This is a genomic window from Marivita cryptomonadis, from assembly GCF_002115725.1.
Taxonomy (GTDB): Bacteria; Pseudomonadota; Alphaproteobacteria; order Rhodobacterales; family Rhodobacteraceae; genus Marivita; species Marivita cryptomonadis.
Genome location: NZ_JFKD01000009.1, coordinates 56385 through 113021, shown reverse-complemented (window position 1 = coordinate 113021; position 56637 = coordinate 56385). Strand labels below are relative to the sequence as shown.

55 protein-coding genes and 1 pseudogene (2 of these 56 running past the window's edge) are annotated in these 56637 nt (G+C 59.2%); 29 read left to right on the top strand and 27 right to left on the bottom strand.

What is annotated here, in order from left to right; genetic code table 11:
• The 5 genes from sciP to MCRY_RS23515 form a co-directional block, all read left to right on the top strand.
• Positions 1-203, top strand: the 3' portion of a protein-coding gene (gene sciP / locus MCRY_RS11785) for a CtrA inhibitor SciP (protein WP_085630074.1). 70 nt of this gene lie to the left of the window's left edge; 203 of the gene's 273 nt are visible here — the last part of the coding sequence; its start codon lies beyond the left edge, outside the window; the stop codon is at positions 201-203.
• A gap of 117 nt (positions 204-320) precedes the next feature.
• Complete coding sequence (gene ctrA / locus MCRY_RS11780) at positions 321-1031, top strand: response regulator transcription factor CtrA (protein ID WP_085630073.1); 711 nt, start codon at positions 321-323, stop codon at positions 1029-1031.
• Positions 1032-1188: 157 nt separating this feature from the next.
• Positions 1189-3726 (top strand): NAD-dependent DNA ligase LigA, encoded by a 2538-nt coding sequence (gene ligA / locus MCRY_RS11775; protein WP_085630071.1) that lies wholly within the window; start codon positions 1189-1191, stop codon positions 3724-3726.
• The gene (recG, locus tag MCRY_RS11770; protein ID WP_085630069.1) at positions 3723-5813 is read left to right on the top strand and encodes an ATP-dependent DNA helicase RecG; all 2091 of its coding nucleotides are present in this window, start codon (positions 3723-3725) and stop codon (positions 5811-5813) included. The genes ligA and recG overlap by 4 nt, the downstream gene beginning before the upstream one ends.
• A gap of 86 nt (positions 5814-5899) precedes the next feature.
• Entirely contained in the window at positions 5900-6034 is a 135-nt protein-coding gene (locus tag MCRY_RS23515) for a hypothetical protein (protein ID WP_275296617.1), read from the top strand.
• 186 nt (positions 6035-6220) lie between these two features.
• Here MCRY_RS23515 and MCRY_RS11765 read toward each other — a convergent pair whose 3' ends face one another.
• Positions 6221-6673 carry an iron-sulfur cluster assembly scaffold protein gene (locus tag MCRY_RS11765; protein ID WP_085630067.1) on the bottom strand — a complete coding sequence of 151 codons (453 nt, stop codon included), beginning with the start codon at positions 6671-6673 and terminating at the stop codon, positions 6221-6223.
• A 68-nt stretch (positions 6674-6741) separates the two neighbouring features.
• On the opposite strand from MCRY_RS11765, the gene hisI reads away from it, so the two are divergent.
• Positions 6742-7104, top strand: a complete 363-nt coding sequence (gene hisI / locus MCRY_RS11760; RefSeq protein ID WP_085630065.1) for a phosphoribosyl-AMP cyclohydrolase — start codon at positions 6742-6744, stop codon at positions 7102-7104.
• Between the two features lie 37 nt (positions 7105-7141).
• On the opposite strand, the gene gluQRS is transcribed toward hisI, so the two are convergent.
• From gluQRS to MCRY_RS22890, 12 genes are all read right to left on the bottom strand, one after another.
• On the bottom strand, positions 7142-8026 hold the full coding sequence (gene gluQRS, locus MCRY_RS11755; protein WP_085630063.1) for a tRNA glutamyl-Q(34) synthetase GluQRS: 885 nt from the start codon (positions 8024-8026) through the stop codon (positions 7142-7144).
• Positions 7987-9348: a methylenetetrahydrofolate--tRNA-(uracil(54)-C(5))-methyltransferase (FADH(2)-oxidizing) TrmFO gene (gene trmFO, locus MCRY_RS11750; protein WP_085630061.1), complete on the bottom strand. Its 1362-nt coding sequence runs from the start codon at positions 9346-9348 to the stop codon at positions 7987-7989. The genes gluQRS and trmFO overlap by 40 nt, the downstream gene beginning before the upstream one ends.
• Positions 9349-9384: 36 nt before the next feature.
• Entirely contained in the window at positions 9385-10002 is a 618-nt protein-coding gene (locus tag MCRY_RS11745) for a TetR/AcrR family transcriptional regulator (protein ID WP_085630059.1), read from the bottom strand.
• Positions 9995-10864 carry a polyphosphate kinase 2 gene (gene ppk2, locus MCRY_RS11740; protein WP_085630057.1) on the bottom strand — a complete coding sequence of 290 codons (870 nt, stop codon included), beginning with the start codon at positions 10862-10864 and terminating at the stop codon, positions 9995-9997. Before ppk2 ends, MCRY_RS11745 begins: the two co-directional genes overlap by 8 nt.
• A gap of 52 nt (positions 10865-10916) precedes the next feature.
• The gene (locus tag MCRY_RS11735) at positions 10917-11855 is read right to left on the bottom strand and encodes an alpha/beta fold hydrolase (protein WP_085630055.1); all 939 of its coding nucleotides are present in this window, start codon (positions 11853-11855) and stop codon (positions 10917-10919) included.
• Between the two features lie 24 nt (positions 11856-11879).
• Complete coding sequence (locus MCRY_RS11730; protein ID WP_085630053.1) at positions 11880-12824, bottom strand: homoserine O-succinyltransferase; 945 nt, start codon at positions 12822-12824, stop codon at positions 11880-11882.
• 3 nt (positions 12825-12827) lie between these two features.
• Complete coding sequence (locus MCRY_RS11725) at positions 12828-13694, bottom strand: ATPase (protein WP_085630230.1); 867 nt, start codon at positions 13692-13694, stop codon at positions 12828-12830.
• A gap of 156 nt (positions 13695-13850) precedes the next feature.
• On the bottom strand, positions 13851-15176 hold the full coding sequence (locus MCRY_RS11720) for an outer membrane protein transport protein (protein WP_139834097.1): 1326 nt from the start codon (positions 15174-15176) through the stop codon (positions 13851-13853).
• A gap of 123 nt (positions 15177-15299) precedes the next feature.
• Positions 15300-16157, bottom strand: coding sequence for a DMT family transporter (locus MCRY_RS11715; RefSeq protein WP_085630049.1), 858 nt, complete (start codon positions 16155-16157; stop codon positions 15300-15302).
• A 44-nt stretch (positions 16158-16201) separates the two neighbouring features.
• Positions 16202-16819, bottom strand: a complete 618-nt coding sequence (locus MCRY_RS11710) for a hypothetical protein (protein WP_085630047.1) — start codon at positions 16817-16819, stop codon at positions 16202-16204.
• On the bottom strand, positions 16816-18387 hold the full coding sequence (gene guaA / locus MCRY_RS11705) for a glutamine-hydrolyzing GMP synthase (RefSeq protein WP_085630045.1): 1572 nt from the start codon (positions 18385-18387) through the stop codon (positions 16816-16818). The genes MCRY_RS11710 and guaA overlap by 4 nt, the downstream gene beginning before the upstream one ends.
• A 69-nt stretch (positions 18388-18456) precedes the next feature.
• Positions 18457-18618, bottom strand: a complete 162-nt coding sequence (locus tag MCRY_RS22890) for a hypothetical protein (protein ID WP_171046168.1) — start codon at positions 18616-18618, stop codon at positions 18457-18459.
• 197 nt (positions 18619-18815) lie between these two features.
• Here MCRY_RS22890 and MCRY_RS11700 point away from each other — a divergent pair, with 197 nt between their 5' ends.
• The gene (locus MCRY_RS11700) at positions 18816-20360 is read left to right on the top strand and encodes a trimethylamine methyltransferase family protein (protein ID WP_085630043.1); all 1545 of its coding nucleotides are present in this window, start codon (positions 18816-18818) and stop codon (positions 20358-20360) included.
• Here MCRY_RS11700 and MCRY_RS11695 read toward each other — a convergent pair.
• Positions 20353-20664 carry a DUF6477 family protein gene (locus MCRY_RS11695; RefSeq protein WP_085630041.1) on the bottom strand — a complete coding sequence of 104 codons (312 nt, stop codon included), beginning with the start codon at positions 20662-20664 and terminating at the stop codon, positions 20353-20355. The genes MCRY_RS11700 and MCRY_RS11695 overlap by 8 nt on opposite strands.
• A gap of 243 nt (positions 20665-20907) precedes the next feature.
• On the opposite strand from MCRY_RS11695, the gene MCRY_RS11690 reads away from it, so the two are divergent.
• Both MCRY_RS11690 and lipA read left to right on the top strand, forming a co-directional pair.
• Positions 20908-21948 (top strand): DUF6456 domain-containing protein, encoded by a 1041-nt coding sequence (locus MCRY_RS11690; protein WP_085630039.1) that lies wholly within the window; start codon positions 20908-20910, stop codon positions 21946-21948.
• 191 nt (positions 21949-22139) lie between these two features.
• The gene (gene lipA / locus MCRY_RS11685) at positions 22140-23090 is read left to right on the top strand and encodes a lipoyl synthase (RefSeq protein WP_085630037.1); all 951 of its coding nucleotides are present in this window, start codon (positions 22140-22142) and stop codon (positions 23088-23090) included.
• 113 nt (positions 23091-23203) lie between these two features.
• On the opposite strand, the gene MCRY_RS11680 is transcribed toward lipA, so the two are convergent.
• Positions 23204-24088 carry a c-type cytochrome gene (locus tag MCRY_RS11680; protein ID WP_085630035.1) on the bottom strand — a complete coding sequence of 295 codons (885 nt, stop codon included), beginning with the start codon at positions 24086-24088 and terminating at the stop codon, positions 23204-23206.
• A gap of 9 nt (positions 24089-24097) precedes the next feature.
• Positions 24098-24562, bottom strand: coding sequence for a c-type cytochrome (locus MCRY_RS11675; RefSeq protein ID WP_085630033.1), 465 nt, complete (start codon positions 24560-24562; stop codon positions 24098-24100).
• 97 nt (positions 24563-24659) lie between these two features.
• Here MCRY_RS11675 and MCRY_RS11670 point away from each other — a divergent pair, with 97 nt between their 5' ends.
• Positions 24660-25556 carry a LysR family transcriptional regulator gene (locus tag MCRY_RS11670; RefSeq protein ID WP_171046169.1) on the top strand — a complete coding sequence of 299 codons (897 nt, stop codon included), beginning with the start codon at positions 24660-24662 and terminating at the stop codon, positions 25554-25556.
• Between the two features lie 178 nt (positions 25557-25734).
• On the opposite strand, the gene hpt is transcribed toward MCRY_RS11670, so the two are convergent.
• Positions 25735-26277, bottom strand: a complete 543-nt coding sequence (gene hpt, locus MCRY_RS11660; protein WP_085630027.1) for a hypoxanthine phosphoribosyltransferase — start codon at positions 26275-26277, stop codon at positions 25735-25737.
• 72 nt (positions 26278-26349) lie between these two features.
• Between hpt and MCRY_RS11655 the strand changes: the two genes are divergently transcribed.
• Complete coding sequence (locus MCRY_RS11655) at positions 26350-26793, top strand: type II toxin-antitoxin system RatA family toxin (protein ID WP_085630025.1); 444 nt, start codon at positions 26350-26352, stop codon at positions 26791-26793.
• An 81-nt stretch (positions 26794-26874) separates the two neighbouring features.
• Here the strand turns inward: MCRY_RS11655 and MCRY_RS11650 are convergent, their stop codons facing one another.
• The 4 genes and pseudogenes from MCRY_RS11650 to ispF form a co-directional block, all read right to left on the bottom strand.
• Positions 26875-28053, bottom strand: a complete 1179-nt coding sequence (locus MCRY_RS11650) for an ammonium transporter (protein ID WP_085630023.1) — start codon at positions 28051-28053, stop codon at positions 26875-26877.
• Between the two features lie 157 nt (positions 28054-28210).
• Entirely contained in the window at positions 28211-28684 is a 474-nt protein-coding gene (locus MCRY_RS11645; protein WP_085630228.1) for a CinA family protein, read from the bottom strand.
• A 2-nt stretch (positions 28685-28686) separates the two neighbouring features.
• Positions 28687-29175 (bottom strand): phosphatidylglycerophosphatase A family protein, encoded by a 489-nt coding sequence (locus MCRY_RS11640; protein ID WP_085630021.1) that lies wholly within the window; start codon positions 29173-29175, stop codon positions 28687-28689.
• Positions 29172-29651, bottom strand: a pseudogene (gene ispF, locus MCRY_RS11635) (2-C-methyl-D-erythritol 2,4-cyclodiphosphate synthase); the annotation flags it as partial. The gene MCRY_RS11640 and the pseudogene ispF, both read right to left, overlap by 4 nt.
• A 222-nt stretch (positions 29652-29873) precedes the next feature.
• Here ispF and dusB point away from each other — a divergent pair.
• The 6 genes from dusB (at position 29874) to MCRY_RS11605 (ending at position 38272) form a co-directional block, all read left to right on the top strand.
• A complete protein-coding gene (dusB, locus tag MCRY_RS11630) occupies positions 29874-30815 on the top strand; it encodes a tRNA dihydrouridine synthase DusB (RefSeq protein ID WP_238939510.1) in 942 nt (313 codons plus the stop codon).
• On the top strand, positions 30812-31921 hold the full coding sequence (locus MCRY_RS11625) for a two-component system sensor histidine kinase NtrB (RefSeq protein WP_085630015.1): 1110 nt from the start codon (positions 30812-30814) through the stop codon (positions 31919-31921). Before dusB ends, MCRY_RS11625 begins: the two co-directional genes overlap by 4 nt.
• Complete coding sequence (locus MCRY_RS11620; protein WP_085630013.1) at positions 31921-33291, top strand: response regulator; 1371 nt, start codon at positions 31921-31923, stop codon at positions 33289-33291. Before MCRY_RS11625 ends, MCRY_RS11620 begins: the two co-directional genes overlap by 1 nt.
• 144 nt (positions 33292-33435) lie before the next feature.
• Complete coding sequence (locus tag MCRY_RS11615; RefSeq protein ID WP_238939509.1) at positions 33436-35688, top strand: sensor histidine kinase NtrY-like; 2253 nt, start codon at positions 33436-33438, stop codon at positions 35686-35688.
• A 25-nt stretch (positions 35689-35713) separates the two neighbouring features.
• Entirely contained in the window at positions 35714-37129 is a 1416-nt protein-coding gene (gene ntrX / locus MCRY_RS11610; RefSeq protein ID WP_085630011.1) for a nitrogen assimilation response regulator NtrX, read from the top strand.
• A gap of 42 nt (positions 37130-37171) precedes the next feature.
• Positions 37172-38272, top strand: coding sequence for a formylglycine-generating enzyme family protein (locus MCRY_RS11605; RefSeq protein WP_085630009.1), 1101 nt, complete (start codon positions 37172-37174; stop codon positions 38270-38272).
• A 164-nt stretch (positions 38273-38436) separates the two neighbouring features.
• Here the strand turns inward: MCRY_RS11605 and MCRY_RS11600 are convergent, their stop codons facing one another.
• Positions 38437-39945, bottom strand: coding sequence for a hypothetical protein (locus MCRY_RS11600; RefSeq protein WP_085630007.1), 1509 nt, complete (start codon positions 39943-39945; stop codon positions 38437-38439).
• 137 nt (positions 39946-40082) lie between these two features.
• Positions 40083-40397: a hypothetical protein gene (locus MCRY_RS11595; RefSeq protein WP_085630005.1), complete on the bottom strand. Its 315-nt coding sequence runs from the start codon at positions 40395-40397 to the stop codon at positions 40083-40085.
• Positions 40398-40547: 150 nt separating this feature from the next.
• Here MCRY_RS11595 and MCRY_RS11590 point away from each other — a divergent pair, with 150 nt between their 5' ends.
• From MCRY_RS11590 to hflX, 6 genes are all read left to right on the top strand, one after another.
• Complete coding sequence (locus MCRY_RS11590; RefSeq protein WP_085630003.1) at positions 40548-40817, top strand: hypothetical protein; 270 nt, start codon at positions 40548-40550, stop codon at positions 40815-40817.
• Positions 40818-41005: 188 nt separating this feature from the next.
• A complete protein-coding gene (locus tag MCRY_RS11585; protein ID WP_085630001.1) occupies positions 41006-41725 on the top strand; it encodes a Crp/Fnr family transcriptional regulator in 720 nt (239 codons plus the stop codon).
• 170 nt (positions 41726-41895) lie between these two features.
• Positions 41896-43272 carry a Trk system potassium transporter TrkA gene (gene trkA / locus MCRY_RS11580; RefSeq protein ID WP_085629997.1) on the top strand — a complete coding sequence of 459 codons (1377 nt, stop codon included), beginning with the start codon at positions 41896-41898 and terminating at the stop codon, positions 43270-43272.
• A 4-nt stretch (positions 43273-43276) separates the two neighbouring features.
• Positions 43277-44791, top strand: a complete 1515-nt coding sequence (locus tag MCRY_RS11575; protein ID WP_085629995.1) for a potassium transporter TrkG — start codon at positions 43277-43279, stop codon at positions 44789-44791.
• A gap of 122 nt (positions 44792-44913) precedes the next feature.
• Positions 44914-45153 (top strand): RNA chaperone Hfq, encoded by a 240-nt coding sequence (gene hfq, locus MCRY_RS11570; protein WP_085629992.1) that lies wholly within the window; start codon positions 44914-44916, stop codon positions 45151-45153.
• Positions 45150-46424 (top strand): GTPase HflX, encoded by a 1275-nt coding sequence (hflX, locus tag MCRY_RS11565; protein WP_238939491.1) that lies wholly within the window; start codon positions 45150-45152, stop codon positions 46422-46424. The genes hfq and hflX overlap by 4 nt, the downstream gene beginning before the upstream one ends.
• Positions 46425-46564: 140 nt before the next feature.
• Here hflX and MCRY_RS11560 read toward each other — a convergent pair whose 3' ends face one another.
• A complete protein-coding gene (locus MCRY_RS11560; RefSeq protein ID WP_085630222.1) occupies positions 46565-49030 on the bottom strand; it encodes a penicillin acylase family protein in 2466 nt (821 codons plus the stop codon).
• 158 nt (positions 49031-49188) lie between these two features.
• On the opposite strand from MCRY_RS11560, the gene MCRY_RS11555 reads away from it, so the two are divergent.
• Positions 49189-50061, top strand: coding sequence for an NAD(P)-dependent oxidoreductase (locus MCRY_RS11555; protein ID WP_085629990.1), 873 nt, complete (start codon positions 49189-49191; stop codon positions 50059-50061).
• A 191-nt stretch (positions 50062-50252) separates the two neighbouring features.
• A complete protein-coding gene (locus MCRY_RS11550) occupies positions 50253-50492 on the top strand; it encodes a hypothetical protein (RefSeq protein WP_085630220.1) in 240 nt (79 codons plus the stop codon).
• A gap of 61 nt (positions 50493-50553) precedes the next feature.
• Here the strand turns inward: MCRY_RS11550 and MCRY_RS11545 are convergent, their stop codons facing one another.
• The 3 genes from MCRY_RS11545 to MCRY_RS11535 all read right to left on the bottom strand — a co-directional run bounded on the left by MCRY_RS11545 (position 50554) and on the right by MCRY_RS11535 (position 53288).
• A complete protein-coding gene (locus tag MCRY_RS11545; RefSeq protein ID WP_085629987.1) occupies positions 50554-51255 on the bottom strand; it encodes a hypothetical protein in 702 nt (233 codons plus the stop codon).
• Between the two features lie 2 nt (positions 51256-51257).
• Positions 51258-52550 carry a serine--tRNA ligase gene (gene serS, locus MCRY_RS11540; RefSeq protein ID WP_085629985.1) on the bottom strand — a complete coding sequence of 431 codons (1293 nt, stop codon included), beginning with the start codon at positions 52548-52550 and terminating at the stop codon, positions 51258-51260.
• 72 nt (positions 52551-52622) lie between these two features.
• Entirely contained in the window at positions 52623-53288 is a 666-nt protein-coding gene (locus MCRY_RS11535) for a trypsin-like serine peptidase (protein WP_085630218.1), read from the bottom strand.
• 213 nt (positions 53289-53501) lie between these two features.
• Here MCRY_RS11535 and yajC point away from each other — a divergent pair, with 213 nt between their 5' ends.
• The 4 genes in view from yajC to MCRY_RS11515 are tightly spaced (at most 39 nt apart) and all read left to right on the top strand, a layout consistent with a single transcriptional unit that may run on beyond the window.
• The gene (yajC, locus tag MCRY_RS11530) at positions 53502-53789 is read left to right on the top strand and encodes a preprotein translocase subunit YajC (protein ID WP_085629983.1); all 288 of its coding nucleotides are present in this window, start codon (positions 53502-53504) and stop codon (positions 53787-53789) included.
• A 39-nt stretch (positions 53790-53828) separates the two neighbouring features.
• The gene (gene secD, locus MCRY_RS11525; RefSeq protein ID WP_085629981.1) at positions 53829-55490 is read left to right on the top strand and encodes a protein translocase subunit SecD; all 1662 of its coding nucleotides are present in this window, start codon (positions 53829-53831) and stop codon (positions 55488-55490) included.
• Position 55491: 1 nt separating this feature from the next.
• The gene (secF, locus tag MCRY_RS11520) at positions 55492-56460 is read left to right on the top strand and encodes a protein translocase subunit SecF (RefSeq protein WP_085629978.1); all 969 of its coding nucleotides are present in this window, start codon (positions 55492-55494) and stop codon (positions 56458-56460) included.
• A protein-coding gene (locus tag MCRY_RS11515) for a sulfite exporter TauE/SafE family protein (protein WP_085629976.1) crosses the window boundary here: on the top strand, positions 56453-56637 show its start. Its footprint extends 574 nt past the window's final position; 185 of the gene's 759 nt are visible here — the first part of the coding sequence; it begins with the start codon at positions 56453-56455; its stop codon lies beyond the right edge, outside the window. The genes secF and MCRY_RS11515 overlap by 8 nt, the downstream gene beginning before the upstream one ends.

Here is a 56637-nt window from a genome sequence, read left to right as displayed (position 1 = left end):
ATCTGCCACCGCCCAATACCTATCGCTGGGTGGCATCGCGCAAGGCTGTCGTGGTGGATGCCGTGGTGCATCACTTGATCTCTCGCAAAGAAGCGCTCACGCGTTATGACCTCAGCGAAGAGGAGCTGGACGCCTGGATTGCAGCGTCCATGCTGCACGGTCGGGACGCGCTCAAGGCGACCGCCGTACAACGATTTAGATGAGAACGGTATCTTAATACACTCTTAAGTTGTTTTTGGTCAAGTTTCGGTGCTAACTTAAGGTTAACTATTTGCGGTCAGACTGATCCATGCCGGACGCTGACATTGCGGAGAAACTGGATGCGCGTACTCTTGGTCGAAGATGACCCGACGACGTCGAAAAGCATCGAATTGATGTTGGGCAATGCCAATCTGAACGTCTATTCCACCGATCTGGGGGAAGAAGGCATCGATCTGGCCAAGCTTTATGACTACGATTTGATCCTTCTTGATCTGAACCTGCCCGACATGAACGGCTTTGATGTTTTGCGGCAATTGCGGCTTGCGCGGATCGAAACGCCGATTCTGATCCTGTCCGGCAACGACGCCAGCGAGGACAAGATCAAGGGATTTGGTTTCGGTGCAGATGATTACCTGACCAAACCCTTTCATCGCGAAGAACTGATCGCGCGCATTCATGCGATTATTCGCAGGTCCAAGGGACATTCCCAGTCGATCATTCGCACCGGCAAGGTCGAGGTCAATCTGGATGCCAAGACAGTGCAGGTCGATGGCAGCGCTGTCCATCTGACAGGCAAGGAATACCAGATGCTTGAACTGCTCAGCCTGCGCAAGGGAACGACACTCACGAAAGAGATGTTCCTGAACCACCTTTACGGCGGAATGGATGAACCCGAACTCAAGATCATCGACGTGTTCATCTGTAAACTTCGCAAGAAACTGTCCGAAGCAACGGGCGATGGCAGTCACATAGAAACCGTCTGGGGCAGGGGCTATGTCCTCCGCGATCCCGAGGTCGAGGAACCCGGTCGTCTGGCCATCGGGGCATAGGCTGCCCCACAGGCCATGACCGGCTGGTTTGGTTCCGTTTGGTCACCGCTGCGCCCGTCCTGAACGACGGGAAGTCGCATCAATCGTCGTTTCAAATCTGGACGCTGTGCACCCCCGGGCCTATCACTCTGTCCAAGTTCAGGGCCAAGGGGGGCACATGGCAGAGCAGAACATCGCGGTCAAAGACCTGACAGAGTTGGACGCGAAAGCCGAACTGGAGCGTCTGGCCACCCTTCTTGGCGAGGCGAACACTGCCTACCATACCGAGGACGCGCCCGAAATGTCGGACGCGGATTACGACGGGCTGAAGCGTCGCAATGCCGAGATCGAGGCGCGTTTCCCCGCCCTTAAACGAGCCGACAGCCCCAGCGAGCTCGTGGGCGCCCCCGTGGCCGATGGTTTTGCCAAGGTGAGCCATGAAGTGCGGATGATGTCGCTGTCCAATGCGTTCGAAGATGCGGATATCAGAAGCTTTGACCAAAGCATCCGGCGCTATCTGGGTCTTTCTGACACCGACTTGCTGGCCTACACGGCAGAGCCCAAGATTGATGGGCTATCGCTTTCCCTGCGTTACGAAGAAGGCAAGCTGATCCAAGCCGCCACCCGTGGCGATGGCGCGACGGGCGAAAACGTGACCCCCAATGCGCGCACCATCGACGACATCCCCACAACGCTCAAAGACGCCCCAGCAGTTCTAGAAGTCCGCGGCGAGGTTTACATGAGCCACGCCGATTTCGCCGACCTCAACGCACGGCAGAGCGCCAAAGGCGCCAAGACATTTGCCAACCCGCGCAACGCGGCCGCCGGGTCTTTGCGACAATTGGATGCCAACATCACCAAGGATCGCCCGCTGCGGTTCTTTGCCTATTCCTGGGGCGCGCTCAGCGCAGCTCTGGCCGACACGCAGGCTGGTGCAATCGAACGTCTGAAAGAACTCGGGTTTCAGACCAACCCGCTCACCCAGCGCTGCGACGGCCCCGACGACATGATCGCGCATTACAAAGCCATCGAGGCACAACGCGCGACACTTGGCTATGACATTGACGGCGTGGTCTACAAGGTTGACGATTTGGGCTACCAGTCCCGGCTTGGCTTTCGCTCTACAACGCCCCGCTGGGCGATTGCGCATAAGTTTCCCGCCGAACTCGCCTGGACGCGCCTTGAATCTATCGACATTCAGGTTGGCCGCACGGGCGCGCTTAGCCCGGTGGCGCGGCTCACGCCTGTCACGGTCGGCGGTGTCGTGGTGTCGAACGCCACATTGCACAACGAAGATTACATCGCCGGTCGCGACGCCAATGGCGCGCCGATCCGCGGTGGCAAGGACATTCGCGTGGGTGATTGGGTACAGGTCTACCGTGCGGGTGACGTGATCCCGAAGGTGGCGGATGTGGATCTTGACCAACGTCCTGACACCGCGCAACCTTATGAATTCCCTAAACTTTGTCCCGAGTGTGGCTCTGAGGCGATCCGCGAAGAAGGCGATGCCGTACGACGCTGCTCCGGAGGCCTGATCTGCCCCGCGCAAGCAGTTGAAAAGCTCAAACACTTCGTCTCGCGCGCTGCGTTCGACATCGAAGGTCTGGGCGCAAAGCAGGTCGAACAGTTCTACACCGATGGCTGGATCAAGGAACCTGCAGACATCTTCACCCTCCGCGACCGCTATGGCAGCGGGATACAGCAGCTCAAGAACCGCGAGGGCTGGGGCGAAAAGTCCGCGCAGAACCTCTTTGATGCCATTGACGAGAAACGCACCATCCCCTTGGGACGACTGATCTTTTCGCTGGGCATCCGCCATGTGGGTGAAGATCAAGCAAATCGATTGGCAAAATCGTGGGGTGATTTAGACAGTCTGCTCCAAGCTTGCAGGGATATCAGAGGGGAACGTGTTCGGATATGGAATCAGTTCTTTTCAGGCATTGGTAGAGGGCCAACAAACGACAAACGACCTTGGGACCAGCCTTTGAGGCTGCGGGAACGCGAGTTGCAGATTTGGCCTGAAGCACAAACTTTTCCTGGACTTGGTGGGCAACTACTTCTTCTCGGTATGTATGATCAGGCTAGAGACAAGTCACCCGATGACGTGTTCTTTAGAGTTTTCCGGGGCTCGAAAAAATATACCGACAAACTGGCGCGTGCAATTTCTGCCTTTGGGGAACCCGAGCATTTCTACAATAGACTCGAGGTATGCCACCTAGAGCTCCGTCGAATTTGGCAAGAAACGCTTGGTTACGTGCCATTCGAGAACAAAACGGAATGGGCAAACTTGTCTTCACAGCTATCGCGATTGGAACTTGAAGACATTTCCTTATTAAAGCCGATTTCTTCAGCTGATGGAATTGGCAGAGAGGTTGCTCTTTCGATTTTCGACTTTGCCACTGACGAAAGCCAAATGTCTGCTGTCGATAGACTTCTGAATGAGGTTGTCATTCTTCCGCCGGAACGCCCCCGCACTGAAGGTAGCCCGGTTGCGGGCAAAACGGTTGTCTTTACCGGCACTCTGGAACGCATGACGCGGGCAGAGGCCAAGGCCCGGGCGGAATCGCTGGGGGCCAAGGTGTCGGGGTCTGTGTCGGCCAAGACTGACCTTCTGGTCGCTGGGCCGGGGGCCGGATCCAAGGAAACCAAGGCACGTGATCTCGGGGTACAGATCATCGACGAAGACGGCTGGTTTGACCTGATCGAGGGCGCATGAGCGGCAGGCCGGAAATCCTGTTTCCGCTCTTTGGCGCGCTGAGCGGACTTAAGGGCGTCGGCCCGAAAACTGCTGAAACCTTGGGCCACATGGGCATCGAGGTGCCGCGCGACCTGCTGTATACGCTGCCGCATTCAGTGGTCGACAGGCGGCTGTGCGACACGGTGCAGGGGGCGGATTTGCCTGCGACCCTGACTGTCGAAGTGCAAATCGGCGCACACCGCCCGCCGCGCAACAAGGGTGGCGCCTACCGCGTTCAGGTCGAGGATGCGCAGATCGACTTTCAGATCGTATTTTTCCATGCGCGCGGCGATTACGTGGCGAAAATCCTTCCTTTCGGGGCCCGGCGGATCGTGTCAGGCAAGGTCGAATTCTTCGACGGTATGGCGCAGATGGTGCATCCCGACCATGTGTTGATGCCCGATGAGGCCGACAGTCTTTTGCCGTTCGAGCCGGTCTATCCGCTGACTGCCGGGGTCACGCAAAAGACGATGGTCAAGGCCGCGACCGACGCGCTGTCCCGCGCACCAGATCTGGCGGAATGGATCGATCCACGCTTGATGGAGCGGGAAGACTGGCCCGGCTGGACTGCTGCGATGGAAATGGCGCATGCGCCGCAGGGCATGGGTGCATTGTCACTGGACAGCCCCGCGCGGCGGCGTTTGGCCTATGACGAGCTGATGGCGCATCAGTTGACGTTGGCTTTGGCCCGTGCGCAACGGCGTGCGAAACCGGGGGTCGAGACCTCGGGCAATGGCAAACTGCGGCACAAGGTGATGACCGCGCTGCCCTACAGACCGACCGGTGCCCAGATGCGCGCGATCGACGAGATCACCGACGACATGGCCAGCCCGCATCGGATGAACCGATTGCTACAGGGCGATGTCGGTTCTGGCAAAACGCTGGTTGCCTTCATGGCGCTGCTCACAGCGGTCGAAGCGGGCGGGCAGGGCGTGATGATGGCGCCCACGGAAATCCTCGCGCGCCAACATCTTGAGGGGTTGCAGCCTTTGGCCGAGGACGCGGGTGTTGTCCTTGAACTGCTGACCGGGCGAGACAAGGGAAGCGAACGCAAGGCCAAGCTGGCGGCGCTGGAGCGGGGCGATATCCAGATCCTCGTGGGCACTCATGCGGTATTCCAGAAGGACGTAGCGTTTTCCGATCTGCGCTTGGCCATCATCGACGAACAGCACCGCTTTGGTGTGCGGCAACGGCTTGAACTGGGGCGCAAAGGCTTGGCGGTGGACGTGTTGGTGATGACGGCAACGCCGATCCCTCGGTCCCTTGCGCTATCGCAGTACGGCGACATGGAAGTGTCAATTCTTGACGAAAAGCCACCCGGACGAACGCCGGTGAAAACCGCACTGTTGTCCAACGAACAGATGGACGGCGTGGTCGAACGGTTACGGCAGGCTGTGGCCGAAGGGCGGCAGGCGTACTGGGTCTGCCCTTTGGTGGAAGAAAGCGAAGTGTCCGATCTCATGGCCGCCGAGGCGCGGTTCAAACGGTTGCGGGCGGCTTTGGGCGAAGGGGTGGTTGGGCTTGTGCACGGCCAAATGCCGCCGGCCGAGAAAGACGCGGCGATGGCGCGTTTCGTGTCTGGGCAGACGGGTGTGCTGGTGGCGACCACGGTGATCGAAGTTGGTGTAAACGTGCCCAACGCGTCGATCATGGTGATCGAACGGGCCGAGACATTCGGTCTGGCGCAGTTGCATCAGCTGCGCGGGCGCGTGGGCCGTGGGGCTGCGGCCTCGACCTGCCTGTTGCTTTACCAGCCCCCGCTATCCGAGACCGGGCTCAAACGGCTGACGACTCTGCGTGAAACCGAAGATGGGTTTCGCATTTCCGAGGTCGATCTTGAGATGCGCGGTGCGGGAGATGTTCTGGGCACCGCGCAGTCGGGATTGCCGCAGTTTCAGATCGCCGATCTTGAGAGACAAGCCAGTTTGATGGCTATGGCGCAGGATGATGCGCGAAAGCTTTTGCTGGATGATCCGGCGCTTACATCGGATCGGGGCAAGGCCGCGCGGGCGCTGTTGTATCTGATGAAACAGGATCAGGCGATCCAGCTGATTTCGGTGGGTTAACCACCTTTGTTCTCAAATGTTCTCATTAAGTTCTTTACATCAGGTAAAATATATGAGAACAAAGGGGCAACAAGGAGGACTTAACCATGATGCACCGGATCAAAACCTCGCTTCACGCCGTAAAGGCCCAGACCAATGCGCCGCTTCTTCAGGATGCGCTCGGGGCCATGTCTTTGGTGGTGATGTTGGTTGCGGCGCTGCATCTGCCGGTGCTTGTCTGACTTGTTATCTTTTTCTGCCTGCGTGTTTTGCCTGATTGCTCATCCGCATCCTGTCCCAACTGATGCACCTGTCCCAGAAGGTTGCCTGCCTTCAGAGCATTGATGGCCCCCAACGAACACGTTACTTTACCGCCGCCTTTTTTCGAAGTGCGGCGGTTTTTTTATTGGGTGGTAAAATTTTGGAAATCAGGCGCTTTGGGTTTCTGCAAGCTGTGTCACTGCATCGGAGGCAGCCTCAAGCGTCAGTAAGATCGAGGCATGGCGGTTCTTGAACGCCACCGCCGGTCGCAACACCTCGAGTCCGTCAAAAGGGGCAGAGGGTGAGGGGCCGTCTTCCTTGAGCATGACACGCAATTCATCGCGGGCCTTGGTGATTTGATCAGGGGTTGTCCCGATGACTGCGCCGCCCACAACTGACGCCGCTGCTTGACCCAAAGCGCAGGCTTTGACGTCTTGGCCAAACGCGCTGACGGTGCCGTTTTCCAGCGTCAGGTCCACTGTGACGGTCGAACCGCAAAGCGGCGACCGTTTCTTGACCGTCGCACCGGGTGTGTCGAGCCGCGCATGATGCGGGATGTCCGCCGCCAGTTCGAGAATGCGTGCAGAATAGAGTTTGATCAGATCGGTGTCGCCGGACATGGCTTTCCCTTTCGCCGTTCCCCTCATAGATAGGGGACCAAACGGCGGATGCAAAAAGGTTTTTCCCAATGAGCTTTGATCCTGCGACTTTGGTCTATAACGACGCGGGCCTGATCCCGGCGATTGCCCAGGATGCGGCAACCGGCGAGGTTTTGATGATGGCATGGATGAACGCCGACGCGGTGACCAAAACGCTTGAGACGGGCAGGGTTACTTATTGGTCTCGGTCGCGCAAGGCGTTCTGGGTCAAAGGCGAAAGTTCGGGTCATGTGCAGGAATTGGTGGCGTTCAGGGTCGATTGCGATCGGGACTGCCTTTTGGTGACGGTCCACCAGACCGGACCGGCGTGCCACACCAATCGGCGGTCATGCTTTTACACCGAAGTGCAAGGTGGCGCAGAAGTGGAGATCATGGCGCCGATGCTGGCGTAGCTTTGGCATATTTAGAAAAAGAAGAAGCAGCAGGGGGCTATAGCCCAACCATTCGTCGAATATCCTGTGGACTGGCGCCTTCGCGGCGATAGAGCGCGATCGCCCGGGCATCGTCGCGCTTGGCAAGGCGTTTTCCGCCTTCGTCGCGGATCAGGCGGTGGTGGCGGTAGATCGGCGTCTCACACCCCAGCAGCGCTTGCAGCAAAACATGAATCGGTGTGGCGGTAGCAAGGTCTTCTCCGCGGATCACATGGGTGATGCCCTGGGCTGCATCATCCACCACCACGCTCAGATGGTAGGCGGCGGTTTTCGTGTCGCGGCGGGCCAGAACGACGTCACCGACGCCTTCAATGAAATGCGCGCGCGTTAACCTTAATGCGGGATGAATACCGGTTTCGGTGTAAGCTGGAAGGGTGGTGAGTTGGTCGAGCGCGCGCGCGATGTTCAAGCGAACCGCATCGCTGTCTTTGCGGTCTTCCCAGGAGCGGTTGCGGCAGGTGCCGGGATAGATCAGCCCGTCTGGACCGTGCATCGGTGCGCCTTCCTGCGGGGCAGACGCAGCGCTGCGGATATCGCTGCGCGTGCAGGAACAGGGATAGAGCAGGCCAAGGTCGCCCAAATGCGTAATGGCGGCGTCGTAAGCGGCTGTGTTGTTGGATTGGCGTAGAACGGGCGTTTCCCACGCCAGACCCAGCCATGCCAGATCATCGTAAATCTGTGCTTCAAAAGCGGGGGTGCATCGCGCCGTGTCGGTGTCTTCGATCCGAAGCAGAAAGCGCCCCCTTGCGGCCTGTGCCATATCATAGGCCAGCAAGGCGGAATAGGCATGGCCGAGATGAAGCTGACCTGTTGGGCTTGGTGCGAAGCGTGTTGTGAACACCGCTATTCGGCTGCTTTTGCGGTGTCCTGTGTGGCCAGCCATTCGGACCATGCCGCTTTGGCGCGGTCGGTATAGGCCTTGTAGCGGTCCTTGCGCCCCCGCCGCCCGCCTTTGAGGCCATCGACCGGACGGAACAGGCCGAAATTGACGTTCATTGGTTGGAAGGTCTTGGCGTCTGCGCCACCCGTGATGTGGTGGATCAGAGCGCCATGGGCACTGTCCTGCGGAACGGTGGACAACGCGGCGCCCGTGATTTCGGCCGCGGCCATGCGTCCCGCCAGAAGGCCCATGGCCGAGGATTCGACATACCCTTCGACACCTGTCACCTGGCCTGCGAAACGAATATTCGGTTTGGAGCGCAGGCGCATCTGGTCGTCAAGCAGTGTCGGGCTGTTGAGGAATGTGTTGCGGTGAATGCCGCCGAGACGTGCAAAGCTGGCATTCTCAAGGCCCGGAATCATTTTGAAAACATCCGTTTGTGCGCCATACTTCATCTTTGTTTGGAAGCCGACAATATTGTAGAGCGTGCCAAGAGCATTGTCGCGGCGCAGTTGGACTACGGCCCATGCTTTCACATCGGGCTGGTGCGGATTGGTCAGACCAACGGGCTTCATCGGCCCGTGGCGCAGGGTTTCGCGTCCGCGTTCGGCCATCACTTCGATGGGTAGGCAGCCGTCGAAATACCCAGCGGTCTCGCCCTCGTGAAATTCGGTCTTGTCGGCTGCCAGAAGCGCGTCGATGAACGCCTCGTATTGCGCCTTGTCCATCGGGCAGTTGATATAGGCGCGCTGTTCTTCTTCGGTCTCGCCTTTGTCATAGCGCGACTGGAGCCACGCCTTGCTCATGTCGATGCTGTCGAAATACACGATGGGGGCGATCGCGTCGAAAAACGCAAGCCGGTCGGTGCCGGTCTCAGATTGGATCGCCTGACCCAAAGCTGCACTGGTCAGCGGGCCGGTGGCGAAAATCCAATGACCTTCGCTGGGAAGTTCCGTGATTTCCTCGTGGCTTACGCGCACATTTGGATGTGCGTGCAGGCGGCGCGTGATCTCCGCGCTGAAGGCGTCACGGTCCACGGCCAAAGCGCCACCTGCAGGCAGGCGGTGCTGGTGCGCAGTGTCTATGATCAGCCCGCCAGCCTCGCGCATTTCCCAATGCAGCAGGCCCACGGCGTTCTGTTCATGGTCGTCCGAGCGGAATGAGTTAGAGCAGACCATCTCGCCCAGATCGCCGGTCTTGTGGGCGAATGTTTCAACCTTGGGGCGCATTTCGTGAATTACGACCTGCACGCCGCGATGTGCGGCTTGCCATGCTGCTTCGGATCCGGCCATTCCGCCGCCGACGATATGAAGTTCTTGTGTCATGGGGCGGATGTAATCCGTCGTGGTGGGTTTGTCACGTCACTGATCGGGGGCAATTAGGCCCAAACCGCGAAGGTACACGCCAATGCCGGTTTCCAGCAGCTCTTCTGGTGGAAACGGCGAGGTGGTTCCTGGCGAGTTGCGGGCGAACAGCTCGACCACACCGTGGCTCAGCGCCCAGATATGGGCCGAAAACATAGAGGCGGGTGGGCGTTTTTCCGGTGGAATGTGCTGCGACAGGTCTTCGGCAGCGCGTTCCAGAACGGCACGTGCGCGCCCAGAGGCTGCGGCAAGATCGGGTGTGCGGTTCACTGAGATGCCACTTTCAAACATAGCGATATAATGGCCGGGGTATTTTCGCGCAAAAGCTAAGTATGCGCGGCCTGTCGCCTCGAACGCGGCCAGTGCTGAGGGTTGGCCACTGTCATAGGCGTATTGCATCACGTCGGCAAAGATCTCATAGCCCTGAAGTGCGGCTTCGGCGATCAGGTCTTCGCGGCCTTCGAAATGGCGGTACACGGCAGCGGGTGTGACGCCCGCCTGTTTTGCTGCTTCCGACAGGGTAAAGCCCGTCGGGCCTTTTTCGGTGATCAGCTCGAGTGCTGCATCAACAAGAGCCTGCCGCAAATTGCCGTGATGATAGCCGCGTTTAGCCATCCCAGATGTCCGGTCCACCGCAGACTTTTGGATCCACCTGACCTAGCGCCTTGAGGTCCTTTCGGCTGTAGTCGAGCTGCGTCAACACGCTGCGGATCGCGTTGATCCGGGCGCGGCGTTTGTCGTCAGAGCGCACGATGGTCCAAGGTGCGTGGTCGGAATGGGTCTTTGCAAAGGTTTCCTTGATGGCGTCGCTATACGCATCCCATTTCTTGAGCCCTTCAACGTCGATCCAGCTGAGTTTCCATTGCTTGAGCGGATCGCTTTCCCGATCAAGGAAACGCCGCAACTGTTCGCCGCGACCGACATTCAGCCAAATCTTGAAGAGCTTGATGCCATCATCCACCAACATCTTTTCAAAATCAGGGGCTTGGCGGAAGAACTGGATGCGTTGTTCGGGTGTGCAGAAGCCAAAGACATGTTCGACCACGGCGCGGTTGTACCAGCTTCGATCAAAGAACGTGACGGCGCCCGCGGCCGGAAGATGATCGACATAGCGCTGGAAATACCACTGCGTCGCTTCGGTTTCCGAGGGCTTTGACAATGCCACGACATGCGCGCCGCGTGGATTAAGGTTTTCACGGAAGCGTTTGATTGTCCCACCTTTTCCGGCAGCATCGCGACCTTCGAAAACGATGGCGATGCGGGTGCCGGATTCTTTCGCCCAAGCCTTCATCTTCACCAGTTCGATCTGCAACGCAGCAAGGTCCTTTTCGTATGCCTTGCGCGGCATGCGTTCGGAATAGGGGTAATCGGGGTTCAGGATATCGTCCTTGTCCGCGCGTTTGATAGCATTGCGGATGTTGTCCGGCGCGGTGTCGGTGAAGAAGGCGCTGATTGCACCATCAAAGGGAAGGTCCATGCGGGCCCCTTTCTTTCGTCTGCTCTTCTTTGAATATGGGATGTTAATGCGATTAACGCAAACCCGCACGTTGTGCCGCGCGATCAATGGCGGCGATGACATCGGGTTCGGTGGCATGGTGCGGCATGTGGCCGATACCTTCGAGCACGGTCAGGTTTGCGCCTTTGATCTGCCGTGACAGGGGAATCGAATGGATCGACAGGCCGACAGTGGTGTCTGCGTCGCCGTGGACAATCTCGGTCGGCACGGTGATGGTGCCATAGCGAGTGTGAAGGGCTTTGATCTCATTCAGCAAATTCGCGCGCTGCATCGCGTTGGCGCGCATCGTGTCGCGTCGCAGGGTCAGGGGCGCGCCAATATATTCTGCATAGCCTTCGGGTTCTTTCTGCGGGGCAAAGACGCCTTCGATGGCGCTGTCGACCACGGGGTTGGGCACAAAGGCGGTCAGGGCGGGCACCACGGTGGCGCTGCCTAGGTCGCTGGACGTGATCTTGTAGAACAAGCTCAGATCGCTGGTCCACGGGTTTGATGCAGCAGCGAGGAGGATCAGTGCGGATAGGCTGTCAGGGCGCTCCACAGCCCAAGCGAGCGCCACGGCGCCACCGTAACTTTGCCCCAGAACCATCGGATTTTGCAGGCCAAGTTGGTCAGACGCATCCGCCAGCAAGGTCGCCTGTTCAATCAGGGTGGTGCCGTCGGGATTGACCCGTTCAGTATAGCCCAAACCAGGACGGTCAAACGCCGTGACACGGTAGCGGTCGGCCAGTTTGTCGACCAGCGAAAAGGTGAAATCGCGCAGGTTGCCGCTGGCCCCATGGATCAGTACGATATCTGGCCCTGTGCCCTTGGTGACGTAATGTACCTGCGTGCCATTGACGGTCAGGAATTGACCGAGCGGCGGAAACTGCTCTTCCGCCTTGGTTTCGCGGTAGCTGGCCGTACAGGCCGTTGTCAGCACCAAAGCGGCGGCACATCCAAGCGCCACGCCCATTCCTTTTAACGCCAAGCCGACCTCCTACCTGTTGCGCAGATCCGTGCTTGCTGCGCCGATCTGCTCAATATCGAACGGAGTTGTCAGGTAGATCTCTGACACCCAATTGCCATAGAGAAGATGGGCATGGCTGCGCCAGCGGTTCTGCGGCGGTTTGCTGGGGTCATTGTCGGGGTAGTAATTGGCAGGCACGTTGATCGGCGTGCCATTTTCCACGTCACGGTCGTATTCGTCCTTGAGCGTGTTGCTGTCATACTCGAAGTGGTTGAACACATAGAGCGCCCGGTGCTCCGGGTCTTCAACAAGGCAGGGCCCGGTCTCAGAGCTGTCGATCAGGATCGGAAGTCCGGCTTTTTCTACATCCTCGCGCCTGATCTCGGTCCAGCGGCTGACCGGAATCACCATATCGTCAGAGAATCCGCGCAGATAGGGCGACGCAGGTGCGAGGCTGCGATGACGGATGCAGCCGAACGCTTTGTGCGGCAGTTCGATCTTGGGCACACCGTGGAAGTGATTGATCATCGCCATGCCACCCCAGCACACGCCAAAGGTGGAATGCACATGGGTCTGGGTCCAGTTCATAACTTGGGTTAACTCTTCCCAGTAAGTCACGTCTTCAAAGGGTAAATGTTCGATTGGCGCGCCGGTGATGATGAGCCCGTCAAATTTCTCGCCACTGTCCGCAACTTCGGCAAAGGGGCGATAAAAGCTTTCCATATGTTCGGCTGCAGTGTTCTTGGTCTGATGTTCGGACATACGGATCAGGTTGAATTCGATCTGCAGTGGCGTTGCCCCAATCAGCCGGGCAAACTGATTTTCCGTCTGGATTTTCTTGGGCATCAGGTTGAGCAGCGCGATCCGCAGCGGGCGGATGTCCTGCTGGCTGGCCAGTTCATCGGGAATCACCATCACGCCCTCGCGCTTGAGCACGTCATAGGCGGGTAGGTTGTTGGGCAGTTTGATCGGCATGGCTTACGGTCTTTTCTGGTCTAGTGCGCTTGCGATCAACGCATCGAAATTGGCGGGCGAGGCGTCGGCCATCAGATCATGGGCGTCAATCGCGAGACCCCAGCGGTCGGCCATCATCTGGTAGCGCGGTTGCCTGTGTGCAAGGGCCTGCGCATAGGTCCAGCGGATAAAGCTGTCTGGATCAACATCGTTTGGTTCAAGGTTGTTTTCGCTCAGATATTGATTCCAAACGCGGGTCAGAAACTCGGGCTGATAAGCCATCGGTTTCGGCGCTTTGTCAAAGCGGCGGATCAATTCCGCAGTATGCGCGGCATCGCCTTTGATCCAGACCAGAAGCGCGTGTTTCGACAGTTCGGTCATGATCGGATCGTTGGGGTCTTCGGGGTCGACCCATTCGCAGATCGACCCGCCGGTATCACAAACGAAATGCGGATACCCGTACAGGTCCATGGCGCGGTCGATGAAATAGCCGGTGTCGAGCAGGGCGGCCATTTCGGCGCGGCGGAACTGATCCTGCCGTTTGCGGTACTCGTCGATGGGCATGCCGCCGCGCGACGGATCGCCGGGTTTGCCAAGATAGGCCGACACGGGGGCAAGGTTATGGAAGCTGATATTCGATCCGATATAGATCGAATCCGACATCAGCAATTCCCGCAGAAACGGCACCTTCATCGCCTCGCGCTTGGCGTTGTCGGCGATGTATTCGCCCATATAGCGGGTGCCGATGCGGTAATCGATCGAGTAGTGGAACCAGTCGCCCGTGTCGCGCAACAGGTTGGAAATATGGGTCTTGCCCAAGCCTGACATGGCAAACAGCACAACCCGTTTATGCGGCGCGTCATGCCAATCCTGTGCGGAGGAGTAAATCATCTGCGCTGTTCCATGTCCCATAATCCGTCGTTTGGAATTAACGGTGTGACGGGGGAGCGTCAAACGCTTGTGGCTGCGCGCATGATAAACCCCGCCGGACATGGGTCCGACGGGGCTACTCTTTAAGGCGTTACCGTTTAAATCTGGTGCCGCCTTTTAAAAGTCGACGGTCAACGAGAGACCAACACCCAAAGCAGTGTTGTCTTCGAATTTCACGCCCGACGCATCCTCGGCCTCTCCGATCCATGCGTATTCGAGACCACCACGAAGGGTCATGTTGTCCATTTTGTACTGGCCACCGACGCCAAGGCTCACGAAGCCGTCGCGCGGGGCAAGACGGGACACGGTGTCGCCGTTTTGTGCCTCGTAGGAGACCTGAACAAAGCCTGACAGGTCTTCCGAGAAGGCGCGGCCGATGCCGAGCTTCCACGTGGTGCGGTCGTTTTCAAAGCTGGTCACATTTCCGCCGGTCACACCTTCGTATTCTGGTGTGCGGACTTCCCACTTCGACCATTCGACCCATTTGACCTGACCAAAGAGCAGGGTTCCCGGTGCGATCCCGGTCTGAAAGTCGAGCGCCACAGCCTGAGGCATGGTCACCTTGGTGTCGCCACCAGTGGCGTCGATACCGAGGCCGGCAATGGTTTCCGCGGTGCTGAACGTGTGGGTGATTTCACTTTGCCACGACAAGGCGACGCGCAAAGCGATGTCGGGGATTTCATACGCGACACCAAGAATCGCGCCCCAGTCACCGACGCGGCGACCGCTGGCATTGTACTCCATCGACGTGCCGAAATTCTGTGCGGCGGCACCGAGTGTCTGCGCCTCTGCACCCAAAGCCTGTGCCTGAGCCCCGAGCGCCTGGGCTTGCGCACCAAGCTCTTGAGCAGTGGCCAGATCACCGGCAGCGCCTGCGGCTTGTGCCTGTGCGCCAAGCGCCTGAGCTTCGGCACCCAAGGCTTGCGCTTGTGCCCCCAGCCCTTGGGCGTTGCGGCCCACCGAGCTGCGTACGAGGAGATCCGGGATCGTGATGTCCGCTTGGCTTTCGACATAGCGCGCACCACCAAAGACCGAAACGCGGTCCGAGACGCGGTACTTGCCCACCAGTGCGACCTGGTCGCTGTCCCAATCGGCGGTCAGCCCGGCATAGACACCTTGGGTGTATTCCGCGCCCGCGCCGTAGGGGTTGTTCACGTACATGCCAAAGCTCAACTTCTCGGTGAAGTCGTTTTTATAGGCCAGGCTGTAGTTGCTGTAGTCGGTCAGCATGTTACCGGTGCTGCTTTCGCCGCCGCCTGCTGCCGTGAGTTCGGGTGTGTATTTGCCCGACAGTTCCGGCATCACATGCGAAAAGCTAAGCTGAAGCTGATCGTTGGTGGTGAACAGAAACCCGTAATCATTGTTCGAGCGTTCAATGCCGCCCGCATGTGCCGCGCCTGTTGCGACGGCAAGCGCCATCGCGCTTGTCATAAGTCTCATCATTTGGACCCTCATCCCTTGAGATTATTATAGTCTCCTCTGCAAATTTCGTACCCAACTGGCTGACACAGGGTCAATTTTGACCATACGTCAGCGGCGATGTTGTGCCGTAGCGTCACATTCTTGTTACGCGCGGGTCGAAGACCAGATGTTGTAGTAGTTCGCAGCGAAAATCAGGGCGGCGCCGATCAGCACAAACGGGTCCAGAGGTTCTGCATAAAGCAGCACTCCGACGATGGCGATCACCGGCAATCTGGTGAAGTCGATGGGCATCACGATGGTGGCCGGGGCCAGTGACAGCGCTGTGGTCAGGCAGAAATGCGCGACCAATCCGGCGACGGCGATCACGACGACCCAAGGCAGATTGGCGGCGGTTGGCAGGGCGATATCGCCATCATATCCAGCGAAACCAAGGCCTAGGACGGCTTGCATCACCGTGAGGTAGAACAGAATGCAGGTGATGGATTCGGTCCGGGTCAACTTGCGCGTGAACACCGCTGACCCGGCAAAACCGATGGCGGCCAGTGCGGCAGTGACCAGTCCGATATGAAACGTGTCCGGGCTGGGGCGTGTGACGATCAGAATACCGATGAACCCGATCACCGCCGCGATGGCTTGCGATTTGGTCAGCCGTTCACCCAGCACGAACGGTGCCATCAGCATGACCCATAGCGGCGAGGTGAATTCCAGCGCAAAGACCTGCGCCAAGGGAATCACGGTGATCGAGTAGAACCACAAGTTTTGTCCGGCGAAGTGACTGACATTGCGGATGAAATGGAGGCCAAGCTTTTGCGCGCGCACTTCGCGAAGGGTGCCTGCGACGCTTGCGATGGTGATCACGATGACCATTCCGATCAGGCTGCGGTACATCATGATTTCGAACGTATCGAGATCAAGACTGACAGCCCGGCCAGCCACGGCCATGGAGGTGAACGACACGATGGCACCGATCATCCAAAGGCATGCGCGGATTGTGGGGGACATGGTCACGTTGGCTGTCCCGTCGCGATAACTGTCGGGTCGATCATCTAGTCACGCGGCAGCTGACAGCAGCCCGACAAGAACCGACGTTGGCCAGGCGCGATCAACTGCATCGTGATGGTCCAACCGTAAGAGCGGTCGCTCATCCCGTCAAAGCAGGTCGCGCCCGAGATCGTCGCCTCGATCACACGGCTGTCCTCGGTGGCCAGTGTCACAAGCGCCGGGCTGCCAAGACGGCCCTCTGCGGTGACGATGCTGTCAAAGGCGAAATCCGTGTCGCCATCCACCGGGTGCGAATACCGTGCGTCATCGCCATAAAGGCCCAAGGCCCAGAACGGTTCTGTTCCTCCACAGATCAGGCCTTGAGGCACCGTCGTGTCGCCGAGAGTTGGAACCTCGTCGCGCGTGAGGAACCGGGTGGCGACCCAGCCGTCGCGTTCGTTCAGCGCAATGCGCGCCCAGTTGCCTGTCGCGTCGAATTCGAACGCTTCGATCCGCCGCGCGTCATAGGCGAGATCGCCGATATCCACGCTGCTGCCCGAGGGTTCGGAGCGTACGTTCAGCACATCATCAATCGCAACACCGACGACGCGATGATACGACGGTTCGGCCTGTGCCAGTGTGGACAGGCCAAGCGCTAATGTGATCAGGCTGGCGCGGATCATTCCCACTCGATCGTTCCCGGCGGTTTCGAGGTGATGTCATAGGTCACGCGGTTGATGCCTTTGACTTCGTTGATGATCCGAGTCGCGGTTTCGCCAAGGAAATCATGCTCGAACGGATAGTAATCCGCTGTCATTCCATCAACCGAGGTTACGGCCCGCAGGGCGCAAGCGTAATCATATGTACGCCCGTCGCCCATCACACCAACGGTGCGCACCGGCAAAATGGCGACAAAGGCCTGCCAGATCTCGTCATAGAGGCCGTGCTTGCGAATCTGGTCGATATAGACGGCATCGGCCTTGCGCAGAATTTCGAGCTTTTCGCGGGTGATCTCTCCGGGGCAGCGGATGGCAAGGCCGGGGCCGGGGAATGGGTGACGCCCGATGAAGCTGTCGGGCAGGCCAAGTTCACGACCCAGCGCGCGCACCTCGTCCTTGAACAGTTCGCGCAACGGTTCAACCAGTTTGAGGCCCATCTTTTCCGGCAGACCGCCGACATTGTGGTGGCTCTTGATCGTTACCGACGGGCCACCGCTAAAGCTGACCGACTCGATCACGTCTGGATAAAGCGTGCCTTGGGCGAGGAATTCCGCGCCTTCGATCTGGTTCGCGTATTTCTGGAACACGTCAATAAATAGACGACCAATGATTTTTCTTTTTGTTTCCGGGTCACTTACACCGTCAAGTTCACCCAAGAAAAGCTCTTGTTCCTGTGCATGGATCACCCGTAGGTTCATGTGATCGCGGAACATCGCAACCACCTCCTCGGCCTCGTTCATGCGCAGCAGGCCGTGATCCACGAACACGCAGGTCAACTGGTCGCCAATCGCGTCGTGCAGCAAAGCCGCCGCGACCGAACTGTCTACGCCGCCGGACAGGGCGCAAATGACGGGTTTGTCGCCGACCTGATCCTTGATCTTGCGGATGGCCTCTTCGCGGTAGGCTCCCATCGTCCAGTCGCCGGTAAAACCCGCGAGTTGCACGAAATTCTGATAGAGCGTCTTGCCGTTGGGCGTGTGGTGCACCTCGGGGTGGAACTGCACCGCATAGAACCTGCGGTCGGTGTCGGCGGTGATTGCAAACGGTGCGCCCGGCGAGGTGCCCAGAACATCAAAACCCGGAGCGACTTCAGACACATGGTCGCCGTGGCTCATCCAGACCTGTTCACGGCCAGAGCCGTCCATGAACCAACCGGCCAAAAGGTCGCTACGGGTTTCAGACGGGGTGACATAGGCGCGGCCGAATTCAGCGGTTGCGTGTTCGCCAGCTTCCACTTTGCCGCCCAGATCCTGCATCATGACCTGCTGGCCATAACAGATGCCAAGAATCGGCACGCCCATCTCGTAGGCCTTTTTCGGCGGGCGCGGGCTGCCTTCGCGCATCACGCTGTCCGGGCCACCGGAAAAGATGATCGCTTTGGGGGCGAACTCGGTCAGGAATGCATCCGTCACCTTCTGGTACGGATGAATTTCGCAATAGACATTCAGCTCGCGCAGGCGACGCGCAATCAGCTGCGTGACCTGACTGCCGAAGTCGATGATAAGAAGACGGTCGTGTTCTGCTGTGTTCATGGCTCCTGATAGGCAGAGCCATGGAAAATGGCAATATTGCCGATGCGCTTCTGTGCGCGTGTCGGATCATCAGGGTGCGTAGATGCGGTGGACGGCATAGGCGCCGACAATCCAGACCAGAAAACACATCACAATCGCGATGATGACGCCGCTGAACCCCGTAAGGGCTAGCGCTAGACCGGCACATAGAACCAACACCATCGCGGCGGTCTTTTTCGGGGCATAGGTCATTGGGGTCTCCTGTCATGGTTTGACCAGTCAACCCGTATCAAACCGGACAGGTTCCCCTGACGTCGCTGGTTGCCTTGTCAAATGTCGCTTTCGCAACGGACAAGACGTAATCCGTCACTGTCGACCCACTGTCTCATATTATGGAATGTCCACCGGTCGCTGGGCCGGACCCAACAGAATCCGTACGGAGTGGAATCATGGCAGAGGCAGAAACACGCAGACGGTCACGCGGTGGCGGCGGTGCGGCACGGCGGGCAGAGCGCACGGCGGTTTCTGTCGAAACGGCGAAATACATCCAGCGCAACATCCCGAATTTCGAGATCCTGAATGAAGAGGCGATCGAGATCATCGAGACCAACGCGGAAACTGTGCTGGCCGAGATCGGTGTGAACTTTGTGAACAACCCCGCCGCGTTGGATCGTTGGCGCGAAGCCGGTGCCGAGATCACTGGCGAACGTGTGCGTATCCCACGTGGTCTGGCGCGCAAGCTGTGCAGCACGGCCCCGTCGACCTTTACTCAGCACGCCCGCAACCCGGACCGTGCGGTTGAAATCGGCGGACGCAATCTGGTTCTCGCCCCGGTCTATGGCCCTCCGTTTGTGCATGACGCCATGGGCGGTCGCCGCTATGCGACGATGGCCGATTTCGAAAAATTCGTGAAGCTGGGCTATATGTCCAAGTGGTTGCACCATTCCGGTGGCACTGTGTGCGAACCCACCGATATCCCGGTCAACAAGCGTCACCTCGACATGCTGATGGCGCATATGACCCTGTCGGACAAACCCTTCATGGGGTCTGTGACGGAACCCAGCCGGGCACAGGATAGCGTGGACATGTGCGAGATCCTGTTCGGCAAGGATTTTGTGCAGGACAATACGGTGATGACCTCGCTCATCAACATCAACTCGCCCATGACGTTTGACGACGTGATGATGGGCGCTTTGGAAGTCTATGCGCGCAACAATCAGGCCTGTATCGTCAGCCCCTTTATCGTCGGTGGTGCCATGGCGCCGGTGTCGGTGGCCGGAACCCTGACGCAGGTTTTGGCCGAAGTCATGGCGGGTATCGCCTATAGCCAATTGGTGCGCCCCGGCGCCCCGGTGATCTTTGGCGCCTTCGTGACCTCGATCGACATGAACTCGGGCGCGCCCACATTCGGGACACCCGAAGCCAGCCAGATCACCTACGGGGCAGGGCAGTTGGCCCGCCGCATGGGCCTGCCGTTCCGCTCTGCCGGTAGCTTCACCGGATCGAAACTGCCTGACGCGCAGGCGGCGTATGAGACGGCCAATAGCCTCAACATGGGTCTGCTGTCGGGTGTCAACTTCATGCTGCATGCCTGTGGGTGGCTCGAAGGTGGTCTGGTCGCTTCGTTCGAAAAATTCGTCATGGATGCCGATCAGCTTGGCGCTTTGCACAAGATGGCGAAGGGCATTTCCTTTGACGAAGAAGCGCAAGCGATGGGTGCGATTGCAGAAGTGGGGCCGGGCGGGCACTACCTTGGATGCGCCCACACGCAGGCGCATTTCAAGAGTGCGTTCTGGCGGTCCGATCTGTTCGATTTCAAGCCATACGAGACCTGGTCCGAAGAGGGTGCGCGGGACACGATGGCGCTTGCCACTGAGCGGGTCCAGCGATTGATCGACACCTATCAACAACCGCCTCTTGATCAGGGCATCCATGAAGCCCTGACCGATTACGTGGCGCGCAAAAAAGCCTCCATGCCCGACGCATTCATGTAGGTGCGGGGGCCTCGTTGATCTGCGTCTGAGTGCGCAGCAACTGATACTCTCCCATGATCGCGGTCAAAAGATCGACATGCGCGGCGATGCTGTACCCGGCATCGCCGCTTTCGCGTTTTTCGTTCATTTCGGCTTCGAGTGTCATCAGACGGATGACCGTGGGCCCAACGCGGAGCGCAACGCCATAGCCCAACAGCCGTGGCAGCCGTGCGTCCCGGCGATAGGTTTGCGTGCCGATCCTGGCTGCGCGGATCAAAAGGCGCGGGCGGCGCAAAGTGGCGATTTGGGTCATCAGGTCTTGCATGGTCGGCTCCTTTTCAAGCGTGGCGCAGTGCCAAGAATGACCGAACCATTGCACAACCTAGGCGAGTGTTGCGTTGTGGGAGGGCTGGCGAACGGTGTGCTTTCTATTTGTTTACTATTTGGAAACAAAAGGTTCGAAACCGCCAAAAGTTAACAAATCAGAAACAAATACACTCATAGGTTGATTGCTGTTTGTGGATAAATCTGTGGATTTCTTCACGTCAGAGTCGAATGGGGGATTTCAATGACTGACCTGCACCACGTCAAAAACCGATCTGGATTAAGCGCGCTTTTTCCTGAAGAAGCGCATCGCTACCTTGCCCATACCGCCGAAGGACGTCCGCTGCGCGAGATCGCACGCGAAGCGGGATGCCATGCCTCGACCGTTCTCAGGCAGGTGCGCAAACTCGAAACGTTAAGGGACGATCCGCTTGTCGACCACGTGCTCGCCGCGCATGGCGTAGAGCCATGCGACGACGCGCCCTCGCGGGAAGACCTTGATGCAGTCACGGAAGCGATGCGTCTCTTGTGTCAGCCGGGAGCGATGATGCTGTACCGCGCAGGCGTTGAACGGGCGGCCATTATCAGGACGGTTGGCGACAGCGATACGCTGGTGCTTGGAACGGTCTTGCTTGATGTGGCGGCGGCCCTGATCCTGCGCAACTGGATCGCGCCGATTGGCGGTTCCGATCTGAAACGCTACCGGATCACCGATGAAGGCCGCAGTCACCTTCCGAAACTGGTTGCAGGCCGGGATGCTCGGGCGGCAGAAGCCAGCGATCACATGGTTCAGCTTTTTGCCAAGACAGGTTCAAGCTGTCACCCTAGGGATCGGTCTCAGCCCGGGGGGCCAGGTGCAGACAGCCCGCTTACGGTTTTGGCGCGCCGTCGCGGGCCGGATGGCAAGCCGTTCCTGTCGCCTGACTTCGTCGCGGCAGGAGACCGTCTGCACGAGGATTTTGCTATCGCGGGCTTTGCGATGTCCGAAATGTTGGGCTGGGAGTGGCCGGACGCGTTGCAGCCGCTGTATGACCGCACAGATGCCATGACCGATCGTCTGCGGCGCGAGGCCAGTGCCCGCACCCTTGACGCGGTTCGGGATCTTGGGCCGGGGTTAAGCGAAGTTGTCCTGCGGTGCTGCTGCTTGCGCGAAGGCTTGGAAGTCACGGAAAAACGGCTGGGCTGGTCGGCGCGGTCAGGCAAGGTGGTGCTTCGGATCGCATTGCAACGCCTTAGCCTGTTCTACGCCAGAACCCGCGCTGCAGGTCCTGTCCTGATCGGATGATGCAGCTTGACGTCGGGTCAGGCTGACGCACAGGGCTAAAACGGGCCGACTGTGGGCCGTTTTAGTGGTGGCAGGAGGAACTCGTTACCATTGGGAATTTGAAGCTGCAACGCAGCTATGCAATACTGGTACTACCTCCTGCCATCTTCTATGTTAGAGGAAGCAGCACTTGAATAAGCGGGGAAAAACCGTTGCGCGACCTCAAGATCCCAGAACAGCGCCATCCTGAAAAGGCGCATCGACCGGATAACGCCCAGCCGAAGAAGCCAAGCTGGATCCGCGTGAAAGCACCGGGCGGCGAAGGCTATAATGAAACCCGCCGCATCATGCGCGAGCATAAACTGGTGACTGTCTGCGAAGAGGCGGGCTGCCCCAACGCTGGCGAATGCTGGAGCCAGGGCCACGCCACCATGATGATCATGGGTGATATTTGCACCCGTGGCTGCACTTTCTGCAACATTGCCACCGGGCGTCCTGACACGCTGGATGCGTTTGAACCGGGCCGTGTTGCCGATGCGGTGCAAAAGTTGGGTCTGAACCACGTCGTGATCACGTCGGTAGATCGCGACGATCTTGATGATGGCGGGGCAGAACACTTTGCCCAAACCATTCGCGCCATCCGACATCGCGCGCCCAACACGACGATTGAAATTCTGACCCCGGATTTCCTCAAATGTGGGCCCGATGCGTTGGAAACCGTGGTGGCAGCCCATCCGGACGTGTTCAATCACAACCTTGAAACAGTGCCCGGTCTTTACCCCGAAGTGCGTCCCGGCGCGCGATATTTCCACAGCCTGCGTCTGTTGCAGCGCGTGAAAGAGATCGACCCGTCGATCTTTACCAAGTCAGGCATCATGGTTGGGCTTGGCGAAGACCGTCAGTCGGTCATGCAGGTCATGGATGACATGCGGGCTGCGGATGTGGATTTCCTGACCATAGGCCAGTACCTGCAACCGACCCCGAAACACCACGGCGTTGATCGTTTCGTGACCCCCGAGGAGTTCGCGGGCTACGAAAAGGCGGCTTATGGCAAGGGCTTCCTCATGGTTTCGGCAACGCCGCTGACCCGGTCTTCGTATCACGCGGGAGATGATTTCGCCCGGTTGCGCGCCAACCGCGAGGCGAAGCTGGCCAAGGTCTGAGCGAAAAAGCTTTGAAGCTTTTTGCCAAAGCCTTTCAAGGCTTTGGTACGCCAGATGGAACGCTCGGCACGGATACTCTCAAAGAGTATCCACAAAGTTTTTGCAGATTTGGCTTACGGCAGCGCCTTGAGATAGGCCGCGACCGCTTCCCGATCACTGGCGGGTAGTTTGGCGAAATTCTCGATCACGGCCACCATATGCCCACCAGCGCTGTCGAAATCAGGCGTAAAGCCGGTTTCGAGATAGTAGACGATCTCGGTTGGTCCCCATGTCAGATCAGCAGGCCGCAGCGACGGGATCATACCGCGACCAGTGGGATTGGGTGCACCGCCCAGCCAGTTCGCCCGGTTCATACCGCCCAAAGCGTCACGTGGCGTGTGGCATTCGCCGCAATGCGCCAACGCTTCAACCAGATATTGGCCCCGCTCCAGTTCTGGAGTGTCCGCGATCTGTACCGCCCAGTCGTCTTTCAGATACAAGAGTTTCCACACGCCGACCGACCGCCGGATGTTAAACGGAAAGCCAACCTCGTGCGGCTGACTTGGTGTGGCGTCGCGGGGCAGGGTTTGCCAATACGCCCAAAGATCGACCACGTCCTGATCGTCCATATGCAGGTACGAACCATAGGGAAAGGCAGGGTAATAATGTTGCCCGTCGGGCGAGACACCTTTCTTCACCGCGCTGGCAAAGTCTCCCAAAGTCCATGCGCCAATACCAGCTTCGGGATCGGGGGAGATATTTGGGGCGATAAAGGTGCCGAAATCGGACGGGAATCGCTGTCCTCCGGCGAGGATGAGCTTTGCATCGCCTTCGGCATCGGGTGCTGCATGGCAGGATGCACAGCCCGAAGCGATGAAAACAGTCTCACCTTTGGCCGGATCGCTGTCGCGTCCGGCCAAAGGGCTGCTGTCGATGGGCGTGGCACGCGTTACGAACACCCCAACTGCTGCCGCAGCAACAGCCAGAACCAAGACACCTGGTATTAATCCACGCTGCATCTCTGCAGATCAGTTCGCCGGAGCGCGATATGTGTCGTGACAGGCTTTGCAAGTGCCCCCAACTTGGCCCATCACAGGTCCAAGACCTTCAACACCACCCGCTGCGGCGGCCTGAATGGCCTGAGCGGCTGTGCCGAAATCGCTCCACTTGGAAAGAAAATCGTCGTTTGCGTCCCAAATATTCGGTTGGGCACGTGTGCTGTCGAGTGCCATGTTGTCCGAACCGGCTGGCCACATCGGCCCTTGCTGGATCATGGACACTGCGACCAGCGTGTCTGCTGCGGCTTGTGCTGCGTCAGCGTTATAGTCCATTTTGCCCTGCGCCATCCCGCCAAGGATACCAAGGTTGATCGCCATGATGCGGAACTGGCCCTGACGTGCTTTCAGCTCGGCTGAAAAGTCGTCCTGTGCCATGGCTGCGGTGCCGCAACCCAGTGCCGTGAAGGCGATTGCAAACGCGAGATTTTTCTTCATCAATTCATACTCCCTGAAAATTGTATGATCTGTGACCTAGTATGCCTCGCCCTGTGCACAAATTAATTGTTAGAAAATGCAAAAAGGGTCCGCATCTATGCACAAGCTGAATTGGGACGATTTGCGGTTTGTATTGGCCGTGGCCGACACCGGTTCGGTGAATGCGGCTGCAAAGGTGCTGGGCGTCAACCACGCCACGGTTCTGCGCCGCATCGCGTCCTTCGAAGAATCCTGCGGCGGACCGGTGTTCGAGCGCGACCGAAGCGGCTATCGGCTGCGTCCCAACCGGGCGCCCGTGATCGAAGCCGCTCGCCTTGCTGCCCAACATGTCAAATCCGCCGAGGCGCTGATGCAGGGCCGCCAGAATGTTGTGGGCAAAACTTTGCGCATCACCTCGACGGACTCGTTCTGTCAGACGGTGCTGGCTTGGATCTATCCGGCTTTGGCGCGGCGCGTGGCGCCTGACCGATTGACCTACCTGTCATCGAACCCGCATGTCGACATGGCGCGGCTACACGCCGATGTCGCTCTGCGCCCGGCGATGGTTTTGTCCGAGGACCTCGTTGGTCGTAAGGTCGCCGATATGCGCTTTGCGGTATATGCGCGGGCCAAACGACGTGAGCCGCAGGGATGGCTAGGCATGACCGGCGCGTTGGAACGGTCAGGCCCTGCGCAATGGATGGCAAGCGAGATCGACCCTTCCGACGTCATTGCCAGCGCAGATAGTTTTTGTCTGCTGACCCAGATGCTGAACAAAAGTAACGCGCAAAGCATACTGCCATGTCTTCTTGGCGATGCGGCACCCGAGCTGGAGCGGATTGCCTGCGATGTTCCGGATTTTGTTGTCCCGGTCTGGGTCGCGTGCCACCGCGATCTTGCAGGCAGCGACCGCATCCAACGCCTCATGGAATCCTTGGAGAAACTGCTGCAACCGCATCTTGCGGCGATTGCCGGCGAACAAAGCAGTCCCGTCAAATCACTGGCTCGATCTTAGCGAAGCACCCGATTGGGCACCTGTTCGGGCTCAAGGGACATCCAGTCTGGCCAACCCACCCACCGCTCGATGGCAACGATCGCGAGGCATAGGGCGATAACGGCCAAAACAAATTTCACCCGCGCGGGGCTGGGCGGGTTTCGCACCCAGTGTGCCATCCGCAACAGATGAAACCAGTTCACGCCTCGGGGAACCGCACTTTGCCAATAAAGGGCAGGTTGCGGTTGCGCTGTGCGTAGTCGATGCCATAGCCGACCACAAATTCGTCCGGGATCGAAAACCCGATCCAATTCGCCGCCACATCCGTTTCGCGCCGTGACGGCTTGTCCAGCAGGGCGATGGTGCGCAGCCGCCCCGGATTGCGCGATTCGAGCAGGCCCACCACGTGTTTGAGCGTGTGCCCGGTGTCGACGATATCCTCAACGACAAGCACATCACGGCCTTCGATCTGGCCGCGCAGGTCTTTCAGAATCCGCACCTCGCGGCTTGATTCCATACTGTCGCCGTAGGAGGACGCCTCAAGGAAATCGACTTCGACCGGCAGATCCAGTTCGCGCACCAGATCGGCGATGAACACGAAACTGCCGCGCAACAGGCCCACCACAACCAACTTGTTGGTATCGCGGAATTCTTCTTTGATGGCGTTCGACAATTCCTCGATCCGGGCGGCAATTGCCTTGGCCGAGATCATTTCGTCGATGACATAAGGACGCTCTGACATAGGTTTCCCTTGATTTTTCGCGCGCACAATACGACATCCCCCGCCACTGTCACGGTCAAAACAAAAGAGCAGATGCCCACACATTCTGAAACCCGCACCCTGCCGTACACGGCGCAACAGATGTACGATCTGGTCGCGGACGTGGCGAATTACCCCAAATTCCTGCCATGGACAGCGGCCGCGCGCATCCGATCGCGCGAAGACCGGGGCGATCATATGGAAATGCTGGCGGATCTGGTGATCAGCTTCAAAGTGTTCCGCGAACGCTTTGGCAGCCGTGTGGTGCTGTGGCCCGAGCAGATGAAGATCGACACAGAATATTTGGATGGTCCGTTCCGGCACATGCATTCGAACTGGGGATTCAAGGATGTGGATGACGGGGTCGAAGTGACCTTCTTTGTCGACTTCGAATTCAAGAACCGCATCCTGCAAGGGGCGGCGGGCATGTTCTTTTACGAAGCCATGCAGCGGATCGTCCGCGCCTTTGAACGCCGTGCGGCAGAATTGTACAGCTGACCCGTTCGGCAGCCGTGGCGCCAATATAAAAATGGGCGGACCGTTGGGCCCGCCCGGTTACTCGTAAACGCACTATCCGATTTATGACGCGTGGTCGTACGCCCGTTCGCCATGCACGATGATATCCAGGCCCGAATTCTCGGTCTCTGCATCAACGCGGATCGGCGTGATCATCTTGACAACAAACACCAATACTACGGTCACAACCAGAGTGAACACGCCCACGATGGCCAATGAACCCAGCTGCGCCGCAAAGCTGCCCGCGCCGAAAACCGCGATCATGATGGTGCCAAAGATGCCGCCCACGCCGTGCACGGCGAACACATCCAGCGTGTCGTCGATTTTGAGCATATTGCGGATCACGTTCACGGCTTCCTGACACAGCACACCCGCGACGGCCCCGATGATCAATGCCTCGACAGGGCCGACAAAACCTGACGCGGGTGTGATTGACGCAAGTCCCGCAATCGTTCCGGTGACCATACCGACCAGCGATGCCTTGCCGAACTTGACCTTTTCCCACAGCGCCCATGTCAGCGACGCAGTTGCGGCCGAGATATGCGTGACGGTCAGGGCCATGGCCGCGCCACCATCTGCGGCCAATTGCGATCCGCCATTGAAGCCGAACCAGCCGACCCACAGCATCGCAGCCCCGATCATCACGAAGCCGGGGTTGTGCGGCGGTGTTGTGTGGTTCTTGCGCGGTCCAAGGAACACCGCGATGATCAGCGCCGCGATCCCGGCGGTTTCATGCACCACGATGCCTCCCGCAAAGTCACGCACCCCGGTGTCGCCAAAGATGCCGCCATCGGACAGGAAGCCACCGCCCCAGACCCAATGCACCACTGGCGCATAGCAGAGCAGCATCCACAGCCCCGAGAAGAGCAGCACAAAGCCAAAGCCCACGCGTTCGACATAGGCGCCGACGATCAGGGCAGGGGTGATGATGGCGAAAGTCATCTGGAAGGCAAAGAACAGAACCTCGGGCAATGTGCCCGCCAGATCATCGGTTCCGACGCCCAAAAGGAACATCTTACCCAGACCGCCCCAATATGCATTTCCGTCGCCAAATGCGATTGTGTACCCGAAGGCCAACCACAGAACGCTCATCAAACAGGCAATGGCATAGCAATGCATGAACACGCTCAGCACATTTCGCGCGCGCACAAGCCCGCCGTAAAACAGGGCAAGCCCCGGTAGTGTCATGAACAACACAAGCGCTGTTGCCACGATAATCCAGGCCGTATCGGCTCCGTTCATCTGTCCCATCCTTTGATTTGGCTTTGTTTGGCGCGGTCAAAGCGGATCAGGTTCGTGGAAAAAAGAGGCAAAACAGGAATTTGCATGCCTTAAAAATTAGCAGACATGGTTTTGTTTAATTATTGTGCGAAAAGATGGCTGGATGCGCAACAAAGCATCACAATTTGCTTAGTGCCGCCACTAAGAGGGTCAGCGCCTCATCCCGTGCGGCTGTGCGGACATTGGCCCGACCAAGTGCTCCGAACTCAATGGTGGTGGTCTGAACGCCCTGAGCGGTCGCCAGACCGAAACACACGCGGCCTTCGGGCTTGAACTCCGAGCCACCCGGCCCGGCGATCCCGCTGATTGACACCGCCACATCGGCCTGTGCCGCAGCCAGCGCCCCCAGCGCCATTTCGCGCGCAACGTCTTCGGACACCGCGCCATGTGCCTCCAGAGTGGCAGGTGACACGCCCAGCATCTCCACCTTGGCTTGGTTGGAGTAGGTTACGAACCCCCGCTCGAACACCGAAGACGATCCAGCGACATCGGTGATCGCGGCGGCCACCATGCCACCAGTACAGCTTTCGGCGGTTGTCACAGTTGCGCCCGCCGCAACGGCAAGACGCAACAGCTCGTCAGCCAAAGGCAGCGTCACATCAGCACCAGATGAAACAGTGCCGCCAGCGCCGCCACGCCAATGGCTGCGAACACACCTGCGATCACGTCGTCCAGCATCACGCCCAACGCATCGCCGCGGGCATCGGCCTGGCCGACCAGCCAAGGCTTCCAGATGTCGAACAGCCGAAACAGCACGAAGGCCGCGATCCAGCCGGGGTACAGCGCCAGTAGATCCGCCGACATGCGCGACGCGCCGTAAGCCACTGGAAACAGGGCAATCCACTGGCCGACCACTTCGTCCACGACAATGTAGGACGGGTCATGATCCTCTTGCTCTTTGGTGATCTCGCGCGTTGCGATCCAGCCGGACATGAAGACGAAAAAGGTCAGGTTCACCAGCAACCAGAAGCCGCCAATCGACAGAACAGCATAAGCGACCGGCAGGGCGGCCAATGACCCCCATGTGCCGGGTGCGGGCTTAAGGTATCCAACGCCGAAGAATGTCGCGATCAGTTTGTTCATGGTGCCACCAATGCAGCCGTGGCGATGGCCGCGATACCCTCACCGCGCCCGGTGAACCCCAGCTTCTCGGATGTGGTCGCCTTGACCGAGATATCCTCGATCGGCAGGTCCATGATGTCGGCCAAAGTGGCGCGCATCGCGTCGGCATGGGGTCCGATCTTGGGAAACTCGCACACCATTGTGCAATCCACGTTGCTGATGACGAATCCCGCGTCCCGCGCCAACTGAACCGCGTGTTTCAGGAAAATTTCGCTGGCCGCACCCTTCCACTGAGGATCCGAAGGGGGGAAGTGCCGCCCGATGTCGCCCGCTGCCAATGCACCGTAGATCGCATCAGTGATCGCATGCATCCCGACATCCGCATCGGAATGACCCATAAGCGTTTGATCATGCGGCACTTTAACGCCGCACAGGACAACATGATCCCCCGGCCCGAACTTGTGAACGTCATAGCCATTGCCAAGCCGAACTTTCATCTGCACATCCCTTGAATTGCTATGGCTTGTCTAAGGTTAGTCCGGTGGCTGTGCAATCTCCCCCGGCTAGTTGCACAATAATTAGGCATATGCGTTTTGTCGGTCTGTTTTTCAGGCTATTATCATTGAATGGGATGCGACCACAGCGTAGCTCAAACTCATCAATCAAGGATTGCAACGGTGACTCCGTCTGTTCCACTAGACCTGATTTCTCCCCCAGTGATGCTGGCCCCACTCGCCGGTATCACCGATCTGCCGTTTCGCACTTTGGTGTCGGGCTTTGGTGCGGGCCGTGTGGTGTCTGAAATGATCGCCAGCGGCGAATTCCTGACCGCGCGTCCCGGATCGCGCGAAAAGGCGGAATTGGGGGCAGGGATCGCCAACACCTCTGTCCAGCTGGCAGGCCGCACTCCCGAGGCGATGGCCGAGGCGGCGCGCATGGTCGAAGGCATGGGTGCGCAGGTCATCGACATTAATATGGGGTGCCCGGCGAAAAAGGTCGTGGGCGGGTATTCCGGATCAGCGCTGCTGCGCGATCTCGACCACGCCTGTCGCCTGATCGACGCTGTGGTGGGCGCGGTCAGCGTGCCTGTCACACTCAAGACCCGGTTGGGATGGGATGACGCGTCGCACAACGCTGCTGAACTGGCGCAGCGCGCCGAATCCCTTGGCATCGCGATGATCGTCATTCACGGGCGCACCCGCTGCCAATTCTACAAAGGCCGCGCCGACTGGAGCGCCATTTGCCAGATCAAGGATGCGGTGTCGATCCCGGTCATCGCCAATGGCGATATCGTGGACACAGCTACTGCCCGAACAGCGCTTGCGCAAAGCGGAGCCGACGGGGTGATGGTCGGGCGCGGCGCACAAGGGCGGCCTTGGGTGCTGGCACAGATCGCTGCGGACATCTACGGCACGCCGAAGCCCGACATCCCCAAAGGCCACAAGCTGGTGGATATGATCGCGGCGCATTACGAGGCGATGCTCGACTTCTATGGCTCGGATCTTGGGAACCGCGTCGCGCGTAAACATCTGGGGTGGTACATGGATGGGGCCGGAACCGTGCCCGCCCTGCGCAAGTTTATTCTGACAGCCAAAAATTCGCAGGATGTTCTGTCAGCGTTGCCCAACGCGCTTTTGACCGATGTGAGGCAAGCCGCATGACCGATCACGAAACCGGTGAAGAGGCTGTGGTCGATGAACGGCTTATCTGGTCGTCGCTGCCTGTACCCGCCATCATCATCGACGGCGATGAAAACATCTTTGACATGAATCCTGCAGCCGAAGGGTTCATGAACAATTCGGCCAAATGGCTGCGCGGCCAACCGATCTGGGACCGTTTGACCGTTGATGCTCCGATGGAGAACAGCCTTGTCCGCGCCCGCGCGAACGGCACGCCGTTGTTCGTCAATGACGTGGATGTCGGCACGGGAAACCGCCCGCCGCTGGTCTGCAACCTGCAATTCGCGCCGGTTCAAGGCATGGAAGGGTGCATGATCCTGCTGATCAGTCCGCGCGAACTGGCGGGCCGCGTAAACCAGAGCCAGTCCGTCAAATCCGCGGCCAAGTCCGCCATCGGCATGGCGGAAATGCTGGCCCATGAAATCAAGAACCCGCTTGCTGGTATCACCGGGGCTGCGCAGCTTCTGAGCATGAACCTCAGCAATGGTGATCTTGAACTGACTGACCTGATCGTGGCCGAAACCCGCCGTATCGTGAAGCTGCTGGAACAGGTCGAGCAATTCGGCAACCTCTCGGCGCCAGAACGCAAGCCGGTGAACCTGCACGATGTGCTGGACCGGGCGCGCCGCTCTGCGTTGCTGGGCTTTGGCGCGCATATGAAGATCATCGAGGATTACGACCCCTCGCTGCCGCTGGCGTTGGGGGATTCAGACCAGTTGCTTCAGGTGGTTCTTAACCTGATCAAAAACGCGTCCGAGGCGGCCGATCCCAAAAATGGCGGCACCATTCGCCTGCACACTTATTATGAACACAGCTACAGCCTGCGCCGCGCCGATGGCACCGGCCAATCGCTGCCCTTGCAGGTCGAAGTCATCGACGACGGCCCCGGCTTGCCGCCCGAGATCAGGGGCGACGTGTTCGACCCCTTCGTGTCGGGGCGTGAAAACGGCACCGGCCTTGGCCTCGCTTTGGTGAGCAAGATCATCTCGGATCACGATGGATGGGTCGCTGTCGATAGTGTTCCCGGAAAAACCCGCTTTCGCATTTCGCTGCCGCAGGCACCGCGAAAACAAAAGGAGTCTAACTGATGGATGGTACGGTACTTGTCGCGGATGATGATCGCACGATCCGCACGGTTCTGACACAGGCGCTGACACGAGCCGGGTGTAAGGTGCACGCAACCTCGTCGCTGACCACGCTGATGCGCTGGGTCGCCGAAGGCAAAGGCGACGTGGTGATCTCGGACGTGATCATGCCGGATGGCAACGGGCTCGAGATGCTGCCCAAGATCAGCCAGGACCGCCCAGATCTTCCGGTGATCGTGATTTCGGCGCAGAACACGATTATGACCGCCATTCAGGCCGCCGAGGCCGAGGCCTACGACTACCTGCCCAAACCCTTCGATCTGCCGGATCTGATGAAACGCACGGCCAAGGCGCTCGATTCTCGCAGCCGCGTGGCACGTCCAGCGCCCGACCGGGTGATCGACGATGCGCCTGATGACCTGCCGCTGATCGGCAAGACACCGGCGATGCAAGCGCTGTACCGTCTGGTCGCCAAGGTGATGAACACCGATCTGCCGGTTCTCATCTGCGGCGAATCCGGGACTGGGAAATCCCTGATCGCCCGCGCGCTGCACGACTTTTCCGACCGCCGGTCGTTGCCCTTCGTCACCGTCAACGGCAGCGATCTGTCCGACATCGAAGGCCCGGCCCGTATTCTGGCCCGCGTACGCGGCGGCACGCTTTTGATCGACGAACTGGCCGACGTACCGGACGAGGTGCAGGCCCGCATCGTGCGCATGATGGACGGCCCCGGCGATAACGTGCCGCGCTTCATCGCCACCAGCCAGACCGACCCCGGGCAGGGCATTTCCGACAGCGGCGTGCGCGAGGACCTGTATTACCGCATCAGCGGCGCCACCATTTCCGTGCCCTCCCTGCGGGAGCGGGTGGACGATATTGCACTTCTCAGTGAGCATTTTCTCGCCCGTGCCGAACGCGATGGCGGCGCCAAGCGGTGGCTGTCCGAGGATGCCGCTGATCTGTTCCGGGCCTATAGCTGGCCGGGCAATGTGCGGCAGCTTGAAAACGTGGTGCGCCGCCTCAGCCTGACGTCCCGCGCCGACGAGATCACCCGCGCTGAAGTGGAAAACGTTCTCGGCAACCAGCCCGAAACTGGGCCGGTCCTGCGGGGCGGCGACAGCGAGAAACTCAGCACTTCGGTTGCCCGCCACCTGCGCCGTTACTTCGATCTGCACGGCACGATGCTGCCACCGCCCGGCCTTTACCCGCGAATCCTGCGCGAGATCGAGGCGCCACTGATCGAAATCGCCCTAGAGGCAACAGGTGGAAATCAGGCCAAGTGTGCGGATTTACTCGGAATCAACCGCAATACGCTCAGAAAGAAGATCACCGACCTCGATATTCAGGTGACACGTCGCCGCAAATTGATGTAAAACTGCCACATAATAGTGTTCTGACGGTGACGCAGTTGGTCGGAAACACAACATATGGCGGTAGCCGGGCTGCGCGGCACATCTAGGCGGGGGTTGGCTGTGGCCACCTGGGCACGCTCTTGGAATTGGACCCGGCTCAGCCGGATGCGCCGTCAACGGCGCTATCAGAACGCCATGACCCTTGGTCTGGTGCTGCTTGGTCCTGTTTTGGCCGTCGCTACGATTCTCGTTCTGGGGCCGCTCGACACCGGGGCAGGCGCGCAGTTCAACCTGCGTTTGGTTTTGCTCGCGGACCTGATCTACGTGTTGCTGCTGGCGGCGCTTGTGCTCAGCCGTGTGGGCAACCTGATCGCCGCCCGCCGCGCCAAATCGGCAGGATCACGGCTGCATCTCCGGCTCACGGGTGCCTTCGCGCTGATGGCGCTGCTGCCGACGATCACCGTCGCTGTCTTTGCGGTGCTCACGATCAATATCGGGCTGGAGACTTGGTTCTCGGAACGGGTGCGCAACGTGGTCGGCGCGTCGCTGTCAGCTGCCGAGGCGTATGAGCAGGAACACCGCGACGGCCTGACCCAAGACGCCGAGGCGCTGGCGGCTTTCCTTGATGCCAACCGCCGGGCGACCTTCATCATGGATGATGGCGAATTGCGCCAAGCGCTCAGCCAAGGGCAGGCGCAAATCCAACGCGGTTTGCGCGAAGCCTATGTCATTGACGGAACAAGCGAAATTCGGGCGCGTGGCGAAGGATCGTACCTTTTTGATTTCGAACGTCCCGCTGCCGATGTGATTGCAGAGGCAAATGAAATCGGCTTTGCCCTCGTGCAGGACTGGGACAACAACGAACTGCGCGCCCTGATCCCGCTGCGCGCCTTCACTGACCGCTATCTCTACATCACGCGCGAGGTGGACGGGCAGATCCTCAACCTTCTGGACGACACGCAGGAAACCGCACGGTTTTACCAGCAACAGGAAAATGACCGGGGCCGCGTGCTGTTTGATTTCGCGCTTCTGTATCTGGGGTTTGCCTTCTTGCTGATCCTCGCCGCTGTCTGGCTTGGCCTGTGGTTCGCCGAACGGCTCAGCCGCCCCGTGGGACGTCTGACAGGTGCTGCGCAACGGGTCGGGGCGGGTGATCTTGATGTAAAAGTGCAGGAAGAGGACGGCGATGACGAAATCGCCATGTTGGGCCGGTACTTCAACCAAATGACGCGGCAACTCAAAGGCCAGCGCGAAACCCTGCTCGACAACACCCGCCAGATCGAACGGCGCCAGCGCTTGTTCGATTCCGTGCTGACATCGGTCACCTCGGGTGTGGTCGGGCTGGACGCCGATGGGCGCGTGACCTTTGTGAACAGGTCCGCTGAACGCCTTCTGGCGTGGCACGAGAACCAGCGCAGCGTGGAAATCACGATGGCTGTTCCGGAATTCGGCCCTCTGTTCGAACGGTTGCGCGAACAAGGTATCGAAACCGCACAAGAGGAAATCAAGGTCAGCCGCGAAAGCCGATTGGAAAACCTGTTGGTCCGCTTGTCCACACGTCGGCGCGAGGATGGCGGGCTTGAAGGGTATGTGGTTGCTTTTGACGACGTGACCGATCTGGTCAGCGCGCAACGGATGGCGGCTTGGGGGGACGTGGCCCGCCGGATTGCACATGAGATCAAGAACCCGCTGACCCCGATCCAGCTGTCCGCGGAACGCATCCGCCGCAAATTCCGCCGCCAATTGGGCGAAGAGGATGCGCAAAGCCTTGAGCAGCTTACCGAAGTTATTGTTCGCCAAACCAACGACTTGCGACGCATTGTTGATGAGTTTTCGAAGTTCGCCCGGATGCCCGAGCCAGAGCGCAAGCCCGAAGATATCGTCGACATCCTGCGCAGCGTGATCCTGCTGCAAGAGGCCGGACAGCCCAATGTCGGCTTCGTAACGGACCTGCCGACGCAAGGTATCCCGGCCGAAATCGACGCGACGATGATCGGACAGGCATTTACGAACTTGGTCAAGAACGCCGGAGAAGCGATTGAAAGCTATAATGAAACCGAGCCAGAGCAGCCTGTAGTGCCGCAGGTGCGGGTGTCGTGTATCGTGGACGAGGACATGGCGGTGGTTCGCATTTCCGACAACGGAATCGGCTTGCCCGAGGACCCGTCGCGACTGTTTGAGCCTTACGTGACAACGCGCGAAAAAGGCACTGGACTGGGCCTGCCGATCGTGAAGAAGATCATCGAAGAACATGGCGGCACGCTGACGCTTGAAAGGGCCGAAGCGTTTGACGACACCGGACGTCACGGAGCAATGGCTGTGATCCGGCTGCCGGTGCTGACTCTCTTGGAAACAGAGAGCGATATCAATGAGCTGGAGGCGGATGCGGCCCCAGCCGAGACAACTTTCAAGATGTGATAGTCAGAAAGACAAGGGTGAGGTTATGAGCGATATTCTGATTGTAGACGACGAACGCGACATCCGCGAATTGATCGGTGATATCCTTGAAGACGAAGGGTATACCACTCGACTTGCCGGTAACTCGTCCGAGGCAATGGCCGAAATCAATACCGAAGAACCGTCGCTTCTGATCCTCGATATCTGGCTCAAAGACAGCAAGATGGATGGGATCGACATCCTTAAGACCGTCAAGCGCGACAATCCCGACGTGCCGGTGGTGATCATTTCGGGCCACGGAAACATCGAGATCGCCGTCGCCGCGATCAAGCAGGGCGCGTATGATTTCATCGAAAAGCCGTTCAATATCGACCAGTTGCTGGTGGTCATCCGGCGCGCGATGGAAACCAGCCGGTTGCGCCGCGAGAACAACAAGCTCAAGCGCCGCGAGACTGATGTGGCGCAGATGGTCGGCGAATGCGGCGCCTATCGCGGGCTTTTGTCGAATCTCGACAAGGTGACGAAATCCAACGGCAGGGTGCTTTTGTCTGGTCCGGCAGGCAGCGGCAAGGAAGTCGCCGCGCGCTACATCCATGCCAATTCGAACCGCGCCGGTGCGCCTTTCGTGACGGTGAACTGTGCGGGCGTTGCGCCCGAGACCATGGAAGAGGTACTGTTCGGGCGCGAAACGCCCGAACGCGGGGTAGAGCCGGGTTTGCTCGAACAGGCGCATGGTGGGGTCGTCTATTTTGACGAAGTGGCCGATATGCCCATTGGCACGCAATCCAAGATCCTGCGCGTGCTGGTCGACCAGCAATTCCAGCGCGTCGGTGGGGCCGATAAGGTGCGGGTGGACCTGCGGGTGATCTCCTCGACCAACCGCGACCTTCAGGCGGAGATCGCGGCGGGCACCTTCCGCGAGGAACTGTATCACCGTTTGAATGTCGTGCCGATCTCGGTGCCAAGCCTTGAGGACCGGCGTGAGGACATTCCGATGCTGGCAGTACATTTCATCGACCTTTTCAACCAGACACAGGGCCTGCCCAAGCGCGGTCTGAGCCCGGATGCGGTGGCGCTGTTGCAGACGATGATCTGGCCGGGCAACGTACGTCAGCTCAAGAACCTGATCGAACGCGTGCTGATCCTTGGCGACGGCACCGGCGACATCGCGGCGCGGGAATTGCCGCAGGACACCGCGCAGGCCGAGGACGAAGAGGGCCGGGTCGTGCTGTCCGGCACGCTGGCCACGATGCCGCTTCGAGAGGCGCGCGAGGCGTTCGAGCGCGAATACCTGCTCACCCAGATCAACCGCTTTGGCGGCAATATCAGCCGCACCGCCAGCTTTGTGGGCATGGAACGCAGCGCGTTGCACCGCAAGCTGAAGTCGCTCGGTGTGGTCACGGGTTCCAAATCCGGTGGCCGGGTGGCCTATCTCGAGGACGAGGTGGAAGAGGCGTCTTAAGGGATTACCTTTTCGGATGTCGGAACGAAACGGGTCATCAAGATGCGACATCTGATTATGGCATCCGTCGTGGCTCTGATGACGACCGTCGGGATGGCGGCGGCGCAGGGCACGCGGGAGATCGACCGCTCGGGGGTAGACCGGGCGGCATGGGAATTTGCGCAAGAGCTGAACACGGCGGATGCGTTTCAGGCCTATCTCGAGGCGTTTCCCCGAGGCGTGTTTCGCGACGAAGCGCAGGCGCAGTTGTTTGCGCTTCGGCCAGATCTGAAGCCCGCGCCGGAACCTGAACCGGAACGACCGCGCACATCGCTAGTGCTGGTGAACCCACTGCAGGAGACCTGTACGGTCTGTCCGCGCGTGGTGCGGGTTCCCGGTGGGGATACTGCGCTGGGGTCGGATCAAGGCGGGGCCGAGGGGCCGCGCACGAACCAGACCATCGCGGCGTTCGAGATTGCGGCGGCAGAAATCACCGTGGGCGACATGCGCGCGTTCGAGGCGTCGACGGGGACACGCACGGGGCGGTCGTGTTTTGTCTGGACAGCCGAAGGGCGGCTGCGGTCGCGCGACGGGGCCTATTGGGGGGCGCCGGGGTTTGACGTGACCGACGATCATCCGGCGGCCTGCATCAATTGGGATGAGGCGATGGGCTATATCGATTGGCTCAACACGCAAGACGCGCGCGGCGGGTGGCGGCTCGCGTCGGAGGCAGAGTTCGAATACGCCGCGAGGGGAACTCTGGATCAGCAGTACCCGTGGCCCGGCGGGCTGAGTGCGATCTGCGAACGGGTGAACGGGGCCGGGGCCGAGAGCCGGTTCCGGCACCGCAACAACGCTTGCGACGACGGGACCGAGGCGCCTGTACCTGCGGGGGTGTTCCCGGTGAACCCGTACGGGCTGTCGCATATGATCGGCAACCTGTGGGAATGGACGGCGGATTGCTGGAACGGATCGCATCGCGGGGCCACGGCAGACGGGGCGGCGCGGACGGGTGGCACGTGCAGCAGCCGGGTGCTGCGGGGCGGGTCATGGGACGATCCGCCCGAGAACCTGCGGGTGAGCTACCGGGTGGGCATCCCCAAGACCCGCCGTCAGGCCAATGTCGGCTTCCGTGTGGCGCGGGATCAGGCTCCGGGCGGATAGGTCCGTTTTGGCCCTATTGTTTCGCGCGCGAAACATTGGGTCCGGAATGGACCTATTAAGGGTTTGGTAAGGTTGGGGAAGGGTATTAAGAAATATCGTTGTTGTATGATGGTTTAATTCGGCTGCGTTTGTATGAGTCGATGGACTGCAGGAAAAGACCACTGTTATTTACGAGGATCCATGACTTCAAGCATCCTGCCGTTAACAGCTGCTGCTGCAGTTTGACTGTTATAACGGACTGCGATTTTGTGATTTGAATTGATGGGTAGGTGATTCAAATCTGCTCGAAATGATTTTCTCCCAATTGTAGTAGTGATGATGTCGGCTCTGAAGCAGTTTTCGTAGGACTGCCAAAGTCGAATTTGCTCTTTCCCATGCCGCTCGCGAACATAAATGAGATTCCTTCCTAGTTGTTGATTGAGTTGTCTTTCTAGAGAAAACTCCAGAAAGACAGTACCTTCTGAACCATTTATGCTTGGAGCATATTGTTGTGTAGGTGATCCTAAAATTTTGAAGTCTTTAGGTAAATCAACTAGAGGATACTTGTTTGGTATTGTTACATCGTATTCTTGAATTGGGTTTTCTCCATTCACACAAAATCTATCAATTGTTCTGCCATACAAAACTAAGGCGTTTATATTTTTGTACCTTGGAAGTGCGTCGAATACTTTATCGAAAATAGGGTCAATTGTATCAAGAATATGCTCGCCATCTTCAAACGGAACTTCAATGTACAAAACGCCCGGGAAGCCGTTGGGTATTTGGGTATTTGCGTACTTTATGTGTTTTAAGATGCGCTTTAGTAAGTCGGTTTGAACGTGCGGAGTGCCGGAAAAGGCACATGGATTTCGATATTTTGGCGTTCCGTCAGGATTGACTGTGAATTCCCCTTCCAGCCAGCCATACTCTTTCTTTTCTAGGTTTAGTGTGCCATTAGTCCATATGTCAGGTTCAGAAATCTTTTCGCAATAAAGCTCGATTCCATTTTTTACAGTTACTTTTCTTTTAAGAGTGTCGCGCTCTATCATTCTTGACAGTTTATCTATGGTTTCATTTATATCTTTTCCGCTAATTTCACGGGTGGCGAGCAGTGAAACATTCCAACACTTCTTCTCGCGCACTAATTTTCGAACTACGAGATTTCCAATCTGACTCCAAATTTTTCTTTCTCGCACCTTTTGGCTCTCAAGGCTCTTGCATTCAATAAATGTGGTGCCATAAGTAGTATTTATTGCAAAGTCTGGCGTTTTGCGATTGTAGCTGTCGCTTTCTGGTACTGTATTTATGTCAAAATGTGATTTGATGTATAGGGAGAAAATATTGGCCTCGAAAAGGCCGGAATAAAACTTATTCTGCTCTTCGATGGCTGAAATTATTCTATCTAATTTTGATTTTGGCTCAATATCAGTTAGACTTATTGCTGAGTGAATGAATAGAAGGCTTTCAGTTGAGAACTGAAATCTTTTTGATTTAATACTTCGCTCAGTCTCTTTTGGGATTCTTTTTCTCAAGTTTTCAAGCGGATGGGTTTGCTGCGTGAATAACTCATGCTGTGCGAGAGTTAAATTCCTCACGTCCTGAATTTCGCTTCCAGTTTCGGTAAATAATCGCGAATCGAACATTGAAAAAATTTGATCGCATACCGAAGAAATATTGTTGAGATCTATTTCCATAAGACTCTCTTATATTGGATGAGCTTTCTATTTCTCTGATCGACTTATTTATCCCCTGTTCTAGGGAGGCGTTGTCGCATTTTGTTGCCTCAGAGTGTATATGTGGACATGAGCATATTTAACAAGAGTATTCACGACTAAGCAATTTTCTGCACCAAGGAAATTAAAGCAACTGTTTTATTGAAAATTGCTTTGATCTTCTTCGGATGTGGCCGGGATAAATCGAGGGATTCGGCGGTTGGGTCGCCTCCGCGCGCGTCGGCGATGCGCGGCGGGTCGACGGTGTGCGGAGAAGCGGCAATTTGGTGGGGCCAGTGCTCCACTTTGAACTTCTTCGGATATGGCTGGGATAAATCAAGGGATTCGACGGTTGGATCGCCCCCGCGCGCGTCGGTGATACGCGGCGGGGTGGCTGTGTTCGGTTTGGTGAGGTGGGTGATGCGTGTGAACACGCTCTCTACGGGACGGTGACGCTCTGGCGATGAATTTTTTCCGTTCACCTGTGACCCTGTTCACATCCCGAGCCCTGCGTTTTTGGCAAGATACCCCCATGGCTCGATACCGGGGCCGCCAAAACACCTACCCACCGAAGGAAATTCATCATGACCTATTTTACATCTGCATTGACCGGGGTGGCCATGTTCTGTGCCGCGAGTGTGTCGGCCACAACCATCCAAGAGATGCCGACCCAATATTTCGACTCCGTCGCGGCCAAGCTGCTCATGGCCGGGTACAGAGACATTCACATGGTCGATCAAGAGAGATTCACGCTGGCCGCGTTTGACAGCGATGGCAGCGAAGTCTTGATCGTCGTGCATCCGACAAGCCGGCAAATCCTGCGTCAGAGCTTTGTTCACAGCAGCGACGAGTAAGTATTGATACTGCAAGTTATTCACCAAAAACAATTTTTGGCGATGCGGGTCACACCGCATCGCCACAGTCATTTGTGCGGGCTGCGGTTTTGGCCTGTGCCCGTCGGCGGGTCGTTGGGGTTTTTACGGTGGGCGTATTGGCCCTGCTGTGCAGCGTTGCCGGGATCGCTTGGCGGGTGGCGTTTCCCATGAGCGCGGTTCGGGATGAGCGCGAGGCGGCGCTGCGTACGTGCTACCTGTTTGCGGGCCTCACCCCGGAAAGCCTTGCACCGCTTGCCCGCGCCAGTTCGATCCGCGTCATCCCCCCGGGCACCGAGATTTTCGCAGCAGGCGACACGGCCGACGGTCTAAGGGTGGTGATTTCCGGGCAGGTGCGCCTGTGGATCGCGGACCGGGACGGGCGGGAGCTTACGCTGCATTTTGCCGAGGCGGGTGACTCGTTCGGAGAGATCGCGTTGCTTGACAGTTTGCCCAGGTCTGCGGCGGCCACGGCCTTGGAGACAACGCGCTGTCTGTTGCTTCCGGTGGCTGCGGTGGAGAACACGCTTGCCGCCGATCCGGCCGTCGCGCGGCACCTGATCCTGTCGCTGTGCACGATCCTGCGGCGCAATGTCGACACGATTGGCGGTTTCGCCTTTTCCGGTCTGGATGCGCGTCTGGCGCGGCGGCTTTTCGATCTGGCCCACAGCCATGCCGAGATCGAAGGCCCATCTGCGCGTTTCACGCGCCGGTTCTCGCAGACTGATCTGGCGCAGTTGCTGGGGGTGACGCGCGAGGCGATCAACAAAAAGCTTCGTGCGCTTGAGCATGATGGGCTTGTTCTGCGCGAGGGCGGGTCTTTGCGTCTTCCGGACTTGCCCGGTCTTGCGGCGCGCGCAGAGATCGAAAGGCGTATGGGGCTGGGGTGACGCAGTTTTGGTAAGGGCGTACGGCACGAAGGCTTTCTGCCGTTTCGTCTGGTTCTCCCGCCATGCGTGCCACCCGCTGCGTCACCCCGGTCCGCAATTGACCCCACCCCGGACCTCTGCCACACAAGAGACTGCGTTACAGCCAAGGGGCCCGACTGCGGGCGCGGGACATGAAAGTTATCATCTGCGGAGCAGGTCAGGTCGGCTGGCAAATCGCGCGGCACCTTTCAGGTGAGCGCAATGACGTAACGGTTGTGGACAACAACCCCGATCTGGTGCGCCGCGCGACGGATGCGCTGGATGTGCAGGGGATCGCGGGCTTTGCGTCTTATCCGGATGTGCTGGATCAGGCGGGGGCGCGGGACGCGGATATGATCATCGCGGCGACCCATTCGGACGAGGTCAACATGGTGACCTGTCAGGTGGCGCATTCGGTGTTCTCGATCCCGCGCAAGATCGCGCGGCTGCGGTCGAAATCCTATCTGACGGCAATTTATTCAGACCTGTATCGCCGCGATCACATGCCCATCGACGTGGTGATCAGCCCCGAGATGGAGGTCGCCGAGGCGGCGTTGCAGCGTCTGAACGCCCCGGCGGCCTTCGATACGGAAAAGTTTCTGGATGGTGATGCGGCGCTGATGGGTTTGACCATCGACGACGATTGTCCGATCGTGAACACGCCGCTCAAGCAGCTGACGGATCTGTTCTCGACGCTGCGGAGCATCGTGGTGGGCATTCGCCGCGAGGGCACGTTGTTTGCACCGGAATCAAACGACCAGATTTTTGCGGGCGATTCCTGTTACGTGATGTCTCACAACGAGGATGTGCGCCGTACGCTCGAGATTTTCGGCAAGACCCATCACAAACAAGAGCGGGTTGTGATCATCGGCGGTGGCAATGTCGGGCTGATGGTCGCGCGCGATCTGGAACAGCGGGCAGACCGGGTGCGGGTCAAGGTCATCGAACGCAACCGCAAGATCGCAGAACGGGCGGCCGAGGCGCTGGAGCGGACGATTGTTCTGAATGGCGACGGGTTGGATGTGACGCTTTTGGCCGAGGCCAATATCGAACGCGCGGATGCGGTATTGTGTGTGACCGATGACGACAAGACCAACATGCTGGCGGCGGTGCGCGCTAAATCCGAAGGCTGCCGGATGGCGATTGCGCTGATCAACGACCCGACCTTGGAGCCGTTGATGGAGCCGCTGGGGATCGACGCCTATATCAACCCGCGCTCGGTCACGGTGAGTTCGATCCTGCGCCATTTCCGACACGGTCGGGTGCGCGCGGTCTATTCCATTGGCGATGCCGAGGCCGAGGTGATCGAGGCAGAGGTCTTGTCGACCTCGCCGATGGCTGGACAAAAGCTGCGCGATATCGACTTCCCCGAAGGTGTGCTGGTCGGTGCGGTGCGGAAGGCCGGCAAGGTCAAGCGCCCGACCGGGTCGATGGTGATCGAGGAGGGGGATCAGGTGGTGCTCTTCACGCTGGCCAAGGACGTGCCGGAGGTCGAACGCCTGCTTCAGGTCTCGATCGACTTCTTCTGATCCGATGGCGCTGCTCTATCGCCTGCCGTTGCTATTGCTGCTGACCGGACTGGCGTCGGTGTCGATGATCGTCCCGGCGTCGGTGGCGCTTTGGGCTGAGGCGTATCAGGATGCGCGGTCCTTCTTTTATTCCGGGTTGGTGGGGCTCATCTTGTGCAGTCTGATCGGGTTTGCACTGGCCAACCGACCGCACAATCGCAATGCGATCCGTCAATTGATGGCTCTGTTGGGCAGTTTCCTGATCCTTCCCGCCGTAATGGCGGTGCCGTATTACGAATCGATCCAGACCACGAATTTCCTCAACGCCTATCTCGATATGGTGTCGAGCCTGTCGACCACGGGTTTGCCTTTGTTCGAGGCTCAACGCCTGTCGATGGCCGAACATCTTTGGCGGGCACAGGTGGCGTGGATGGGCGGTTTGCTGATGTGGGTGGCAGCTGCGGCCATTCTTGCACCGTTGAACCTTGGCGGGTTCGAAGTGACGTCCCTGGGAGAGCCGGGGCAGGATGTTGTCGTGGGGGCTGCGCGGCGGGACACGTCCAACCCGGCCAGCCGGTTGGCCCGAAGCGCCGCAGTCTTGGTGCCGACCTATGCACTTCTGACGCTGGCACTGTGGGTGTTGCTGCTGGTGGCCGGGGACACGCCGTTCATTGCCCTGACCCATGCGATGAGCGTGATGTCGACATCGGGCATTTCACCTGTTGGCGGTCCAACAGGCGCCAGCAGTGGCCTTGCCGGGGAGGCCATCATGGCGGTTTTCCTGCTTTTTGCCCTGTCGCGGGTCACGTTCTCGCGCGACACCAGCACGGCACAGAAAGCCGGGTTGCTGTTCGACCCCGAGTTCCGGCTGGGGCTGGCCATCGTCTTGACCATTCCGACCGTGCTTGTGCTGCGCCATTTCGTGGCCGCGTTGGATATCGGCGACCAGAACAACGTGGTGGCGGCGTTGCGCGCCTTCTGGGGGGCGGCCTTTACTGTGCTGTCATTCCTGACGACCCATGGTCACGCCAGCGTGGACTGGGTCGACGCGCAGGCTTGGTCGGGGTTGGAGACGCCCGGGCTGATCCTGATGGGGCTTGCGCTGATCGGTGGCGGCGTTGCGACAACGGCTGGCGGGGTCAAGCTGATGCGGGTCTTCGCGCTGACCCTCAATGGCATGCGCGAGGTGGACCGGTTGGTGCACCCGTCCTCGGTTGGACGGGCAGGCCTTGTATCACGGCGCACTCGGCGCGAAGGCGCGTTCATCGCCTGGGTGTTTTTCATGATCTTCGCCATCACGTTGGCGGCCACCACCGTCGCGCTGGCCGCGTTCGGCATCCCTTTCGAGCAGTCATTGGTGCTTGCAGTGGCCAGCCTGTCGAACTGTGGCCCTCTGATCGAGGTGGTCGAGGCCGGACGGCTGACGTTGATTGAGCTTGGCCCCGGACCCAAAGTCATAGCGGCGATCGCGATGATCATGGGGCGTCTTGAAATGCTGGCACTTGTGGTGATTTTGACGCCAGATCTCTGGCGCGATTGAGCCTTGGCGGCACTCTTGCCGAAATTCCTTGTTTTTCCACTGGAATTTACGTGAGTGCCAAGACATAGTGACCTCAAATCACGACCGTCGGCGCGACAAAAGCAAGAATAAAGGCTAATTTTATGGCATCTGATAAGCAGAACCTTCAGGACGCGTTTCTCAATCACGTCCGCAAGACGAAGGTGCCGGTAACTGTTTTCTTGATCAACGGCGTCAAATTGCAGGGCGTGATCACTTGGTTCGACAACTTCTGTGTGCTCCTGCGCCGCGATGGCCAATCCCAGCTTGTCTACAAGCACGCCATTTCGACGATCATGCCGGCACAGCCGATCAATCTGTATGACGGCGAAGGCGACAATTGAAAGAACATAAGGCGCGTGTGACCCCGGCGTGGGTTCTGCATCCTGACATCACCAGCGACCGGTCCCGCCGGGCCGCTGGACCTGCTCTGGAAGAGGCTGTGGCACTTGCCGCTGCCTTGCCGGGGCTCGAGGTTCTGGGCAGCAGCGTCGTGCGTCTGCCCAAGCCACATCCGGGCGCCTTGTTCGGTTCAGGCAAGATCGAGGAACTCAAGACGCTGTTCAAGGAACAGGACGTCGAATTGGTGCTTGTGGATGGACCGGTGTCGCCGGTGCAGCAGCGGAACCTTGAAAAAGCGTGGGGCGTCAAACTGCTGGATCGCACGGGGCTGATCCTTGAGATTTTCAGCGACCGGGCGGCCACCCGCGAAGGCGTGCTGCAGGTCGAGATGGCTGCACTCAGCTACCAGCGTACGCGACTGGTGCGGGCCTGGACCCACCTGGAACGCCAGCGCGGTGGGCTGGGGTTCGTGGGTGGGCCGGGTGAAACCCAGATCGAGGCTGACCGTCGTGCGATTGACGACCAGTTGGTCAACCTGCGACGGCAACTGGACAAAGTGGTCAAAACCCGCAGCCTGCACCGCGCGGCGCGGGCCAAGGTGCCGTACCCGATCGTGGCCCTTGTTGGATATACCAACGCGGGCAAGTCCACGCTCTTCAACCGCCTGACAGGGGCCGAGGTGATGGCCAAGGACATGCTCTTTGCCACGCTCGATCCGACCATGCGCGCGGTCAAGCTGCCCAATGGGCCGGATGTGATCCTGTCCGACACGGTGGGCTTTATCAGTGATCTGCCAACGGAGCTGGTTGCGGCGTTCCGCGCCACACTAGAAGAGGTGCTGGCGGCCGACCTGATCCTGCATGTGCGTGACATCAGCCACAGTGCCACCGAGGAACAGGCACAGGATGTGCGCGATATCCTGAACTCGCTTGGAGTGACCGAAACCACGCCACTGCTTGAGGTCTGGAATAAGATCGACGCGATGGACGATGAAGTGCGCGAGGCCACGCAGGCGCGTGCCGAGCGCAGCGCCGATGTGTTTGCAACCTCTGCACTGACCGGCGATGGGCTTGATGCGCTGCTGGGGGCGGTCAACCGCATCCTCGAAGGCGACCGCCGCGAAGAGACCCTGCATCTGGGCTTCGACGAAGGCCGTAAGCGCGCCTGGCTTTTCGACAAGGCGCTGGTCGAAGACGAAATCCAGGACGAGACCGGCTATACGGTGCGCGTGCGCTGGTCCGCAAAGGACGCCCGTCAGTTCGAAACGCTCTAGCGTCGCATCATCTGGTTTCTTTGGGCCAAAAATACCTCGGGGGAGTCGCCTTCGGGCGACGGGGGCAGCGCCCCCACGGCGCGCGCAGCGCGCCTCTGTCGGCGGGCTTCAGGCCCGTCGAAACCATATGTCTGCACCAACTATTCCCGCACCAACCGCGTTGCCCCCACAGAAGCCGCGCGTGCAAGGTCCACATCCAGTGACATCGGGATGTATTCTCCGCGCCGCCAAAGCGTGCCCAGATCATCGTAGTGGCGCGACAGAAAGTGGCCCGACTGCCCCGTCGACAGGATAAAGACCGAACTGTCGGGATCGGCGAAGTCGTATACACCGCGATAGGCTGCGCCGTGCACGTTGAGGAACGGATTGGGTCCTTCGCCCGCACCGCGTCCACGCATCAGCGTGTGATCGCCGCCCGACGTGCTTTGGCGGATGTTGGTGAAGTACCGCAGGATCGGCACTTCGCCCAGAACCGGATGGTCATGGGTCGCCTGATGGGCATCGCCCCAGCGCAGGGATTCGAGCGACGTGCCCCAGTTCTCGGAAATCCAGACAAGCGCATCATCCAGCGCCAGACGGGCGATGTCGGTGCAGGTTTCGTCGATCGCTGATCGGATGACGTTGCACCACGCGCTGGCGCCGTCCACATCACGGTATACCCTTTCGATGAACAGCGGCTCCACACGGGTGAATTCGGATGCGAGTGGACCAAGGTCGTCGCGGATCAGCCGTTCCTGCAACGCCCGCAGCCAAGCCGAATAAAGCAGGGGTTCGGGCATATGCTCGTTCATCTCGCCATTCCAATTGGCCAAGAGGTCGAGCGCGCGCTGGCGCAGCCGCTCTGGCGTGCCGTCTGGGGCGGCTTCTCCGGTGAACCACAGGTCTGCGCCGATCAATGGCAGCAAGGCACGGGCGGTGACCGACACGGTGTCGAGCTGCGCTTCAATAAAACTGTCGCGGGTGTGCACTTCGCGGCCCTGCATCAGGCCTTGCCACCGCATCACCCGTTGGCTGTCGCCCCAATCAAAGCTGACATGGAGCGGGAAGGGGCGGTCGACGGTCTTGTTGTTGGTGTTGCCGACGATGCCGCCCGTGGGGTTCAGGAAAACCGGGTTGGAGTCGTCGGGAAACACGCCTTGCCAGCGGTTCTCGGAGCGCCAGCCCAGCGACGGAAGGCGGCCCTGGCTTTGATGCCCCGCGTCTCGTCGAGGCATGGCGCCGACCAGTTTCATCGCGATGCTGTCGCCGTCGATCACGGTGAGGTTTTGCGATGGCGCAACAAACGCCTTTGAGACCGCCAGCGCGTCTTCGACAGAGGTTGCATACATCAGCGCGATTGCGGCGGACATCGAGGTGTCCCGCGGGCTGAGAGCGGTCCAGCTGAGTGCCGTGACGTGATCCGGCGGCGTGATGGTCGCAAGATCGAACTGTGTTCCGGGAAGAACAGGGCCATTGTCGGTCCAACGCAGGGTCAGGGTGACCGGTTCGGAATCCTTGATCTCGATAATGGAACGGCGGGTCACGAAGTTCTTGAAGCCGTCGGGTGTGCGGTATTGCTCGCGGTTATCGGGGTTCAGTTCTTCAATGAAGAGATCCTGATCGTCGAGGTAGGACGAGGTGAGCCCCCATGCGATGGCATCAGACCGTCCGGCCATGACCGCGGGGATGCCGGGAATCGTGGCGCCGATCACGCCGCCCGAGGACAGTTGCAAACGCGCCAGATACCATGTTGCGGGCGCGGTGAACTGTAAATGCGGGTCGTTTGCCATCAGCGTCGATCCGGTGGCGGACCGGGTTTCATCGGCCGCCCATGCGTTCGACGCGCCTGCCAACCCCCGGGGTGCAACTGGCCAGAACAGTGGGTCGGGGCCGCCTTGGGCAAACTGCGTTTCGCCGGAGGTGCCGGGGACAAGTTGGGCGTATTCCGGCAGGGCGGCGACGCCGGCACCGGGGATATCGGGTAGGATGTCGGCGAGCCGGTTTTCATCGGGCAGAAGCAAAGAGGTGCGGGCGCGCAGCACTTCCTCGCGCAGATGGCTGGAGAGTTGCAGCGCCATCAACTTGACCAATGCCAATGAATCCGCCGGTTGCCACGGGGCGAGGGGTGCGTTGAAGACAAAAAACTCAGGCGCGCCCCGCCCAAGGCTGTCGCGGTTGATCTCACTGATCCGGGCGTTGACGCCAGCGGCATAGGATTCCAGCGCATCAAGGGTGCGGGCATCCTGCGCGGCTACCGATTGTACCGCGCGGGGATAAATGTCCAGCCGTCGCAGAAGTTTGTCGGTTTCGACAGTGCGCGTGCCAAACAGTTCGGACAGGCGCCCCTGAGCGGTGCGTCGCATCAAGGTCATTTGCCACAGACGGTCCTGAGCATGGGCGTATCCAAGCGCGAAGAACGCGTCCCGATCCGAGGTCGAAAAGATGTGCGGCACGCCAGAATTGTCGCGCAAGATCTCGACATCAGCGGTTAGCCCGGACACGGGAACGGTGTTGTCGTATTCCGGCAGTGACCGCGAGGCGAGGTAATACACGATCAGAACTCCGATCGTCGCCAGAACGAGAGAGGCCGTGGTCAGCCACACCAGAGTTCTGAAGATCAGCGCCACGCGTCGTTCACCTTTCAAACCGGGTTTTGCCCCCATCATTTGGGCCCAAAACGGATACTTGCGTTGCCCTAACGAACACGCAAGCCCTTGCCAAGGGGGCGGTGCAGCGTCAGGTAAAGGCAGCAGAAAATTACCACAGAAGATAGGGAGCACGCGGCATGGCGAAAGTGGCATTCTTGGGTTTGGGGGTCATGGGCTACCCGATGGCGGGACATCTGGTCAAAGCCGGGCACGAGGTGACTGTGTATAACCGCACGGCGGCTAAAGCCGAGGCATGGGCCAAGGAACATGGCGGTTCGCATGCGTCTACCCCGCGCGAGGCAGCGGCGGGCTGTGACTTCGTGATGTCCTGCGTCGGCAATGACGACGACCTGCGCAGCGTATGTCTTGGCGAGGATGGCGCGTTTGCGGGCATGGCCGAGGGCAGCATCTTTGTAGATCACACCACCGTGTCGGCCAAGGTCACGCGCGAGCTATACGAGGCGGGTGCGGCGCGCGGCATCGCCTTTGTCGATGCACCGATCTCGGGTGGGCAGGCTGGTGCCGAAAATGGCGTGCTGTCGGTGATGTGTGGTGGGGATGAGGCGGTGTACGCCAAGGCCGAACCTGTGATCGACGCCTATGCCCGCATCTGCCGCCGCATTGGCGAAAGCGGCGCGGGCCAGATGACCAAGATGTGCAACCAGATCGCAATTGCGGGGCTCGTGCAAGGTCTGAGCGAGGCGCTGCATTTCGCCGAGAAGGCGGGCCTTGATGGTCGCGCGGTGGTCGAGGTGATCAGTCAGGGCGCGGCCGGGTCTTGGCAGATGTCGAACCGCTACGAAACAATGATCGACGACAAGTTCAACCACGGTTTTGCGGTGGATTGGATGCGCAAGGATCTTGGCATCTGTCTGGACACAGCAGATGAGGTGGGCGCGTCCCTGCCGGTGACGGCACTGGTCGATCAGTTCTACAAGGATGTGCAAAAGCTGGGGGGCGGGCGTTGGGACACGTCGAGCCTGATCAAACGCCTGCGTGAAATGGGGTGATCCGCTTGGGTGGGTGCGGTGCCGCATCCACCCGTTTCCGTGGGCGGAAACGGTCACTGGCGATTAAGCGCCTATCCGAGATCACGGTTTTATTTCAGTATCTTGTGGCGCGAATTGGCGATGATATCTGACTCCACGACGACACTGAGTCGTTGTTTGCGGCACAGACCGCAATGGAGATCAAACCTATCATGAAGAACGCAATTGTAACCCTTGGAACCGTGGTCGCTCTGACAGCCGGTTTGGCGCACGCGCAGGTTGCTGTGGAAGATACGGATAGCAATGGCAGCTATTCGATGGAAGAACTGATGGTATCCTATCCCGACCTGACAGAAGACGTGTTCGCTGCGGTCGATGTGGATGGCGACGGTGCTGTCAGCGCCGATGAGCTGGCCGCTGCACAAGACGCGGAGATCCTCGTCGCCAATTGATTGGCAGATCGGACCTCATGTGGGGCTTCGGGAAACCGAAGCCCTTTTGTTTTGTGCGGGTCTATTCGGTGTCCGTCGCGCGCAGCGACAAGACTGCGATGATTCCGATCACGCAGAGTCCGAGGACAGCCACGTTCACCGGTCCCGTATTCGCCACGATCACACCGACCAGCGCCCAGATCACGGTGATGCCGTATTCGGGTGCGCGATGCAGGCGGTATTGCACGATCAGCGCAAGCGCCAGTCCCAGTGATAGCGCGACGATGGCGGCCCATGTCGCGCTCAGTATGCCATACCCGCCCAGCAGCAGTCCGATGGACACAGACGAGGCCGCAGTCAGCCAACCGGCGTAGATCGCAACCGGGGCCTGCTGAAACCAGCGGTCGGTGTCACCGACCCGGAACAGGCTAAACAGGGCGGTTCCCAACATGGCAAGGATCAGAACGGTTGCCGCCAGAGGCGACAGATTCGCCACGGGAAGCCAGGTGGCGCCGATGGCAAGGCTCAGCACCAGCGGCGGTCGCATCGCTGTCCAATCGGGATCGTCGCTGCGCTTGATCAGGCCGAAGCCTGCACCTCCGATCAGCCAAAGATAGATCAGACCCCAGATCGAAAACGCATAGCCCGCAGGCTGCACCGGCGGGTCGTTCTGCGGCACTGGGAATTGGTCAGGTTCGAACCCGTTGAACCCTTGGGTGAACAAGGGGGACGCGGCAAAAAGAAGTGCCGCGCCAAGAACCAAAGCTGCCCAAACCCGTATCATCACTATGCCATCGCCCCGTCTGCTGCGATCCGTGTCTTGCCGCCCAGCCATGGGTGCAGCGCTTCGGGCAGGGTGACCGAACCGTCGGCCTCTTGTCCGTTTTCCAGAACCGCGATCAGGCAGCGTCCAACGGCAAGGCCCGACCCGTTGAGCGTGTGCAGGTATTCCGGTTTTCCACCGCTTGCCGGTTTGAACCGGGCGTTCATCCGGCGGGCCTGGAAATCGCCACAGACCGAGACCGAACTGATTTCGCGGTAGGTGTTCTGACCAGGCAGCCAAACTTCGATGTCATGGGTGCGGCGCGCGCCAAAGCCCATGTCGCCGGTGCAAAGCACAACCGTGCGATAGGGCAGGCCGAGCTTTTCAAGGATGCCTTGGGCGCAGCCTGTCATGCGGTCCAGCTCGTCGCGGCTGTGATCGGGATGCGTGATCGACACCATTTCGACCTTTTCGAACTGGTGCTGGCGCAGCATGCCCGCGGTGTCGCGCCCGGCGCTGCCCGCCTCAGACCGGAAGCACTGTGTGTGGGCGACATAGCGGCGGGGAAGATAGTCTTCGTCCACCGTTTCGCCGTTGACGATGTTTGTCAGCGGCACCTCGGCGGTGGGCACCAACCACCAGCCATTGGTGGTCTGGTAGCTGTCTTCGCCGAATTTCGGCAGCTGACCCGTACCATACATCATGTCGTCGCGCACAAGGACCGGGGTCCATGTCTCGGTCAGGCCGTTCTCGGTGATGTGTGTGTCCAGCATGAATTGCGCCAAAGCCCGGTGTACCCGCGCCACGGCACCCGACATCACGACAAAGCGTGATCCAGAGAGTTTGGCGGCGGTTTCAAAGTCCAACCCGGTTTGAACACTCGCGATTTCGAAATGTTCCTTGGGCTGGAAATCAAATTGGCGCGGTGTGCCCCAACGGTGGACTTCGACATTGTCGGCTTCGTCCGCGCCATCGGGCACGTCTTCGAAGGGCAGATTTGGCAGACCTTCGAGCAGCTTGGTCAACTGGTCGTCCAATTCCTTCGCACGGCTCTGCATGTTGATAGTTTTGGATTTCTTTGCCGAAATCAGTTCTCGTAGACGGCTGAATTCTGCTTCATCGCCACCTGATTTAGCGAAACCAATTGCGGTGTTTGCGGTGTTTCTTTCGGCTTGCGCGGTTTCAGCCTCGAGGATAGCGGCGCGGCGGGCTTCGTCGATGCGCAGAACTTCGGACGAGACCGGCTCCAACCCACGGCGCGACAGGGCTGCGTCGAACGCAGCGGGGTTCTCGCGGATGGCTCGGATGTCATGCATGGGTCTTGTCCTTCTGACTCGCAACTATGATGGGCGGCGTTATGCACCGGAATGCGGGGCTTTGGTAGGGGGTCAGGGCCGGGGCACGCGCGACACAGGGACCGCCAATGCGCCGGTCTGTCCCATGGCGCTGATCACACCTGCGACTTCCCAGTGTGCGCCGACCCGCGCCAACACGGGGCCGCCGGAATTGCCTGGGGTCACTGGGCAGTCCAGACGCAACAATGCCGAGGTGATCTGCCCATCGCAGCCGAACGACGCGCCCAGCATATGCGGACGGCGCGTGGAATAGCCCAGGATGCCATAGGGCGCGCTGGTTTCGGTTGCGACAAGGGGCAGCGGGGTGATCTTGGACACCCGCTCCAGCGTGAGGATTGCCACATCGAACCGCACATCAAGCTGGCCTTCCGAATAGGCGCGAGGATGTATCCAGACCGCGCGCCCCGGTACGCTGTCCGCCGCCGTGCCACGCAACCAGCCCGCGACAAAGGTGAATTCATGCGGCAAGGGGCCAAGTCCATCGGTGCCAGCCACGCAATGTGCCGCCGTCAGCACCTTGTCCGGTGCTATCAATGTGCCCGTGCACATTTCGCGTGTGCGGTAGCCTGCAGCATTGACCCGCCCCACCGCTTGCCAAAGCGCATGATCCTGTGCGGGCAGCACCGGGAGACCCTGCGCTGCCAGCGCGTTGGACCAGAAAAGCAGGACAAGGGGTAAGATCGCTTTCATGTCATACATGTAAGGCGCAAAACCCGGACCGCTACAATGCGGTAGGACAAACGCTGCAGACAATTTCAGTGTGAAGGCCAGCGTCGGTTTGCGTCTGCGTGCACGCGGCGTCAAAGACAACCGAACCCGCCTTGCAAAGCCCGACCCGGCAACATAGGTTCCGCCCAAATTTATGGCCAGATATCGCGGGGGTGTGCCCCGCCATCTTCAAGGAGCACGCCCATGGAAGGCAACGCAATTGCCCAGTTCGTCCCGCTTATCCTGATCTTCGCGATCATGTATTTCCTGCTGATCCGTCCGCAGCAGAAAAAGATGAAAGAGCATCAGAAAATGGTCGAAGGCCTGCGTCGTGGTGATGTTGTCATCACTCAGGGTGGCCTGATCGGTAAGGTTGTGAAGGTCAAGGAAAACAACGAATTGGACGTTGAGATCGCCGAAGGCGTCAAGGTCCGCGTTGTGCAGAACACAGTCGCCACTGTGGTGTCCAAGACCGAACCCGCAAACACCTGATCCCCCACTGATTAACAGACCGCATCGGACCGTTCGCTCATGCTTCAGATCGACCTATGGAAGCGCCTCCTGATCTGGACCACCGTTGCGGTGGGGCTTGTTCTGGCGTTGCCCAACCTGTTTTATCCGCGTGTCGAGCAACACAATGACGCCGTCGCCGCGATCGAGTTGTCGGGTGAGTCCCCTGAACTTCTGACACAGGCCGAGAGCTGGCCGTCATTTCTGCCATCTGGTCTGGTGAACCTTGGACTTGATCTGCGGGGCGGCGCGCATCTTCTGGCAGAGGTTCAGGTGCAGGACGTCTACGCGGCTCGCCTCGAGGCGCTCTGGCCCGAGGTGCGCGATGTTCTGCGTCCCGAACGGGACACGGTGGGCACGATCCGGTTGCAGCCGTCAGCAGCAGGAGAGTTGCGCGTCCGTATCTCGCAGCCCGAGGGCATGACGCGGGCGCTTGAACTGGTGCGGGGATTGGCGCAGCCGGTGGTCTCGGTGACAGGGGCGCTCAGCAACGATCTGGAAGTGGTGTCAGATGGGGCCGACATCGTTGTGACTTTGTCGGAGGCCGAACAGATCGCCACTGACGAACGCACGATGCAGCAGAGCCTCGAAATCATCCGCCGCCGGATTGACGAGGTTGGTACACGCGAGCCGACAATTCAACGTCAGGGCAGCGACCGCATCCTGATCCAGGTGCCGGGCATCGGATCGGCGGCCGAGCTGAAGGAAATCATCGGCACAACGGCGCAATTGACGTTCCAGCCCGTGATCGGCCGCAGCGACGACGCCAATACCTCGCCGGGTGTGGGCAACGAACTGCTGCCGTCGCTGGATGAGACAGGCGTGTTCTATATCCTTGAACAAGCCCCTGTCGTAACCGGAGAAGAGCTTGTCGACGCTCAGCCTGCGTTCGACCAGAATGGGCGCCCGGCCGTGAATTTCCGGTTCAATCCCACGGGCGCACGCAAATTCGGTGATTACACAGCCGCCAATATCGGCAATCCCTTTGCCATCGTGCTGGACGAAGAGGTGATCAGCGCCCCGGTGATCCAGAGCCATATTCCCGGCGGGTCCGGGATCATCACGGGCAGTTTCTCGGTCGAGGAAAGCACACAGCTTGCCGTGCTGTTACGGGCAGGGGCGTTGCCTGCCGGGTTGGAGTTTCTCGAAGAGCGCACCATTGGCCCAGAGCTTGGGCAAGACAGCATCGACGCCGGGCGCATCGCCACCTTGGTTGCCTTTGGCGGAGTGCTGGTCTTCATGGCACTGAGCTATGGCCTTTTCGGGATTTTCGCGAATGTCGCGCTCATCATCAATATCGGCTTGATCTTTGGCCTGTTGAGCATGATCGGCGCAACACTGACCCTTCCCGGCATCGCGGGTATCGTGCTGACCGTCGGTATGGCGGTGGATGCGAACGTTCTGATTTTCGAGCGTATCCGGGAAGAGCTGAGAACAGCCAAAGGCCCGGCGCGCGCCATTGAACTGGGCTATGAAAAGGCGCTGTCGGCCATTCTGGACGCCAACATAACGACCTTCATCACGGCCGTGATCCTGTTTGTCATGGGCTCTGGCCCGGTGCGTGGTTTTGCGATCACGCTTGGGCTGGGCATCCTGACTTCGGTCTTCACTGCCATTTTTGTCACCCGGCTTCTGATCGTGATCTGGTTCGAACGCCGTCGCCCCAAGACGATCGAGGTCTGATATGCGTTTGCGACTGGTCAAACAGAACACGAATTTCGACTTCTTCAACCGCTGGAAGCTTTGGTTTGGCATTTCCGCGTTCTTGGTGGTCTTGTCTTTCGGATCGTTCATCCTTCAGGGCTTGAACTACGGCATCGACTTCCGGGGCGGGACCACGATCCGCACGGAAAGCCCGCTTCCGGTGGATGTCGGCGTCTACCGCGATGCCATCGGCGCGCTGGATCTGGGCGACATCACGATCTCGGAAGTCTTCGATCCAACCTTCGGCCCAGAGCAGAACGTCGCCATGGTACGCATCCAGGCACAGGACGGCGAGGAATCGGTGAGCACTGCGGTCATCGAAGCGGTCGAAGCGGCATTGGTCGAAGTGCGCCCGGATATCAAGTTTGTCTCGGTCGAATCGGTCGGCCCGAAAGTGTCGGGAGAACTGATCCAGACGGCGGCGATTGCTGTGGTCCTCGCGATTGGTGCAGTGTTGATCTACATCTGGTTGCGGTTCGAATGGCAGTTCGCCTTGGGGGCGGTGCTTGCACTGGTGCATGACGTGATCCTGACCATCGGCATCTTCTCGGAGCTTCAGATTAAGTTCGATCTGGCGATCATCGCGGCTTTGCTGACCATCGTCGGCTATTCGCTCAACGACACTGTGGTGGTGTTCGACCGGGTGCGTGAAAACCTGATCAAGTACAAGAAAAAGGACCTCAAAGAGGTTCTGAACATCTCGATCAACGAAACTCTCAGCCGTACGTTCATGACCTCGGCCACCACGCTGCTGGCGCTGATCGCGCTGTTCGTATTGGGCGGTGACGTGATCCGCGGCTTCGTCTTTGCGATGATCTGGGGTGTGATCGTGGGCACCTATTCGTCGATCTTCGTGGCCTCGGCAATCCTGCTTTGGCTGGGCGTGAAACGCGACTGGACCAAACCGACGGACACAACGGGAAACCAGTTTTCCAACGTCGATGCCTGAGGTCGTTCTGGCTGCGCTGGAGACAGCGGGGCTGGGCTGGCTGATCCTGATCACGATCGTTGCCGGCATCGTCTATGGTTTTGCCGGTTTCGGTGCGGCGCTGATCTATATGCCGGTTGCGGTGATATTTCTGGCACCCGTCATGGCCATCGCGGCGTTTTCGGTGTCGGCCATGTC

Bases quoted from the DNA above. Each gene is read 5' to 3' on its own strand.
- MCRY_RS11590 (WP_085630003.1), top strand. From the start codon at position 40,548: ATGACCTATTTTACATCTGCATTGACCGGGGTGGCCATGTTCTGTGCC.
- serS (WP_085629985.1), bottom strand. From the start codon at position 52,550: ATGCATGACATCCGAGCCATCCGCGAGAACCCCGCTGCGTTCGACGCA.
- MCRY_RS11535 (WP_085630218.1), bottom strand. From the start codon at position 53,288: ATGTATGACATGAAAGCGATCTTACCCCTTGTCCTGCTTTTCTGGTCC.
- MCRY_RS11765 (WP_085630067.1), bottom strand. From the start codon at position 6,673: ATGTCCGGCGACACCGATCTGATCAAACTCTATTCTGCACGCATTCTC.
- MCRY_RS11585 (WP_085630001.1), top strand. From the start codon at position 41,006: ATGAGCGCGGTTCGGGATGAGCGCGAGGCGGCGCTGCGTACGTGCTAC.
- MCRY_RS11715 (WP_085630049.1), bottom strand. From the start codon at position 16,157: ATGTCCCCCACAATCCGCGCATGCCTTTGGATGATCGGTGCCATCGTG.
- MCRY_RS11725 (WP_085630230.1), bottom strand. From the start codon at position 13,694: ATGATTTACTCCTCCGCACAGGATTGGCATGACGCGCCGCATAAACGG.
- ppk2 (WP_085630057.1), bottom strand. From the start codon at position 10,864: ATGGACCTTCCCTTTGATGGTGCAATCAGCGCCTTCTTCACCGACACC.
- MCRY_RS11680 (WP_085630035.1), bottom strand. From the start codon at position 24,088: ATGCAGCGTGGATTAATACCAGGTGTCTTGGTTCTGGCTGTTGCTGCG.
- ligA (WP_085630071.1), top strand. From the start codon at position 1,189: ATGGCAGAGCAGAACATCGCGGTCAAAGACCTGACAGAGTTGGACGCG.
- dusB (WP_238939510.1), top strand. From the start codon at position 29,874: ATGCTGGCCCCACTCGCCGGTATCACCGATCTGCCGTTTCGCACTTTG.
- MCRY_RS11620 (WP_085630013.1), top strand. From the start codon at position 31,921: ATGGATGGTACGGTACTTGTCGCGGATGATGATCGCACGATCCGCACG.
- MCRY_RS11615 (WP_238939509.1), top strand. From the start codon at position 33,436: ATGCGCCGTCAACGGCGCTATCAGAACGCCATGACCCTTGGTCTGGTG.
- MCRY_RS11690 (WP_085630039.1), top strand. From the start codon at position 20,908: ATGACTGACCTGCACCACGTCAAAAACCGATCTGGATTAAGCGCGCTT.
- trkA (WP_085629997.1), top strand. From the start codon at position 41,896: ATGAAAGTTATCATCTGCGGAGCAGGTCAGGTCGGCTGGCAAATCGCG.
- gluQRS (WP_085630063.1), bottom strand. From the start codon at position 8,026: ATGGCTGGCCACACAGGACACCGCAAAAGCAGCCGAATAGCGGTGTTC.
- MCRY_RS11545 (WP_085629987.1), bottom strand. From the start codon at position 51,255: ATGATACGGGTTTGGGCAGCTTTGGTTCTTGGCGCGGCACTTCTTTTT.
- MCRY_RS11600 (WP_085630007.1), bottom strand. From the start codon at position 39,945: ATGGAAATAGATCTCAACAATATTTCTTCGGTATGCGATCAAATTTTT.
- MCRY_RS11745 (WP_085630059.1), bottom strand. From the start codon at position 10,002: ATGGCTAAACGCGGCTATCATCACGGCAATTTGCGGCAGGCTCTTGTT.
- MCRY_RS23515 (WP_275296617.1), top strand. From the start codon at position 5,900: ATGATGCACCGGATCAAAACCTCGCTTCACGCCGTAAAGGCCCAGACC.
- guaA (WP_085630045.1), bottom strand. From the start codon at position 18,387: ATGAACACAGCAGAACACGACCGTCTTCTTATCATCGACTTCGGCAGT.
- MCRY_RS11710 (WP_085630047.1), bottom strand. From the start codon at position 16,819: ATGATCCGCGCCAGCCTGATCACATTAGCGCTTGGCCTGTCCACACTG.
- MCRY_RS11675 (WP_085630033.1), bottom strand. From the start codon at position 24,562: ATGAAGAAAAATCTCGCGTTTGCAATCGCCTTCACGGCACTGGGTTGC.
- trmFO (WP_085630061.1), bottom strand. From the start codon at position 9,348: ATGACACAAGAACTTCATATCGTCGGCGGCGGAATGGCCGGATCCGAA.
- recG (WP_085630069.1), top strand. From the start codon at position 3,723: ATGAGCGGCAGGCCGGAAATCCTGTTTCCGCTCTTTGGCGCGCTGAGC.
- MCRY_RS11550 (WP_085630220.1), top strand. From the start codon at position 50,253: ATGAAGAACGCAATTGTAACCCTTGGAACCGTGGTCGCTCTGACAGCC.
- MCRY_RS11700 (WP_085630043.1), top strand. From the start codon at position 18,816: ATGGCAGAGGCAGAAACACGCAGACGGTCACGCGGTGGCGGCGGTGCG.
- hpt (WP_085630027.1), bottom strand. From the start codon at position 26,277: ATGTCAGAGCGTCCTTATGTCATCGACGAAATGATCTCGGCCAAGGCA.
- MCRY_RS11655 (WP_085630025.1), top strand. From the start codon at position 26,350: ATGCCCACACATTCTGAAACCCGCACCCTGCCGTACACGGCGCAACAG.
- MCRY_RS22890 (WP_171046168.1), bottom strand. From the start codon at position 18,618: ATGACCTATGCCCCGAAAAAGACCGCCGCGATGGTGTTGGTTCTATGT.
- secF (WP_085629978.1), top strand. From the start codon at position 55,492: ATGCGTTTGCGACTGGTCAAACAGAACACGAATTTCGACTTCTTCAAC.
- MCRY_RS11695 (WP_085630041.1), bottom strand. From the start codon at position 20,664: ATGCAAGACCTGATGACCCAAATCGCCACTTTGCGCCGCCCGCGCCTT.
- ntrX (WP_085630011.1), top strand. From the start codon at position 35,714: ATGAGCGATATTCTGATTGTAGACGACGAACGCGACATCCGCGAATTG.
- MCRY_RS11650 (WP_085630023.1), bottom strand. From the start codon at position 28,053: ATGAACGGAGCCGATACGGCCTGGATTATCGTGGCAACAGCGCTTGTG.
- secD (WP_085629981.1), top strand. From the start codon at position 53,829: ATGCTTCAGATCGACCTATGGAAGCGCCTCCTGATCTGGACCACCGTT.
- hisI (WP_085630065.1), top strand. From the start codon at position 6,742: ATGAGCTTTGATCCTGCGACTTTGGTCTATAACGACGCGGGCCTGATC.
- MCRY_RS11605 (WP_085630009.1), top strand. From the start codon at position 37,172: ATGCGACATCTGATTATGGCATCCGTCGTGGCTCTGATGACGACCGTC.
- ctrA (WP_085630073.1), top strand. From the start codon at position 321: ATGCGCGTACTCTTGGTCGAAGATGACCCGACGACGTCGAAAAGCATC.
- MCRY_RS11730 (WP_085630053.1), bottom strand. From the start codon at position 12,824: ATGCCGATCAAACTGCCCAACAACCTACCCGCCTATGACGTGCTCAAG.
- MCRY_RS11575 (WP_085629995.1), top strand. From the start codon at position 43,277: ATGGCGCTGCTCTATCGCCTGCCGTTGCTATTGCTGCTGACCGGACTG.
- MCRY_RS11555 (WP_085629990.1), top strand. From the start codon at position 49,189: ATGGCGAAAGTGGCATTCTTGGGTTTGGGGGTCATGGGCTACCCGATG.
- MCRY_RS11720 (WP_139834097.1), bottom strand. From the start codon at position 15,176: ATGATGAGACTTATGACAAGCGCGATGGCGCTTGCCGTCGCAACAGGC.
- MCRY_RS11735 (WP_085630055.1), bottom strand. From the start codon at position 11,855: ATGGGCGTGGCGCTTGGATGTGCCGCCGCTTTGGTGCTGACAACGGCC.
- MCRY_RS11625 (WP_085630015.1), top strand. From the start codon at position 30,812: ATGACCGATCACGAAACCGGTGAAGAGGCTGTGGTCGATGAACGGCTT.
- MCRY_RS11670 (WP_171046169.1), top strand. From the start codon at position 24,660: ATGCACAAGCTGAATTGGGACGATTTGCGGTTTGTATTGGCCGTGGCC.
- yajC (WP_085629983.1), top strand. From the start codon at position 53,502: ATGGAAGGCAACGCAATTGCCCAGTTCGTCCCGCTTATCCTGATCTTC.
- MCRY_RS11640 (WP_085630021.1), bottom strand. From the start codon at position 29,175: ATGAACAAACTGATCGCGACATTCTTCGGCGTTGGATACCTTAAGCCC.
- hfq (WP_085629992.1), top strand. From the start codon at position 44,914: ATGGCATCTGATAAGCAGAACCTTCAGGACGCGTTTCTCAATCACGTC.